Source organism: Paenibacillus taichungensis (genome assembly GCF_013359905.1).
GTDB lineage: Bacteria > Bacillota > Bacilli > Paenibacillales > Paenibacillaceae > Paenibacillus > Paenibacillus taichungensis.
Genome location: NZ_JABMCC010000118.1, coordinates 576,715 through 634,385, shown reverse-complemented (window position 1 = coordinate 634,385; position 57,671 = coordinate 576,715). Strand labels below are relative to the sequence as shown.

Annotated in this window: 51 protein-coding genes (1 of these 51 running past the window's edge); 34 read left to right on the top strand and 17 right to left on the bottom strand. The window is 47.0% G+C overall.

What is annotated here, in order from left to right; all coding sequences use genetic code 11:
- Positions 1–297, top strand: the 3' portion of a protein-coding gene (locus tag HP548_RS26095) for an SMI1/KNR4 family protein (protein ID WP_099857163.1). Its footprint begins 168 nt before the window's first position; only the last 297 of its 465 coding nucleotides appear in the window; the start codon falls outside the window, past its left edge; the stop codon is at positions 295–297.
- 123 nt (positions 298–420) lie between these two features.
- On the opposite strand, the gene HP548_RS26090 is transcribed toward HP548_RS26095, so the two are convergent.
- Positions 421–1,764: an MFS transporter gene (locus tag HP548_RS26090; RefSeq protein WP_175383239.1), complete on the bottom strand. Its 1,344-nt coding sequence runs from the start codon at positions 1,762–1,764 to the stop codon at positions 421–423.
- Between the two features lie 195 nt (positions 1,765–1,959).
- On the opposite strand from HP548_RS26090, the gene HP548_RS26085 reads away from it, so the two are divergent.
- Complete coding sequence (locus tag HP548_RS26085) at positions 1,960–2,436, top strand: VOC family protein (protein ID WP_175383238.1); 477 nt, start codon at positions 1,960–1,962, stop codon at positions 2,434–2,436.
- Here the strand turns inward: HP548_RS26085 and HP548_RS26080 are convergent.
- The gene (locus HP548_RS26080; RefSeq protein ID WP_175383237.1) at positions 2,433–5,084 is read right to left on the bottom strand and encodes a cation-translocating P-type ATPase; all 2,652 of its coding nucleotides are present in this window, start codon (positions 5,082–5,084) and stop codon (positions 2,433–2,435) included. The genes HP548_RS26085 and HP548_RS26080 overlap by 4 nt on opposite strands.
- 218 nt (positions 5,085–5,302) lie before the next feature.
- Positions 5,303–5,674: a hypothetical protein gene (locus HP548_RS26075; protein WP_076287975.1), complete on the bottom strand. Its 372-nt coding sequence runs from the start codon at positions 5,672–5,674 to the stop codon at positions 5,303–5,305.
- A 504-nt stretch (positions 5,675–6,178) separates the two neighbouring features.
- On the opposite strand from HP548_RS26075, the gene HP548_RS26070 reads away from it, so the two are divergent.
- From HP548_RS26070 to HP548_RS26055, 4 genes are all read left to right on the top strand, one after another.
- Entirely contained in the window at positions 6,179–7,555 is a 1,377-nt protein-coding gene (locus HP548_RS26070) for a PTS transporter subunit EIIC (protein WP_175383236.1), read from the top strand.
- Between the two features lie 84 nt (positions 7,556–7,639).
- Positions 7,640–9,250, top strand: a complete 1,611-nt coding sequence (locus HP548_RS26065) for an AraC family transcriptional regulator (protein WP_246318213.1) — start codon at positions 7,640–7,642, stop codon at positions 9,248–9,250.
- Between the two features lie 115 nt (positions 9,251–9,365).
- Positions 9,366–10,340 (top strand): ABC transporter substrate-binding protein, encoded by a 975-nt coding sequence (locus tag HP548_RS26060; RefSeq protein ID WP_175383235.1) that lies wholly within the window; start codon positions 9,366–9,368, stop codon positions 10,338–10,340.
- Positions 10,341–11,378, top strand: coding sequence for an NAD(P)/FAD-dependent oxidoreductase (locus tag HP548_RS26055; RefSeq protein ID WP_175383234.1), 1,038 nt, complete (start codon positions 10,341–10,343; stop codon positions 11,376–11,378).
- A gap of 114 nt (positions 11,379–11,492) precedes the next feature.
- Here the strand turns inward: HP548_RS26055 and HP548_RS26050 are convergent, their stop codons facing one another.
- A complete protein-coding gene (locus tag HP548_RS26050) occupies positions 11,493–12,203 on the bottom strand; it encodes a MerR family transcriptional regulator (RefSeq protein ID WP_175383233.1) in 711 nt (236 codons plus the stop codon).
- Positions 12,204–12,314: 111 nt separating this feature from the next.
- Here HP548_RS26050 and HP548_RS26045 point away from each other — a divergent pair, with 111 nt between their 5' ends.
- The gene (locus HP548_RS26045; RefSeq protein ID WP_246318212.1) at positions 12,315–13,247 is read left to right on the top strand and encodes an alpha/beta fold hydrolase; all 933 of its coding nucleotides are present in this window, start codon (positions 12,315–12,317) and stop codon (positions 13,245–13,247) included.
- 23 nt (positions 13,248–13,270) lie between these two features.
- Here HP548_RS26045 and HP548_RS26040 read toward each other — a convergent pair whose 3' ends face one another.
- Entirely contained in the window at positions 13,271–14,041 is a 771-nt protein-coding gene (locus HP548_RS26040; protein WP_175383232.1) for an isoprenyl transferase, read from the bottom strand.
- A gap of 160 nt (positions 14,042–14,201) precedes the next feature.
- Between HP548_RS26040 and HP548_RS26035 the strand changes: the two genes are divergently transcribed.
- The 3 genes from HP548_RS26035 to HP548_RS26025 all read left to right on the top strand — a co-directional run bounded on the left by HP548_RS26035 (position 14,202) and on the right by HP548_RS26025 (position 18,015).
- On the top strand, positions 14,202–14,744 hold the full coding sequence (locus HP548_RS26035; protein WP_175383231.1) for a CueP family metal-binding protein: 543 nt from the start codon (positions 14,202–14,204) through the stop codon (positions 14,742–14,744).
- A gap of 230 nt (positions 14,745–14,974) precedes the next feature.
- The gene (locus HP548_RS26030; protein ID WP_175383230.1) at positions 14,975–15,970 is read left to right on the top strand and encodes an ABC transporter substrate-binding protein; all 996 of its coding nucleotides are present in this window, start codon (positions 14,975–14,977) and stop codon (positions 15,968–15,970) included.
- A complete protein-coding gene (locus tag HP548_RS26025) occupies positions 15,967–18,015 on the top strand; it encodes an iron ABC transporter permease (RefSeq protein WP_175383229.1) in 2,049 nt (682 codons plus the stop codon). The genes HP548_RS26030 and HP548_RS26025 overlap by 4 nt, the downstream gene beginning before the upstream one ends.
- Before the next feature lie 123 nt (positions 18,016–18,138).
- Here HP548_RS26025 and HP548_RS26020 read toward each other — a convergent pair whose 3' ends face one another.
- A complete protein-coding gene (locus tag HP548_RS26020; RefSeq protein ID WP_175383228.1) occupies positions 18,139–19,323 on the bottom strand; it encodes an aminotransferase class I/II-fold pyridoxal phosphate-dependent enzyme in 1,185 nt (394 codons plus the stop codon).
- A 113-nt stretch (positions 19,324–19,436) separates the two neighbouring features.
- A complete protein-coding gene (locus HP548_RS26015; protein ID WP_076287985.1) occupies positions 19,437–19,664 on the bottom strand; it encodes a hypothetical protein in 228 nt (75 codons plus the stop codon).
- Between the two features lie 246 nt (positions 19,665–19,910).
- Between HP548_RS26015 and HP548_RS26010 the strand changes: the two genes are divergently transcribed.
- Positions 19,911–20,936, top strand: a complete 1,026-nt coding sequence (locus tag HP548_RS26010; protein ID WP_175383227.1) for a hypothetical protein — start codon at positions 19,911–19,913, stop codon at positions 20,934–20,936.
- A 79-nt stretch (positions 20,937–21,015) separates the two neighbouring features.
- Here HP548_RS26010 and HP548_RS26005 read toward each other — a convergent pair whose 3' ends face one another.
- Positions 21,016–23,301: a helix-turn-helix domain-containing protein gene (locus HP548_RS26005; RefSeq protein ID WP_175383226.1), complete on the bottom strand. Its 2,286-nt coding sequence runs from the start codon at positions 23,299–23,301 to the stop codon at positions 21,016–21,018.
- 263 nt (positions 23,302–23,564) lie between these two features.
- Here HP548_RS26005 and HP548_RS26000 point away from each other — a divergent pair, with 263 nt between their 5' ends.
- The 7 genes from HP548_RS26000 to nagZ are packed head-to-tail and all read left to right on the top strand — an operon-like array spanning position 23,565 to position 34,786.
- On the top strand, positions 23,565–24,533 hold the full coding sequence (locus tag HP548_RS26000; protein WP_175383225.1) for an ABC transporter permease: 969 nt from the start codon (positions 23,565–23,567) through the stop codon (positions 24,531–24,533).
- A 13-nt stretch (positions 24,534–24,546) separates the two neighbouring features.
- Positions 24,547–25,416 (top strand): carbohydrate ABC transporter permease, encoded by an 870-nt coding sequence (locus HP548_RS25995; RefSeq protein ID WP_343054934.1) that lies wholly within the window; start codon positions 24,547–24,549, stop codon positions 25,414–25,416.
- Between the two features lie 47 nt (positions 25,417–25,463).
- The gene (locus HP548_RS25990; protein ID WP_175383224.1) at positions 25,464–27,023 is read left to right on the top strand and encodes an extracellular solute-binding protein; all 1,560 of its coding nucleotides are present in this window, start codon (positions 25,464–25,466) and stop codon (positions 27,021–27,023) included.
- Between the two features lie 59 nt (positions 27,024–27,082).
- Positions 27,083–29,359 (top strand): Ig-like domain-containing protein, encoded by a 2,277-nt coding sequence (locus HP548_RS25985; protein ID WP_175383223.1) that lies wholly within the window; start codon positions 27,083–27,085, stop codon positions 29,357–29,359.
- Between the two features lie 39 nt (positions 29,360–29,398).
- A complete protein-coding gene (locus HP548_RS25980; RefSeq protein ID WP_175383222.1) occupies positions 29,399–30,181 on the top strand; it encodes a glucosamine-6-phosphate deaminase in 783 nt (260 codons plus the stop codon).
- Positions 30,178–31,335, top strand: coding sequence for an N-acetylglucosamine-6-phosphate deacetylase (locus HP548_RS25975; protein ID WP_343054933.1), 1,158 nt, complete (start codon positions 30,178–30,180; stop codon positions 31,333–31,335). The genes HP548_RS25980 and HP548_RS25975 overlap by 4 nt, the downstream gene beginning before the upstream one ends.
- A gap of 16 nt (positions 31,336–31,351) precedes the next feature.
- Positions 31,352–34,786, top strand: coding sequence for a beta-N-acetylhexosaminidase (nagZ, locus tag HP548_RS33490; protein WP_246318211.1), 3,435 nt, complete (start codon positions 31,352–31,354; stop codon positions 34,784–34,786).
- Positions 34,787–35,026: 240 nt separating this feature from the next.
- On the opposite strand, the gene HP548_RS25960 is transcribed toward nagZ, so the two are convergent.
- The 3 genes from HP548_RS25960 to HP548_RS25950 form a co-directional block, all read right to left on the bottom strand.
- Positions 35,027–35,884 carry a type II CAAX endopeptidase family protein gene (locus HP548_RS25960; RefSeq protein WP_099859408.1) on the bottom strand — a complete coding sequence of 286 codons (858 nt, stop codon included), beginning with the start codon at positions 35,882–35,884 and terminating at the stop codon, positions 35,027–35,029.
- A gap of 291 nt (positions 35,885–36,175) precedes the next feature.
- Positions 36,176–36,895, bottom strand: coding sequence for an SDR family NAD(P)-dependent oxidoreductase (locus HP548_RS25955; RefSeq protein WP_076287992.1), 720 nt, complete (start codon positions 36,893–36,895; stop codon positions 36,176–36,178).
- Positions 36,896–36,939: 44 nt separating this feature from the next.
- Positions 36,940–37,302 (bottom strand): winged helix-turn-helix transcriptional regulator, encoded by a 363-nt coding sequence (locus HP548_RS25950; RefSeq protein WP_175383221.1) that lies wholly within the window; start codon positions 37,300–37,302, stop codon positions 36,940–36,942.
- A 198-nt stretch (positions 37,303–37,500) separates the two neighbouring features.
- On the opposite strand from HP548_RS25950, the gene HP548_RS25945 reads away from it, so the two are divergent.
- The 7 genes from HP548_RS25945 to HP548_RS25925 all read left to right on the top strand — a co-directional run bounded on the left by HP548_RS25945 (position 37,501) and on the right by HP548_RS25925 (position 42,461).
- A complete protein-coding gene (locus HP548_RS25945) occupies positions 37,501–38,067 on the top strand; it encodes an NAD(P)H-dependent oxidoreductase (RefSeq protein WP_175383220.1) in 567 nt (188 codons plus the stop codon).
- Positions 38,068–38,453: 386 nt separating this feature from the next.
- The gene (locus HP548_RS25940; protein ID WP_175383219.1) at positions 38,454–38,813 is read left to right on the top strand and encodes a hypothetical protein; all 360 of its coding nucleotides are present in this window, start codon (positions 38,454–38,456) and stop codon (positions 38,811–38,813) included.
- Positions 38,814–38,850: 37 nt separating this feature from the next.
- Positions 38,851–40,428: an exosporium glycoprotein BclB-related protein gene (locus tag HP548_RS25935; protein ID WP_175383218.1), complete on the top strand. Its 1,578-nt coding sequence runs from the start codon at positions 38,851–38,853 to the stop codon at positions 40,426–40,428.
- Between the two features lie 69 nt (positions 40,429–40,497).
- Positions 40,498–40,620: a hypothetical protein gene (locus HP548_RS33775; RefSeq protein ID WP_256716745.1), complete on the top strand. Its 123-nt coding sequence runs from the start codon at positions 40,498–40,500 to the stop codon at positions 40,618–40,620.
- Positions 40,621–40,790: 170 nt separating this feature from the next.
- Positions 40,791–41,510 (top strand): NAD(P)/FAD-dependent oxidoreductase, encoded by a 720-nt coding sequence (locus tag HP548_RS25930; RefSeq protein ID WP_246318210.1) that lies wholly within the window; start codon positions 40,791–40,793, stop codon positions 41,508–41,510.
- A gap of 50 nt (positions 41,511–41,560) precedes the next feature.
- Complete coding sequence (locus HP548_RS33485; RefSeq protein WP_246318209.1) at positions 41,561–41,737, top strand: hypothetical protein; 177 nt, start codon at positions 41,561–41,563, stop codon at positions 41,735–41,737.
- A 136-nt stretch (positions 41,738–41,873) separates the two neighbouring features.
- Complete coding sequence (locus HP548_RS25925) at positions 41,874–42,461, top strand: imm11 family protein (RefSeq protein WP_175383217.1); 588 nt, start codon at positions 41,874–41,876, stop codon at positions 42,459–42,461.
- Positions 42,462–42,523: 62 nt separating this feature from the next.
- Here HP548_RS25925 and HP548_RS25920 read toward each other — a convergent pair whose 3' ends face one another.
- Positions 42,524–43,360 carry a sulfurtransferase gene (locus HP548_RS25920; RefSeq protein WP_175383216.1) on the bottom strand — a complete coding sequence of 279 codons (837 nt, stop codon included), beginning with the start codon at positions 43,358–43,360 and terminating at the stop codon, positions 42,524–42,526.
- 99 nt (positions 43,361–43,459) lie between these two features.
- Positions 43,460–44,404 (bottom strand): DMT family transporter, encoded by a 945-nt coding sequence (locus HP548_RS25915; protein ID WP_175383215.1) that lies wholly within the window; start codon positions 44,402–44,404, stop codon positions 43,460–43,462.
- 229 nt (positions 44,405–44,633) lie between these two features.
- Between HP548_RS25915 and HP548_RS25910 the strand changes: the two genes are divergently transcribed.
- The 3 genes from HP548_RS25910 (at position 44,634) to HP548_RS25900 (ending at position 47,261) form a co-directional block, all read left to right on the top strand.
- Positions 44,634–45,536, top strand: coding sequence for a polysaccharide deacetylase family protein (locus HP548_RS25910; protein ID WP_343054932.1), 903 nt, complete (start codon positions 44,634–44,636; stop codon positions 45,534–45,536).
- 41 nt (positions 45,537–45,577) lie between these two features.
- Positions 45,578–46,231 (top strand): YkyA family protein, encoded by a 654-nt coding sequence (locus tag HP548_RS25905; RefSeq protein WP_175383214.1) that lies wholly within the window; start codon positions 45,578–45,580, stop codon positions 46,229–46,231.
- A gap of 142 nt (positions 46,232–46,373) precedes the next feature.
- Positions 46,374–47,261 (top strand): hypothetical protein, encoded by an 888-nt coding sequence (locus tag HP548_RS25900; protein ID WP_175383213.1) that lies wholly within the window; start codon positions 46,374–46,376, stop codon positions 47,259–47,261.
- Between the two features lie 137 nt (positions 47,262–47,398).
- Here HP548_RS25900 and HP548_RS25895 read toward each other — a convergent pair whose 3' ends face one another.
- Both HP548_RS25895 and HP548_RS25890 read right to left on the bottom strand, forming a co-directional pair.
- Positions 47,399–48,571, bottom strand: a complete 1,173-nt coding sequence (locus HP548_RS25895) for a mannitol-1-phosphate 5-dehydrogenase (protein ID WP_175383212.1) — start codon at positions 48,569–48,571, stop codon at positions 47,399–47,401.
- A 47-nt stretch (positions 48,572–48,618) separates the two neighbouring features.
- Positions 48,619–49,287, bottom strand: a complete 669-nt coding sequence (locus HP548_RS25890; RefSeq protein WP_076288003.1) for an HAD family hydrolase — start codon at positions 49,285–49,287, stop codon at positions 48,619–48,621.
- A 525-nt stretch (positions 49,288–49,812) separates the two neighbouring features.
- On the opposite strand from HP548_RS25890, the gene HP548_RS25885 reads away from it, so the two are divergent.
- The 6 genes from HP548_RS25885 (at position 49,813) to HP548_RS25860 (ending at position 56,163) form a co-directional block, all read left to right on the top strand.
- Complete coding sequence (locus HP548_RS25885; protein ID WP_175383211.1) at positions 49,813–50,736, top strand: ADP-ribosylglycohydrolase family protein; 924 nt, start codon at positions 49,813–49,815, stop codon at positions 50,734–50,736.
- Between the two features lie 25 nt (positions 50,737–50,761).
- Complete coding sequence (locus HP548_RS25880; protein WP_076288005.1) at positions 50,762–52,012, top strand: MFS transporter; 1,251 nt, start codon at positions 50,762–50,764, stop codon at positions 52,010–52,012.
- Between the two features lie 153 nt (positions 52,013–52,165).
- The gene (locus HP548_RS25875) at positions 52,166–53,239 is read left to right on the top strand and encodes a DUF3298 and DUF4163 domain-containing protein (RefSeq protein WP_175383210.1); all 1,074 of its coding nucleotides are present in this window, start codon (positions 52,166–52,168) and stop codon (positions 53,237–53,239) included.
- A 408-nt stretch (positions 53,240–53,647) separates the two neighbouring features.
- Positions 53,648–53,827, top strand: coding sequence for a hypothetical protein (locus tag HP548_RS25870; protein WP_063565447.1), 180 nt, complete (start codon positions 53,648–53,650; stop codon positions 53,825–53,827).
- A gap of 129 nt (positions 53,828–53,956) precedes the next feature.
- Entirely contained in the window at positions 53,957–54,655 is a 699-nt protein-coding gene (gene sigK, locus HP548_RS25865) for an RNA polymerase sporulation sigma factor SigK (protein ID WP_076288009.1), read from the top strand.
- A 161-nt stretch (positions 54,656–54,816) separates the two neighbouring features.
- Positions 54,817–56,163 carry an amino acid permease gene (locus tag HP548_RS25860; protein ID WP_175383209.1) on the top strand — a complete coding sequence of 449 codons (1,347 nt, stop codon included), beginning with the start codon at positions 54,817–54,819 and terminating at the stop codon, positions 56,161–56,163.
- 114 nt (positions 56,164–56,277) lie between these two features.
- Here HP548_RS25860 and HP548_RS25855 read toward each other — a convergent pair whose 3' ends face one another.
- Entirely contained in the window at positions 56,278–57,111 is an 834-nt protein-coding gene (locus HP548_RS25855) for an alpha/beta hydrolase (protein WP_175383208.1), read from the bottom strand.
- Between the two features lie 52 nt (positions 57,112–57,163).
- A complete protein-coding gene (locus HP548_RS25850; protein WP_064640736.1) occupies positions 57,164–57,586 on the bottom strand; it encodes a MarR family winged helix-turn-helix transcriptional regulator in 423 nt (140 codons plus the stop codon).
- Positions 57,587–57,671: the final 85 nt, after the last annotated feature.

Sequence of the window (57,671 nt, the reverse complement as noted above, 5' to 3'; positions counted from 1 at the left end):
GCAAATAACATCAATCTGGTAGACGATGTGAATCCGGATCCGAGCCGGATTATTCCGTTTGCTTGGAGTGTCAGCAGCGGCAACAACTATTTATTGGATTACCGAAAGAATTCAGAATCTCCTGCCGTACTGGTTATGGATCATGAAGAGGCGATGGTGCGTGAAGATGCTGAGAGTGAATCAGAGACCCCGGAGGAAGCTCAGCAACTGCTGGAGGAAAATGTACGAGAGATCGCTGATAATTTCAATGCATTCATAGCTTGTTTAAAAACCAGACCGAGTGATCCAGTTGAGTGATTCACCGTTTGAATATCCTCGTGAACGACAAAAGGCTCGCGCTATGCGCGGGCCTTTTACTCAATCGAATACATGAATGTTTTGATTGAATGATATAGAAATACATACATCCTAGTTTGCAACCTACCCAGTCTCAGTCATCGTAACCGTAGAAGTTGATCGTGCAGCTTTGTTATGCCAGACCACGATGACTAGCGAGATCAGACAGACCAAGAGCAGACATCCATATACATAATGATAGGCTTCCTCTATCGGAACGCCCGGAATGCCGTGAAGCAGCAGCCCGCAGACAGCGACGGATACCGAACCGCCAAAAAATTGGATCAACTGTAATAAACCCATACCGGAACCGATCTGCGCTTTGGGAAGCATCCGAGATGCTTCATTATTCAGCGAAGCTATCGAGGCGGAGAGTGCCGGGGAGAAAAAGAGATAACCTCCGGTGATGATTAGGGCTGACTGATTCAGACCCAGCATAAACAGAGCAAGTACTGCGGCAAGCAAAATGTGCCCGATCATCAGAAAACGCATATTGCCATAACGGTCGATCCAGCGACCTACGAAGCGGGTACAGAATGCCGAGACGATGGCTCCAGGAGCAATCAGCAGACCAACAGCCAGCGACGAACGGCCAAACAGATCAGCGAGCACTAGCGGCATCAGGAACAAATTGCCCAGATTTACGACCAGAACACAGAAGCCGATGAGCAGTAGCCGGGTAAACCCGGGTGTTCGGAATACATGTGGATTCACAAAAGGGAGGCTCGCCCTGCGAATATACACGATGTGCACAATAAGTGAAATGACACCGATGGTCAGCCATAACCATGACTGCTGAGTAATGGCAACCAGAAGGGTAGTTGCATTAATCACGGTTAATGCTGCACCGAACATATCAAAGGGATTCTCCGGTTTGGCCGTTTCACGCGGGAGAAAATAGAGCAGTACGGGCAGCGCAAGCAGGACAAGCACCGTAATAGCGAAAAGTCCATTCCAGCCCCAGTACTCACTAATGAGTCCACCCACAATAGGGCCAAGCCCAAACGCCATGGCACTGCCTGATGAGATCAGTGCGATGGCTGCTCCGCGCCGCTCCACTGGGATATAGCGGCTCGCGATAACAAGACCAAGTCCGGCCATGACCCCTGCACCCGCAGATTGCAAAATGCGTGTCAGCAAAAGGATCGCAAAGCTGTGCGCAAATAATCCGAGTAATGAAGATAACCCCAGAATAAGCAATCCAACCGTCAACAATTTGCGTACCGGAATACGGTCAGACAATCGGCTGTAAATCACCGTCGACAAGGCATAACCAATCGAGTAGCTTGAAATGACCCAGGAACCCAGGTCCGATGTAATCTGAAGATCATGAATAATAACGGGTAAAGAGACGTTAAACATGGTGGTGTTCATCACAACGATAAACAGGCAGCAAGTCCAGAGAGGCATTACAATTTTATCTTTCACGTAACCATTCCTGTCTATGAATTCAATAAATCATTTTACGCTCAATCTTATTATATGGCAATAATGTCATACGGATTCGACGATCTTCATTATCGTATGCTAGACACTTGTTGAATAAGTCTTGTTACCCTTTCTTCCTGAATTTAGATAAAATAGTCATTGTGTATACATAAATTAGATGTTAGGAGAATTTGAATGAATCGTTTTTTACTGATGTCCCACAGCATATTTCCTACATTGGATATTAAGCAAACGGCTAAATTTTATGAAGAAAAGATAGGTTTCAGAGTAGTTGAGTATCTGGATACCGAGGAACCTCATGTTTGCCTGTATCGTGACGATACCGAAATTATTTTGACCCTTAGCAATGGTCAGAAGGTTATACCCAACAGGGAATTATACGGTTACGGGTACGATGCGTACTTTATCACCAAAAATCAGGAAGAGCTTCAACAGGAATTCATTAACGCTGATGTGAAAATAGTGCGCCCATTAAATCATACGGACTACAATAACAAGGAATTTGTCATTGAAGATGTAGACGGACGATGGATCGCTTTTGGCATCAAACGGGGTAACTGTCTTGTGCAGTATATCTCGCGGAAAATAAGGTGGCTATACAAAAACGACGTCCTGACCAGGACGCCGTTTTTTGCATGTGTTCATTTTTAGGACGCAGTAGCTTGTGTGCCACGATTGCGAATCCACTTGATGACATCCATCAGAATGACCGCAGCGAGAGCAAGTCCCCCTGCGATAAGGAACTCATTCCAGCCAAAGGCTGCCGGGATGGCGAAGATGCTGCGAACCCCTGGAATCAGCGTGATTCCATACAGGCAGAGACAAACCAGGATGGAGCCGAGGACATATTTGTTGGTGGTGAAGCCGACCTGGAAAATCGTCTGTGTGTTGGAGCGCGCTGCAAAAGTTTGCAGACTCCGTGCCAGAATTAGGGTCGTAAATGCCATCGCTACACTCATTTCCTCCGAGATCCCAAGTCCAATATATTGGGACACGATGACAGCCACTCCGATCAGAACACCACGTGTAATGACAGCCTGCAGCGTTCCACCAGCAAAGATGCCTTCGTTGATATCCCGCGGTTTTCGACGCATGACATCCGGTTCAGCTTTTTCCGTACCCAGTGCAATAGCTGGCAGGGAATCATTCACCAGATTGATGAAGAGCAGCTGGAGGGCTGTGAAGGGGTTCACCCAACCGACCACTAATGCAAACAAAATGGCGATAATCGCCCCCAGGTTTCCTGCAAACAGGTACGCAATGGCTTTTTTGATATTATCGAATACCATACGCCCTACACTGACTGCATTCACGATGGAGACAAAGTTATCATCCGTCAAAATCATGGCTGCCGCGTCTTTCGCGACATCCGTCCCGCTGCCCATCGCTACGCCGATGTCTGCCTGTTTCAGTGCAGGTGCGTCGTTGACGCCATCTCCGGTCATCGCTGCAATCTTGCCTTTGCGTTGCCACGCACGAACGATGCGGATTTTATTTTCAGGAGATACACGTGCATACACCGAGATGTGTTCGAGCTGCTGATCGAGTTCTTCATCCGACAGTTTGTCCAGCTCTGCTCCGGTAAGGGCCAGATCATCCGGGCCTGCAAGTCCGATATCAATACCGATCGCTTGGGCTGTTGTTTTGTGGTCGCCAGTGATCATGATCGTGCGAATGCCTGCCTTCTTGGATTCTTCGATGGAACCATATACCGCTTCACGCGGTGGATCAATCATGGCTGTCAGACCAACAAGTGTTAGATCATATTCGTCCTCTACCGTGACCTGATTTTTGTCATCAAACTTTTTGTAGGCGTAGGCTAGCACACGGAAGGCCCGTTTGGAGAAAGCTTCATTCTTTTCTTCAAACTGCGTGCGAATCTCAGATGTCAATGGCTGAACTTCACCGTTCATAAATACATGACTACAGCGACTGAACAGCACATCCGGTCCACCTTTGGTCAGCAAAGCCGTCTGCCCTTCAAATGTGTGCACAGTGCTCATCAATTTCCGATCCGAGTCAAAAGGAAGTTCGGCTTCACGCGGAAACTGGTCACGAATTTCATTGTAATCCTTGTTAACCCGGTTACTGAAGGCGATGAGCGCTACCTCGGTGGGATCACCAAGTTCCTTGCCTTCTTGGTTAATATTCGAATCATTGCAGAGTACTGCAATATGTAACAAACGCCGTTCCTCTGCAGACCACTGTTTGGGATCATCGGGGAATTGATCTTTTGTGCCATGGGGAATGTAATAGTCCACCACGGTCATTTTGTTTTGAGTGAGCGTTCCTGTTTTGTCAGTACAGATAATACTGGCAGAACCCAAGGCTTCCACGGCAGGAAGACGTCTGATGATGGCGTGCTGCTTGGCCATTTTATTCGTTCCCAGAGACAATACAATCGTCACGATGGAGGAAAGAGCTTCTGGAATGGCAGCGACAGCAACGGCAACTGCGAACATTAGGGCATTCACAATGGATGGTCCGATATTTTCCGTTCCTTCAGTTAGCCAGACACGTCCTGCTTCGATGGCGAAAATAAGAATCGACAAGCCTAGGATAAAGAAGCCAAGCTTCTTACTAAAGGATTCCAATTTCCGTTGCAATGGAGTTTCCTTCGCCTCTGCATTTTCAATCAATTCGGCAATCTTGCCGATTTCCGTTTTCAGCGCTGTACCCGTAATGACGAGCGTACCCCGACCATACACCACCAGTGATCCACTGAATGCCATATTGCGACGGTCACCGATCGGAGCTTCTTCCGGGATGGCATCTGTGTGTTTCTCTGCTGCTTCGGATTCTCCTGTCAGCATGCCTTCGTTGATGCGCAAGCTGCCTGATTCCAAAATACGGCCGTCTGCCGGGACATAATCCCCTGCATCCAGCAAGACAATATCGCCGGGAACAAGTTCCCGCGCGGGAATCGTTTTTTTCTGCCCGTCACGAATGACTTTGGCTTCGGGAGCAGACATTTGCCGGAGTGCATCCAGAGAACTTTCGGCCTTTTTGGTCTGCACAACGCTGATTACCGCATTTAACAGAATGACGAGAAAAATGATTATCGATTCGATCAGGTGTCCAAGGACGATCTGAACAGCGGCCGCGATCAGCAGCACAATAACCATGGGATCTTTAAAATTTTCAATAAATAGCTTCCAGATGGGGGTTGCGGCTTTTCCCTTTAACTCGTTATAGCCTTCCGTCTCCAGTCTCTTCGCAGCCTCAGAGGTTGTGAGCCCGTCCGTGGAACTCTGAACGTCCTGAAGCGTCTCCTCTGCGCTGTGTCTGTAATATTGCAAATGACCAGCTCCTTGGATCATAGATTTCAATATGCTTCACTTGTATTACCCTTACGGGCAAAATATAGAATCGTTCCATTCATTATTTTTTATGTACACAGTATTTTTCATAAGGAGTTCAGATATGCCTATTTTTAAATTTTTTATTTTCAGTGATGCACTTAGATGACATGCATCACTGAAATGTTGAATGAACTAACGTTGGCGAGTATGACAGATTAGATTAATCGGTAGCCGGGAGGAAGCTCACCGGTTCTTCTAATTTCACGAATCTGTGCCAGTGTTAACCGCTGATTGGAAGAAATGAGGGATTCCACATCACCTCTGCGCAAGAAGTCATCCAGTTCACGAATGATTCGATTGCCCCGCAGTACAACGAAATTGTCACGAAAACGTGAACGATCAAATAACACGAGTGTGGCGTTTGGATTGGTAGAGAAAAATTTCAAACTTTCGATCCCTGTCAGAACGGCGTCAATATCGGCAATTCCAAGATTACCACGATATACTCTCCGAAGGCCTCTGAAATTCTCTTCGCTGTATACGGTTAATCGAGGGTGAATTTGGGAGATAGAAACTTGTTTGACCATATAATGATTCCTCCTTTGATTTCACACAAACTGTCTATGACAGAATGCGCTATTCGACAGGATATGCTGAGGATCAAGTGATGGCTTGGATGATAGTCTTGGAGAGATAATTACAAGGTTAATATAGTTGGGAAATTCATAATCAGGTCATCTAAAAGGTACCTGGCTGGCCCTGAAGAAATTTGCTCATTTGAAAGGCAACATAGATATAAACGCTATGCTCAGGTTGTCCAAAGTTGTGGTGAGTGATGACGAGTACGGCTATCTGAAACATTAGATGTCAGTGGTGAGTACGGGGAAAATGATTCATAAAACAAGTTGAACGGAAGCCTACATAGTAAGTAGCTCTATGCTTGAATTAGGTCATTATACCTTGCACAAAAATCATGAAATATAAGGTGAATTAGTTTTTTTATCCTATTGAAGTTTTTTCATGGAAATGTGTATATAGATAGGGGCACATCATAAAACTCGGGATTACCGCAGCATAAGGAGAAGGTACATATGAATGACAGTAGCATCGAACAACTCTTGAATCTCGCAGGAGGACAGGAAAATATTCGTCTTGTACAGCATGAAGAGAATACCACTACGCTGACATTGCGTAACCGTACAGGCGTAAATATGTCAGTGCATGTTGTATCAAATCTTGACGCAGATATTCGTATAACAGGTGATCAATGCTACATAACACTTGAGGACGAATTTTCACAACTATACCTTACGCTACAGGCCATGGGAGTGGGGAAAGCAGAAGGGGGCATACTGCCAGAAACAAGGCGTACCCCTAAAAAATCATTGTTATATTTTGTTTCCGATGTGTTCAGGCCTCTGATGCCCGCCATTCTGGGAGCTGCAGTGCTCAAGATTGTGCTAGCCATCATTACGTTATTTAACGTTTACAGTTCTACAGATTCCTCCTCGTTGATGGACAGTCAGACGTTAATGATATTTAAATCCATTGGAGATAGTGTGTATTATCTGTTGCCAATCCTGGTAGCCTTCAGTACAGCCTTTCGGTTAAAAAGCAATGTTTATGTTGCCGCAGCGATTGGCGGACTAATGTTCTACCCGCAAATGACCGCTTTATTGTCAGGTGAAGAGGATGTTCACTTTATGGGAGTACCCATTGTGTCACAAGCGATCTTTTTTTCAGCTTCCATTTGGGTGATTTTGACGATATATGCGGCGTCCTATCTGGAAAAAGTCGTTGAGCAAATAAGCCCAAGAGCCTTCAAAGGAATTCTTGCTCCATTGTTGACGTTTCTGATTCTCGTTCCACTGGTTCTGATGATACTTGGTCCACTTGGTACTTGGATTGATCAGCAGTTACCGGATGTGGTGGATTCACTACTGAATGATGCCCCGATTTTAGCAATTATGCTGCTGGGAGCGGTTTATTCCCTAATGATGATCGCTGGATTACATTACTGGCTTTTACCTATCATAATCAATGAAATAATGGTGAATGGTTTCTCCCTCATTATCCCTGTCATGTTGGTTGCCTTTGTTGCACAAGCAGGAGCTTCACTCGCTACTGGGCTAAGAAGCAAACAGCGGGAATTCAGGAAGCTGGCTTTCTGGGCAACAGGAACTGCTTTATTAGGTACCCCAGAGCCTGCGATGTATGCGGTCAATATGAGAAAGAGGGCCTCTTTTTATTCGGCATTGCTTGGCGGTGCTGCAGGAGGACTGTATTTCGGACTGATGTCCGTCAAAGCAGTTGCATTGGGTGGATCCGGAAGTCTGCTGGAAATTCCGCTATTTATGGAAGAAGGGAGCCTGAATCTGTTACATGCCTGCGTTGGTTTGATTATTTCCTTCTGTGTGTCAGGTATGTTCACCTATTTGATGTTAGGAAAAGAAAGGAAACACGTATAAATTAAGAAAAGCCCGTACCTGATGGTGCGGGTTTTCGTGTATTGTAGATTTAATAACACAACAGCCACAGAAAGGATAACAAAAATGCCCAACAACATAGAGTGGATGGCTCAATGGAAGTCAACCCAGCCACTTACAGACCAATGGATGAGTGCGGGCAAAAGGCATCAATTTTCAAGTCATGCCTTACTACTTATCCTCGACGGGAAAGCGATCTGGAATATTAATGGTCATAGGGTTCAGGTATCTTATGGGGAGTTAGTTGCAGTGCAAGAAAACACCGTGATTGAAGTGATTGAGGGTGGCAATCTGGATCTGGCCGGATGGCATGTTCAGTTCGATACATACGCGATGTTCCCAGACCGAGGTGAAGTAGTGAAATATGAATGGCATGTACCGTCAGGGGACACGTATCAAAAAGTAAAATTAACCGGTGGCACACTGGCGAGTCTTAGCCAACATTGGAATGGAGATGGTTCTCCTAATCCCAATGTAATCCGTGTAGGAAATCAACTTTTGGTGTATGAACTGTTACAACATGTATACCGGGAGCTGCTAGAAGAGGAGCCTACCGTGGAACAAAGCATTCTCCGCACTGTGGATTACATGCAGCAGCATTATGAACAGGTCATCACACGAAAGCAATTAGCTGAGATAGCAGGCATAAGTCCCTGGCATTATTCCCGCAAATTCAGTGAGCGGTATGGAAAGCCGCCTCTGGATTATCTGGCTCATTACCGGATCTATCGTGCTCAAGAGGAACTGTTGTTATCAACGGCAACATCTCAGGACATTGCGAAGAGGACCGGATTCGAGGATGCTCATTATTTCAGTCGTCGTTTCAAACAGTTAACGGGTGTGTCCCCGAGAAATTATGCACAAACGTTGCCCCAGCGTAAAATCGTATGTCTTTCCCCGCTTTGTGCGGAAGTGTTGATTCACTTGGGGGTTATTCCACATGCGGTTGTAGTAACTCCCTTGCTTTTGCCTGAACATCTACGTGAACTATTTGACATGCATCAGGTGAAGATGATGGAAGTGTCGCAATATGAGCTGGATGTGGAACAGATTCGGCAAGTTCAGCCCGAAGGGATTGTGGGAAATTTTTGGACAGAAGAGATCAAGCAAAGGCTGCGCACAATTGCACCCATTATAACCGGTTTAAATAACGATGTGGAGGCTCTGCTCCATCAATTGGCAGGCTTGTTTCATCGAGAAGATACAGCCCATAAACTGCATATGCAGATGAAATTGGAAGTAAACAAAGCACAGCAGCAACTACAGCATCTTGTCCAATCTTCCTCTACCGTGATGGTGCTGAGGGTAGAACCGTTCGGTTATCGATATTTGGGTGGTCATTCTAATGGGGTATCCCATTTACTGTACGAACAGCTCCGTTTAACTCTGCCACAGCCGTTGCATTCAGGGGAGGCGTGGTTTAATCCTTGCTCACTCGACTTGTTGGCCAAAGCCAATCCCAATTACCTGTTTGTGGAGAAGCGAGTTATGCAGCACTTTAGTGCTGAAGAAAATATGAAGAAGTTAGTGGAGAGCTCTCAATGGAATGGCTTGGAGGCTGTAAAAAACAACAGGGTATTTTTCGTGGATACTTGCCTGTGGGTGGATGGCCGTGGAATTATTGGACACCAAATGATTTTGAATGAAATTGTAAATAGGCTGGTCACCAATCTATGATAGAGCACAATAATCCAACTGAATACGCACCATCTCCTATGGAAGGATCTCTTCCTATTTGCTAGTATTTGATAATAATTATCATTATCAATATTACATAAGGGGCGAGTAGATCATGTCACGAAGGTTTAAGGGTTTGGGAATGGTGCTGTTGGCGCTAAGTTTGGTGCTTTCCGCCTGTTCCGGTTCTTCTGATAAAAAAGTGGAAGCTTTAGCAAAAACGGCAGAGAAAAATAAGACGAAAGTTGTTCGGGATCAGTTTGGAGAGGTGACGATTCCTACGAATCCTCAAAATATGCTTGTACTGGATTCCATCTATGCCGAGTATTTGATTGAGATGGGCGTTACACCGCAGATGGTTATATTTGTTCCGGAGATTGAGCCGGAATATCGTGCGTCTTATTTTGAGGAACACGGGGTCCAAATGATTGAAGCGGAACAATATCAATATAATTATGAACAATTGCTGACGTTGTCACCAGATATGATTGTTAGCGCAGGCGTAGGTATGGAACAAGGCGTATATGATGAACTATCCAAGATTGCTCCAACGGTGGCTCTGGATTCCAACAGTGAAATGCAGATTGCCATGCCGAAGCTGGCTGCTGTCTTTGACAAGACAGAGGAATCTGCCAAAGTGCTGGCTATATTTGATGAGAAGGCGAAGCAGGCACAGGAGAAAATTGCTCAAGCGATCGGCGACAAAACCGTGCTGGTTCTTCGAGTAGAGCACAATCGTTACCGTTTCATGGGTCCCAAAGGTGGAAGCAGCAGTGTCTTTTTCTATGAAACCTTAGGTCTGAACAGCCCTGAAGTCATCAAAGACTCTACAGATTGGTTTAGCCAGTTTTCCCTGGAATTTTTGCCGGAAATGAACCCGGATTATATATTTCTAGAAGACAGGACGCTGAAAGGCTATGATACGAAGCAATCCATGGATAACCTGAAAGAAAGCAAAGTGTGGGCGAATTTGAACGCAGTGAAAGACAATCATGTCTTTCCGCTGAAAACGAGTGATTTTGTAACAGGTGTGGGTCCTATTGGATCGGCCAAGTTGTTGGATTATGTCGTTGAAAAGTTGGTGCCCTAGATGAATACTGGAGCAGAGCAGCAATTGGACATTTACGATATAACGATTGTTGGTGGCGGACCTGCAGGAATGTACGCTGCATTTTACAGCGGGATGAGAGCCATGCGTACCAAAATCATTGAAGCCAAAGAGGAATTGGGCGGATTTATGCGCACGTACCCGGAGAAGCTGGTCTGGGATGTAGGTGGAGTTGATCCGATTCGTTGTGAGAAATTGATCGATTCCCTGGAAAGACAGGCAAGAACCTTCGATCCAACTATTGTATTCGGCCAGGAAATTGCTCAGATGGAACGACGCGATGATCAAGTATTTGTACTCACCTCGAAGACAGGAAAGCGTCATTACACACGTACGATCTTGTTATGTGCAGGCAGAGGCATGACGCAGGTTCAGAAGCTGGATATTGAGGGCGCAAATCGGTATGAGCTGACGAACCTGCACTATACCATTACGGATCTTTCCAGATTCAAGGGTAAACGTGTACTGATCTCGGGAGGCGGGGATTCCGCAATAGATTGGGCGAATGAGATGGAGGGATTGGCACGAGAGGTCATCGTAGTGCACAGACGACAGGAGTTTACGGCACATGAGCTGCCAGTTGCCCAGATGAAAGCTTTTGCCCAAGTCTGGACTCCTTACAGCATCTCTCGCTTATATGGTACAGGAGACAAAATAGGCCGCGTTGAACTCGCCCATGTAGACAATGGAGAAATCATGCCAATTGAAGTGGATGAAGTGGTTGTAAGTCATGGATACGATCGTGATTTCGGTAACCTTGTCCATTGGGGATTGGAACGTGAAGATTACGGTATCTCGGTTGATCCGCGAATGTGCACAAGTCAGCCGGGGATATTCGGAGCAGGTGATTTCATCACCTATGGAAGCAAAGTCCGTCTGATTGCTGGTGCATTTAATGATGCCGTACTCGCAGTAAACAGCGCCAAGATCTATCTGGAGCCGACCGCTTCCGATATGGCAGGGGTATCGTCCCATAATGCAAGGTTCTTTGAGAAAAACAAAGCCATATCTAACCTGTAAATCAGCATGTGTAGAACGTGAAGTAACAGTAAGAAGCCCGACCCGTGTTGAGAATTTCTCGAACAAATGTCGGGCTTTTTTCATTAAAACATCCTATCTCAACTAACCAATACGTTATCCTTGTGCCTGATGTAATTCAATGTATGTCATAAGTTCCTTCACGCCTGCAAATTGCAGGGACAGTTGGCTGTTTAGCTTTTGCAGGGCTAGTTGGAAGGCTTTATTGATCTGTGTATAATCCTGCGTGCCGACAGTGTTCAGAAGCTCTTTCATATGTTCAATGTAGTAGACGGATTTTCTTAAGCTGCTAATGACCAATATCTTTCTTAATTCGTCCCGGGTATACATTCGATAACCGTTGTTAGGGTCTCTTTCTGAGAAAATCAAGCCTTCGGTTTCCCAATGCCTGATAGCAGAAGTGTTGACCCCGGCTGCTTCGGCAGCTTTTCCAATCGTCATCGCCTCCGTCGTTCCAACCTTTCGATCGTTAGCAAAATCCACCTGTTGCACCATCTTCCATATGTCTTCCATTCGTTGCTTCTCCAGTTGGCTGTTATATAGCTGCTGGTTTATAAGCCAGAGGGCATCCATCGTATCGCCCTGTTTTACTTTTCTCATAACCTCGTATACTACGGGAATCTCATACCCTTTCAATAATAAACGAATCGCAACAAACGCCTGAAGATGAACAGGGGTATAGTACCTGTGATTGCTGGCGGTCCGTGGAACGTCAGCAATCAGGTTCTCCTTTTCATACCGTCGCAGTGTAGTTGTACTTACATCCAGCCTTGTGGCAATCTGCCCAGGTGTATATGTTCGGTTCATGTTTCTTCTCCTCATGCTTCAAGTAAAACCTTCAAGTGCTACAGTAACATACAACGCGCCAAAGTCCATATTTTATCCACATTTTATAATGAAAACCGGAAGATTGCATCCATGTTATACACTGAGGATATCAACAGTAAAGGACTGGTTCAATTGAAGAAAATGATTACATTGTTGAATGGCTCGCAGCTTGAAGTAGGTCTGACGGGAGCGGAAGATCGTAACGCCATTATGCTGCCCATAGCCAAAAAGTCCGTAACCGGACAAGAAGCCGAAACCCTAAAGTTATGGGGGGTTGATCCTGAATTGGGTGCAAAGTTTATCGACGGACTTTCCGGTGAATTTCAGATCCTGCATTTTGATTATGAAGGCCACTATATGGCACATCCCCATCCGGAACATTTTACGCCCGAATATATCGCTCAGGATTTGTTACGAATTGCGGATCAGATGAATGTGAATCGATTTAGTTATTATGGATACTCCTGGCTGGCTCTCGTTGGACTGCAGTTAGCCCTGCGGACTGACCGTATGGAAAGTCTCATTATGGGAGGTTTCCCGCCATACGAGGGGCCATATGAGGAAATGCGAGTAGTGACCACCAAGACATATGAGGGAGCATTGAAGCAGCATGAAGAATCGGGAGAAATACACTCAGCAGAAGCTCTAATGAAAGTAGAAGAACTGAGTCCGGATCAATTGGATTGGGACAACGTGGAGTTAAAGATCGATCCGGCTCAAACGAAACAATTTGCGACCTTGTATCAAGGTTTAATTGATTTCGATGATCAACGTATTCAAACTCAGTTGAATATCCCCAGATTGGCTTTTGCAGGAGAGAGAGATACGATTGCGTATGGTGAGAAATTTGGCAGTGTGACGGTGGATATCGCCGGACGGTTGCAAAAGAATAAAAAAATTCTTGAAAACTTAGGCTGGACCGTCGAAATAATCAAGGGAACGGATATGGATCACACCAAAGCCATGCAGCCCAGTACCGTTCTCCCTATTATCCATCCCTGGTTAAAAGCTCATTTAAGCTGAGGATCGGCAGAAACAATGTTGGATTACTGTGTTACATCGTCTAATGCTCTTTGTTTGCGCTGCTGATAATCCAAGATGGATTCATATAACAATTGCTCGTTGAAATCCGGCCACATCACATCCGTAAACCAGAGCTCGGAATAAGCGGCTTGCCATAATAGGAAATTGCTTAACCTTTTCTCCCCACTGGTTCGGATTAGCAGATCGGGGGCAGGATTGAGTCCGGTATACAAAAACTTTTCGAATTCCGCCTCGGAGATTTCCGAGGTTTCTTTGTTTTCTTCATTGTTTTCTACGATGTACGTTTTGATCGCTTGTACAATATCGTTTTTACCCCCATAATTCATCGCAAAATACACAGCCATCCCGCTATTCGTTTGGGTTAGTTCCACCACTTTACGCATCGCTTCCTGTGTTTCGTCTGGGAATTTCGAGATATCACCAATAAAATTAACTTTGATATTATTCTGATTCAGTTCCTGAACGGTTGTATCCTGTACAAATTCAACCACCAAACTAATGATGTAATCGACCTCTTCCTTGGGCCTTTTCCAGTTTTCCGTAGAGAAGGCGTAAAGAGTGAGCGAAGCAATCCCGTTTTTGTGGCACATGCTTATCGTTTCCCGCATTGTCTGCATTCCTGCATAGTGCCCAGCACTTCGAGGTAATCCTTTTCGCGTAGCCCATCTTCCATTTCCATCCATCATGATTGCAATATGTTTGGGGATGAATCCGTTCCAGTCGATGGAATGGGTTGTATTCGATTTTTCTTTATGTACACGGTACCACTTCAATGAAAACTCCTCCTGCTCAAGCTAGAATGGGTTGATGGGATTACTTGTACAAATAAGACATACAAATATGTGAATAAATGGTGAATTACATACGCTTTCAGTCCATGATGATTCGTTCTCCATTATAATAAACTAAAACGGACGAGGAGATGAACTCCAGATGAAAAAACAAATGTGGATCATTGCCAGCTTAGTGGTTGTAATTGTGTTGGGGGCCTTCCTTATTGCAAACAATGTGGGGACAGAAGAAGCAGATAACGCGGAAGCGCCCAATATCAAGAAATTAGTAGAAGATATCAGTACAGGCAAGGAGACACCTGAATCGGCCTCCATTAATGCCACCCAGTTAATCGTCACGGATAAAGGTAACCAAACGACAACCTACGACTTGCCTGAAAAGGAGTTTTTCCTTTCCATTGCACCCTATGTGGAGCAGACTCATCCCTGTGCAATTCATAGTTTGACCGGATGTCAGGGCGAAATGAAAAATAAGAAGTTCAGTGTGACGATCCATGACTCCGAAGGGAATACGCTCATGAAGGATGCTGAGATGAAGGCCGGATCCAACGGTTTTATGGATTTTTGGTTAGCCAGAGATAAGTCATACCTCATTCGTGTGGTGTATGATGGAAAGGTTGCAGAGACACAGCTATCTACCTATGAAGAAGATAATACGTGTATCACAACGATGCAGTTGAGTTAAATTATCGTACGGTGCATTCTATCACCATTTCAAAACAGTCGATGTGATCCAGGCCCGCCTTGAATGCGGGTTCTTTCATTTTTTTTCTGTTTATGCTGTGACAGGGAAGATATTGCAAAGAAAATAATAACTCTTTTGAATTGACAAAAAAGCAATTCTACAGGATAATCCATTAGTGATAATGATAATTGTTATCATATAAATACATATAAATAGGGGAGAAGTAGGATATGAAAAAAAGCTTGAACGGATTTTTATTGCTGACGGTTTTGGCGCTTGCTCTGACAGGTTGCGGTAAAGCCAGCAGCACAACAGATACAAATGAAAATGCCTCTTCCGGCAGCACGCCGACTGAAGAGACAGCAGGTCCTGTTACAGTTAAACATAGTGGTGGAGAACTCAAACTGGACAAACCCGCTAAGAGAGTTGTTACGCTGGAATGGACATATACGGAAGATGTAGTAGCACTGGGTGTTCAGCCAGTAGGTAGTGCAGACAACGCCAACTATAAAGTCTATGTGACTCCCGAAGCAGCTCTGGATGACACGGTGACGGATGTTGGAACACGTGACGAGCCAAATCTGGAGGCGATTGCAGCTTTGAAGCCGGATCTGATTATCGCCAATTCCAATTCGAATATCTATGATCAGCTCAATGCCATTGCACCAACGCTTGAATATGACCTGTATACGGGTGATGGCTATACTTATGACAAAATGACGGAAACGTTTAACAATATCGCGGTTGCTCTTGGAAAAGAAGACCAAGCGAAGAAGGTACTCGATGAACTCGATCAGCACTATACAGAAGCCAAAGATAAACTTGCTGCTGCCGACAAATCGGAATTCCATTATGTACTGACACAAGCATTTACGTATCAAAATGCAGCAAGTCTTCGCATGTTTACCGATAACGCTGTCGTAATTGGCACGTTGGCGAAGGTTGGACTGGTTAACGACTGGCAGCCGGACAAGATTGAAGGATATGGATTCTCAACGGTGGGTATTGAATCCTTGCCTGCTGTTCAGGACAGCAATTTCATCTACATCACACAACCGGATGATGACGTTTTTGGCACAGCAATGAAAGACAATTCAGTATGGAAAGGTCTGAATTTTGTCAAAGATAAACGCACTTATCAACTGGATAGCACAACATGGACGTTCGGTGGACCTATCTCGTCCAAAGCTCTGGTTGACGGGGTTGTTGGAGCGATTACCCAATGAGTTCGGTCCAACATTCCCGACCAGTGTTTAACTGGCGTACATTAAGCATTTATGGGGGCGGTCTAACCGCTCTCATCGTGCTTTTTTTTGTAAGCCTGTGTTATGGAGAAGCTTCAATTCCACTCCATACGGTTGTAGATTCACTTATGGGCAGGCAGGACACACTGGAACATAATATGATCTGGGATCTGCGCATGCCCCGAACAGTAATCGGTATCCTGGCTGGAGGGGCGCTTGCTGTTGCTGGTTCATTGCTACAGACCATTACGCGTAATCCGCTCGCGGCGTCGGATACACTCGGCATCAATGCGGGGGCCTATTTTGTCGTGGTGTTGGGAACGATTTTTTTCCCAGGCTTGATGCAGCAATCGCCTTTCCTTTTCGCCGTACTCGGTGGATTACTGGCAGCTGCCGCAGCGTACTTTATGGGCGGGGGGAGAACGTCAAGTCCAGTGCGACTTGCGCTCTCTGGCATGATTGTATCGATGGTACTTGGTTCTTTTACAAGCGCGCTGCATATTTTCTTCTCTCAGGAGACTCAGGCATTATTTCTATGGGGATCAGGAACGCTTGTTCAGAATGACTGGAGCGGTGTAATTTACGCATGGCCTTGGGTCATTGGAATTACGATCGTTGCCCTGGTTTTATCCCGGCAGTGGGATATGTTGGAACTGGATGAATCAACTGCTTCCTCACTCGGGCAAAAAGTAGGCATGGCCCGTGCCACGGGGTTGATTATTGCTGTGTTGCTGGCTGCGGTCATTGTCAGTGTAATTGGGCCAATTGGCTTTGTGGGTTTGGTGGCACCTCATCTGGTTCGATTGAGTGGAATTCGCTCCAATCGGTTGTTATTGCCTGGTGTTTTCTTGTGGGGCGCAGCACTGCTGGTTGGTGCAGACGTACTTGCCAAGATGGTTCATAACTCCAGTCTGGAGTTGCCGACAGGGGCCGTAATGGCAATCATTGGTGCACCATGGCTGATCTGGCTTGTACTTACACGCATGAAGGCAGCAAATGGATCAGGCATGTCTACCTCAATGAGCACAGGAGCACGTTCGCGTCGCTGGGCATTCGGCCCTATTGCTATTATCTTTACGGTACTAACGTTAGCATTGGTTCTCCTTAGTACGATGTTTGGCGGGATGCGTATTCCAATGGCCGATCTTCTGCCAAGCCTGTTTCAATCGGATGGGCTATACTCGGCTATTGTTCAGCTTCGCATTCCGCGTACTCTTGTCGCCGCAGGTGCAGGTGCTGCACTGGCGATCAGCGGTGTGCTTATTCAGATGGCCGTTCGCAACCCGCTGGCTGACGCGTCCATCGTGGGCGTATCGTCAGGCGCAGGCTTGGGTGCGATGATGGTCATCATCCTATGGCCTGGTCTTCCGGTGTTCTTGCTGCCTATAGCGGCGATTGTTGGGGCAGGGATCGCTGCAGCAATCGTATTCTCTTTGTCCTGGAAGAAGGGTCTCAATCCTTCCGCAGTTGTATTGCTGGGTATCGCCATGTCTGCAATTGCAGGCGCAGGCATTCAGGTTCTGATTGTTCGCGGCGCTGTATATGGCAGTAGCGGTTTTATCTGGCTAACAGGCAGTACCTATGCACGTACATGGGATCAAGTGAAGATCATTGGGGTGTTCCTGTTGATTTTGATCCCGCTTGCGTGGTGGCTGGCGCGAAGATTCGAACTGTTGGTATTCGACGATAATAGTGCTTCCGGTCTTGGCTTGAGTGTTCGTCGGACGCGTCTGCTGGCTATGACCGTTGGTGTTTTGCTTGCCGCAGGTGCAGTCGCCTGTGTGGGAACGGTTGGATTTATTGGGCTAATCGCTCCACATATGGTCCGTCTATTGACGGGAAACAAATTAAGACGGTCGATGTTTCTGTCGGCTTTGGTCGGTGCAGTGATGCTGGTACTGGCGGATACGATCGGAAGGACTGTTATGGCACCAACCGAGATTCCATCCGGGTTGTTAATTGCGATTATTGGAACGCCATATTTCCTTTATTTAATGTACCGTTCCAACTGGCGCAAATCAGCTTAAATATTCGATCTTTAAATAAAAAATCCCCTCTGGTTTTCAGTGGTGAGTTCATGTAGACATGTTCTCTTTTCTCACTGCTTACCTAGAGGGGATATTTTCTTATGAGAAATTTTTTCATTCGTGTTATAAATTCGTTGTTTTTTCTCTTAGCATTCCACTGTTATCTACCGATAGGATCGCTTGCTGCAACGTCTCTTTATCCTGAACCAAAGCGAATCTCACATATCCTTCACCCGAAGGTCCGAAGGCACTCCCAGGTGTTACGATTACACCCGCTTGTGTAACCAGATCCATGGCAAACTGTTCTGAGGTATCGTAGTGGTCTGGAATCCGACTCCAGATGAACATGCTGGCTTCGGGTTTGACGATATACCAACCGAGGTTGCTGAATCCTTCGCAAAGAATATCTCTGCGCTCCTCGTAGATATCTCTGACCCGCTCAACTTCACTCTGATCCCCTGTGATTGCAGCAATGGCTGCCTTCTGAATCGGAAGAAACATGCCGTAATCCATGTTGGATTTCAGCTTTTTAAGCACAGATACCACATCCGGGTTCCCCACACAAAAGCCGATTCGTGCCCCAGCCAATCCATAGGTTTTGGATAACGAGTTGAATTCAATGCCGACATCCATCGCCCCGGGATAAGCAAGGAAACTACCGCACGTTTTCCCATCGAACACCAGCTCGCTGTATGCATTGTCATGAAGAACGATAATGTCATATTTCTTGGCAAAATCAATTAGATCCAGATAGAACTGATCGGATGCCATTGCTGTCGTGGGATTGTTGGGATAGGATACAAGCATGAATTTTGCTTTGCGCGCAACAGCTTCAGGAATGTCCTGAAGTTGAATAACATATCCATGTTCTTCTTTTTGTGGCATATAATACAGTTCGGCTCCTGCAAGTAGAGGTCCATCAGCAAAGACTGGATAACAAGGATCGGGTACAAGGACCAGATCTCCTTCATCAACGATCGCCAAAGAGATATGGGCGAGACCTTCCTGTGATCCAAGCAAGGAGCAAATTTGGGTTTTCGGGTTCAGTTCGACATGGTAACGGCGCTTGTACCATTCACTGACTGCTTGCAGCAATTCGCTCTGATCATTTACAGCATATGTATAGTTTGAAGCATCTGCTGCTGCCTCGCATAAAGCCGTCATGATATGTTGGGCAGGGGGAATATTGGGTGTGCCTACACTTAGATCGATGACAGGTTCTCCATTCTCCAGTCGTTGCCTCTTGATTTCCAGCAAACGTGTGAATATCCCCTCACTGAAATGTTCCATACGTTTAGCAAACTTCATGATGATTATCCTCCATCCTGATCTCCCCTTGGGGAATAACACTTGGAGGTATTATAGCAGAGTTTTCAGGTGATAAGTAACCACGAAATGAGCTTTCAAGCTTCTAACAGGTATTAGATAATTCCGATCGCAGCTAGACCAATCAGAATCAAACCGAACCCTGCGACGCGATTCGCCCGTATTGATGTTCTGCGAGCTTTATCTTCGTAGCCTGGTTTAAAGCCGTGTTTGTAGATGAAGCTGTTTTCTATCCGCTTTTCGTTTTTGGAAGTAGCAATCATCATTACACCCGCAGCAATGGCAATAAGTCCTGTTCCAGGACCTATTAATGAACTATTCATCAGATTTCACCCCTCGTTCAAATAGATATCTCTTTATATCGGATAAATGTTCTTTAGATGTAATATTATGGATTTAAAAAGATGATCTCTTTCTCATTTTCATGAATACACCAGTTGTTACCGAGTACAGAGTGCAGAATACAGTATTGCAATCGAATATCCGACTTCTCAATGTACTCTTCTTGATTTACAATTAAAGGAAAGCTAGACATGGATAAGTATCAGAGAATTGGAGGGTGACCAACAATGAACGAACCGTGGGCCGCTTCAATGAGTGGTGTTCCCTGGAACGAGGATAAAATGGACAAGGCTATCGTACAACTGCGGAACAGGGCTACGATTAGCTTTGTTGTCGGGTTGGACGAGATGCATGATCTGCGAAAACTGGATGAACATGTGTTTGTTAAACGACCCGATTTGATTTTAAATGTGTCCAATACAGATGTGAAGGGGCGGTATTCAGAAGAGTTTCTGGAGGCACTTGCTGGTTTAAAACATGTCACCGCTTTGCAGCTGGATCTCAAGCAAACACACGATTTGAGTATATTGAGTGCGCTGCAAAAGATGGAGTTTCTGAACATTCGCTCACCCAAAAAGCAAAACCTGGACTTCATCCGGAATTACAAATACTTGACTTATCTCGCACTTAGCGGGAAATTTCCCGATCTCTCGCCGATTGAGGACTGCATTCGGTTGAGTACCCTCGTCCTGAACTGCGACATTGATCAGCTTGATTTTGTTGTAGACTTACCATTTATCGAGTATTTGGCTCTCGATCACTGTACATTGGCTGGTTCACTCGAAGTTCTGGCTGAATCGAATATCCGTATGCTGAGATTATCGTCCGTAAAGAATCTAACCGAGATCGATGCAGTGGGGGCATTACATCATCTGGTCTATCTGCATCTGTCATTGCCCAAAATCGAGCGGTTGTGCGACTTCTCGCACATGAAGAATCTGCGGCAGCTTGAACTTGATTTCATGAAGTCTCTGCAAGACATTGGGAACCTGTGGACTGCGGACGGGTTGGAGGTGCTTGAACTGAAAGAGATACATAAGGGGATCAAGGCTGAGGCATTCGAACGTTTGACTGAAATGCAAAGTTTACGACAGGTGGATTTTCGTTTTATTGATCATAGTAAAGGTCGGATTGCTAGTATGAGCAAACAAATGATTGAAGCGGGAAAAGGGCATCTGCTCTATGAACAAATTCCTGAAGAACAACGAATTCCTTCGATGGCTCTTGTGCACCTGTCCAAAATTCTAATGTAAACTGACAGTACACCAGCGCCTGCTTCCGAGCGGACGCTGGTGTATTTACAATCTAAGGTTCTTGCCCGCTCACGCCTGGTTAGCCATGGCTGGAGGAGATAAATGGCTCATCACCCGCATAACGCTTGCGGTATTCTCCGGGGGTCATCCCGTATCGACGCTTGAACATACGGATGAACGAATTCACATTTTGATAGCCGACCTGTGTCGCAATGTCCTGAATTCGCAGATCTACATTCACAAGCAGTTCCTTGGCCCGCTCAACCCGCAGATTGTTCAGATATTCGCTGAAGTTGATGTTAGTCTTTTCCTTGAAAATACTGGAGAGGTACCCCGATGTTAAATTCAACTTGTCGGCGACGATATTCAAATTAATGTCTTCCCCATAATGATGATCCAGGTAGTCCAGCACAAAGGTGATAACTGGATCACGCGTTTCCAGCTGGCTTCGTACTGCCGCAAGTACCGGTTGAGCCAACGCCTGAAGCCATTCCCTGTATTGCTGCATGGAATGGAAACCAGCAAATGCCTCTCCCGGAGGAGAAGAGTGAAACTCGGATTCGATATTCGTCAAATTCAGCTTCATCACCGTCTTGCTGATCTGTTCGACTGCGCCGATTGCAAATGTGCGGAAGTCTTCTGCGGCTGCATCCTTGTGTTGCAGTTGCTCCAGCTGGCGATCCAGCCAAGCGAATACGGCCTCTTCATTGCCGGATTGCAGCAGGTTGTGCAGTTCCTCCCCATAAGTGACCTTCACATGGAAGGCATTTGACGAAGAAGCACGCGGCTCCACAATAACTTGTGTCTCCCCATTCAGTCTGCGCTCTTTTAACAGCATGGACAGATTGCTGTACGCATCGGTAAACGGAATTTCTCCGGAATACACCGGACTTACCGCGATGGTCAGATAAAGGGTTTCCTCGACAGCCAGCAACTCCTTCAGTGTATCGAGCGCTTGAAGAATACCAATCTGTGGACCTGGATCGAACAGCAGCAAGAGCAGTTGGTCCTGCTCGGGCTGAATGGCAACGCTATTGGTTTTGCTGCTGGTGAACAGGCTTTGAATCAGCTTCCATAATAACAGGGTATGCTGCCCGAATTCATCCGGCTGGGATTTGAAGCCCACCTTGAACAGAATGGAGACATAAGGCTGCTCGGCATGCTGGGCATCCTCAAGCTCTGCCAAATAGGAGCTGAGCGGTATATTCTTTACTTTATGGATATAAGCGTACTGGCGTACAAGAGAGTTCTTCTGCGCAAGGTCGCTTTGAATGTAGCGGTTATTCTCCAGAATAGAGCTCAGGCGGTCGCCGATCATGGCGAATTCTTTTACACTGCTCCATTTGTCTGGTACGCTGTCCGAATTTCGGTCCAGAGCGGCAATAAGGCGCTGGAGCGGCTGGTTTAATCTTATGCTGAAAAACAGGGAGGAGATCATGCTAATCAGCACAGCAGCGCCAAGCAGGAAAGCCAGCAGCAGCTGCATGCCCCGCATTTCCGCGGCGATTACTGCGGCCTGGGTGACCCGGACATAGGTAAATCCGGTTTGCTTACCTTTTTCATAGAAGTAATACTGATCCCCAATACGTTCATGTTTGCTTCCGTCTGCAGGTAGCTGCGGATTTTGCAGTTCCCCCTCCATCGTGGTAAAAAGCAGGCGTCCCTCGTTGTCCAGAATGTAGAACGGATTATTAGCGGCATCGCCATATGTGTCCTGCATACGTTGTGGATCCAGCATAATAATGCCGTACACATCTTCGTAGGGAATAGCTTTCATCATGACCGGCATCAGTTGACCGAGAGAGCGGGATGAGTGAACGGTATTTTCCGTAAAAGCTGCGGCAGGCATTACTTTCAGGAACTGGTTGTTCATCGTTTGAGTTTTCCAGTAATCCGGGGGATATTCTTTACTATAATAATATTTACCGAACATATCGCTGGCACTGCTAAGACCTTCCTTCTCCAGTACATAGTCTTCTTGCTTGAAATAGAGAATGAAATTGTCGATATGCAGAAAAGGATTAGCGTACAGCGTGGAGAGGTCCGACTTCACCTCTGCGGGAATATCGTAACGGCGGTTCTCCTTAATGTGGCTCAAAATGCCCAGATTGGCTGTCCAGGTATCCGATTGGGTGAGGGCCAGAATCATGTTCTGGGTCAGTCGGAAATGATTCTCATACCCTTCAACGGTCTGCGCAAGGCCGAGTTCATTTTGTCTGACCATCTCCTGATAGACCTTGTTGCTTAAGTACAGATGGGAGAACAGATTAAATGAAGCCAAAATCAGGATGACACTGAGGAAGCTCAGCATTAGCTTGACAAACAGTCCATTCAGCGCAAATTTGCTTGTAAGCAGTCCCTTCATTATGACATTCCCCCTTGAGTACAGCCCCGGATCGAGTAGTTAATCCTATCATAGCGGCATAAATCTGACACAAACAATATACACTTTTACTGAATTATACGCGGATATCTGGAAAAAAGGAGTAAAGGCGAAAAGTTATATAACATGTAGATAGCGCTTTCTAAAGGTTTATAGCTATAATTCGAATACGAACCCCGGAATTCCAGGGTAAGTTAGCTGACATAAAAGTCGAATTAACTCATCAAGCAAGAGGGGGCATGCCGATGGCTGATGCTAGCGTAATGCAAAGCAAACCGCAAAAAGAAGCGCACCGGCCGCCTCGGCGGAAGTCGCGTTTGATCAGAACCTGGAACAGGAACAAGGCGCTATGGCTGCTATTCCTGCCATGCCTCCTGTATTATTTGATCTTCCGCTATGCGCCGATGTTTGGTCTGGTCATCACGTTCAAGGATTACAATCTGTTTAAAGGAATTTGGGCGAGTGATTGGGTGGGATTCAAATATTACCGGATGTTTCTGGAGAATCCCGATTTTTGGCCGCTGATGAAGAATACGTTTCTGCTGGGACTGTATAAGCTGGTGTTCGGTTTTCCAGCCCCAATCCTGCTGGCCATTCTGCTGAATGAGGTGCGAAGGGCAGCATTCAAGCGTTTTGTACAGACGGTCAGCTATCTGCCGCATTTCATCTCGAATGTAATCGTGGCGAGTATGGTGATTATGTTTCTGTCCCCAACGGGAGGGCTAATTAACGATTTGCTGGCAGGCATCGGTATTGGACCGATTAATTTCATGAATGAGCCGGGGCTGTTCCGGGGCATCTACGTCCTGTCAGAAATCTGGCAGCATATCGGCTGGGAGACCATTATTTATCTGGCCGCGCTGACGGCCATCGATCCGCAGCTGTATGAAGCCGCGGATATGGACGGAGCAAGTCGATTGCGCAAAATCTGGCATGTCACACTACCCGGTATATCTCCCGCGATCGTCATTACACTGATTCTAAATATCGGCAAAGTGCTGGAAATCGGCTTCGAGAAAGTCTTCCTGATGCAGAATCCGGCGATCTACGATACAGCGGATATTATCAGCACGTATGTTTACAGGGTGGGCATGGTACAGGGGAATTTCAGCTATGGTGCGTCCATTGATTTGTTTATGGGTGTCATCAGTCTGATTTTCATCTATACGGCCAACTGGCTCAGCCGCCGATTAAGTGAGACCAGTCTATGGTAGAAAGAGGTGTGGCGTGAACTCACTCCGATTTTCCTGGTTTAACGTTGTGGCATCGCTGATCCTGCTGTTGGTTGTGGTGGTTACACTCTATCCGTTCCTTCATATGCTGGCGGTTTCCCTCAGCAGCAACGTAAACGTCATCCAAAACAATATTTCCTTTTGGCCCAAGGGCTTTAATCTGAGCATGTACAAATTGGTGCTGGGCGATCCGCAAATCTGGACGGCTTACCGAAATACGATCATTTACACCGTGCTTGGCACACTGATTTCACTGGTGGTCACCTCCACCGGAGCCTACGCTTTGTCCAGAAAAGACATGGCACTGCGTAATAGTTTCACGGTCTTGATTGTAATTACGATGTTCTTCAGCGGCGGGATGATCCCGACCTTCCTGGTGGTCCGTTCTCTGAATCTGGTGGATACCGTATGGGGCATGGTTCTCCCGGGTGCAGTTAGCACCTGGAACCTCATTCTGATGCGCACGTTCTTCTCAGGCATCCCCAAAGAGCTGGAGGAATCGGGACGGATGGACGGTTTGAACGATATTGGAATCTTCATACGTATTATTGTACCGCTGTCCAAGGCATCCTTTGCCACGATTGCCCTGTTCTATGCCGTGGGTATGTGGAACAACTTTATCTTTCCGCTGCTCTATCTACGGTCTCCCGATTTGTTTCCGCTCCAGGTGCTGCTGCGTAATCTCGTGTTGGCCGGCAGCGCAAGCTCAGGCGACGTAACATCCATTGGGGGAGATAATCTGGTGGTGGAGGAATCGCTCAAGTATGCGACCATTATGGTCTCAACCCTGCCGATTCTGGTCATCTATCCGTTCGTACAGAAGTATTTCGTCAAAGGAGCCATGGTTGGTGCTGTCAAAGGTTAAGTGAGGCAAGAAGTGCACCGCGAATTCAGATTAAGGGAGAGAAGCTTATGGGCAAATGGAAATCGGTAATACTTCCCCTGCTGATTGCAGTAACGATGGTGGCAGGGTGCAGTGGCGGCAAGGGTGCCGACCCGCAAACAGATACCAAAGGAAACGGTACCGGAATAACCGATAACTCCACCGGGGCGGGAAAGACCTTCACGGCCCTGCTGGACAACAATGCCACTTTTCCTTATTCCAAGAGCTGGCCCATTTGGAGCTGGTTAAAGGAAAAGACGGGCGTCACGCTGGAAGTGCAGACACCTTCCGGCAAGCTGGATGAGAGCCTGAACCTTGCGATTGCCTCCAAAGCGCTGCCTGATCTGATGTATATGCCTAATCGCAAAGATTCGAACAAGTTTGGTCAGCAGGGCGCGCTGGTAGATCTGATGGAATATATGGACAGTATGCCGAATCTGAAGGCATGGATGAAGCAATATCCCGAGGAAGCGAAGGCTGCCCTGTCCGCCGACGGTAAAATGTATATGTTCCCCAATCAAGGCTTCGGCGAGACGAATCGTATGATCTGGATGTACCGCAAGGATGTTTTTGACAAGGAAGGCATTCAGGTTCCAACAACTTATGAAGAGTTGCATGCAGCGCTGAAGAAGCTGAAGGAGAAATACCCGGACAGTTACCCGCTCTCGATCCGCTACGGTCAGATCCCGGATGAGATGAATGCCAATATGACGGTGAACTACGGAACGGGTGAGGGTGCCTACTATGATTTTGACCAGAAGGAATGGCTTTATGGACCGACTGAAGACAACTACAAGGCCATGGTAGGGATGTGGAAAAGTTTTTACGATGAAGGGTTGGTCCCGCCCGATTTCTTATCATTGCAAACTAAGCAGTGGCAGGATATGGTCTCGACTGGAAAATCATTTGTAACCATTGATTATATCAGCCGGATTGACTTTTTCAATAATGCCATGCAGCAGGAGAATCCGGAGTTCAACATGCAGTTTCTGGCCCCTCCGGCAGGCATTTCAGGCGGCAAACAGCTGAATCCGTATTTTCATTATATGGAAGGCGGATTGACGGTGGCCTCGACCTCCAAGAACATTGATGATGTGATGAAGTACATGGACTTTTTCTATTCTGAGGAAGGACGTACGCTGAGCAGCTGGGGTGTAGAGGGAGAGACCTTTATAAAGGAAGGCGATACGATCAAGTTCAAGCCGGAGTATAACGATGTCATTGAAATGCGCAAGCAGACAGGGCTTCAGACCAGCGGGACCTATACCTGGATTGATTTCAACGCGCACTTGTCGCTGTTCTCGGACGATCTGAAGCATGCCTATGAAGAAGCGGTCAAATATGATCCTCCCGCAATGCAGCCAAGACCTGCTTTTAAAGAAGTGGAAAATGAGGTCATATCCATTACCGGTCAGGCGATTAAGAAGCACCGTGACGAGAGTTTTGCCAAATTTGTTACGGGTTCCCGGAGTCTGGCGGATTGGGAGAAGTATGTAGAGGAAATCAACAATCTTGGGGTAGATAAGCTGCTGAACACCTATAAGGAAGCGTATGACCGTGTTCAGAATGTTCAGCTGAGCGCGAAATGAGCGAATGTACGGCACAGGAATCCTAGACCATTACAGAATGGCAAAAGGAGGCTTCGCTTATGAAAAAGCAGCATCTGCGTGTGTACTCCGGATTCAAACTGGGATTGTTTCTGTTGATCTGTATGGTGACGATTGGAATAGCTGTCCCTGGCAAGGCAGAAGCGGCGGGTTCAATTTCACTGGACGCGCCTGCGGGCGGGTATGTGTCGGATGGAGGGCTGGTGGAAATTGGGGGCAGTTATACCGACTTGTATGACATTCGACTATTTGTGGACGGAACGGCTCAATTCGAAGTGGTATTAAATGATCCGGATGGGGATGACAGCGGCACATGGTCTTATATGCTGGATACCTCAGCTTATAACGGGACCGTGGAACTGGTGGTTCGTGGACTGGATACGTCCACCCGTTACGGGGTATGGGGAGCGGCTGCCGTCCTTACCGTTAATAACCCGGCAGGTGCTGTTCCTGTAGTAACCATCACTGGACCATCTGAGGGCGTTTCTCTTAGCGGCCAGGTGGAGATCTCTGTCGAGACCAGCTCTCCACTTCCGATCATGCTGGTAGAGGTTCGGGTGAACCGCGGGCCATGGGAGGAAGCTGTTCAGCAAGGTCCTGCATATGTATACACCTGGGACACGGCGGGACTTGGCGATCGCACGGTCAGTCTTGAGGCCAGAGCGGCCAGCGCACCGGAGCGTTATGGTTATAGCCCGACGGTGTATGCTCAGGTTGGAACCGGGACGCATGAGACTGCCGTACCTCTTCCTGTACAGGAGCGCGCTATGTGGATCTGGGAACCGGAAAGCTATAAGCTGCTGCTCAACCCTGGATCGCGCCAGGTGCTGGAGTCATTCATCACCGATACGCAGACATTCGGCCAAACACCGGTCCAGACGCTTTATCTTGCAGTAGGCGGTTATGCCGGATACGATGCACTGGAAGCGCAGGAAGTCGAGTTGCGTTCTTTCGTGAGTTGGGCGCACAGCAAAAATTTGCAGGTGCATGCGTTAATTGCAGGCGGCACTACGCCGGCCTATATGGGCGCTTACGAGAAGTATCACCATCATGCTGTGCAGGAAATGGAGCAGGTGATCAATTACAATCTTGCAGCGGGGGATACGGAGAAGTTTGACGGAATCAATGTGGATATTGAGCCTTATATCTCTCCCGACTTTAAAGACCCAAGTCATTTCCTGCAGAAGGAATACCTGGATGGCCTGCAAAAGATGATTGATCGCCGGGATACCGCAGGTATTTGGCTTCCGTTCGGTCCTGCTGTTCCCAAGTGGTATGACACATCGGATCAAGCAGCGAATATTTCATGGAATGGCTCCAACAAATGGCTGTCTGAGCATGTTCAGGATATCTCTGATTATATCTCCATTATGGATTATCGGGATACGGCGGATGGCTCCGCTGGCATTATTGCCGGGGCTGCTGGAGAGCTGGCTTATGCGGATCAGATCGGTAAGCCGAATTCCGTGGTGATTGGTGTGGAAACGCTGGATATCGCCAATAGCGGAGACCCGGAGACCATTACCTTCTGGGAGGAGGGGCGTACCCACATGGAAGCCGAGCTGGATAAGGTATATGCAGCTTACGGGCAGAGCAGCGCCTTTGGCGGTATTGCCGTCCATCACTATGATTCCTACCGGGCACTTCCTTCTTATTGGGGGCCGGGCGGTGTAGTTTGGACAGCGCCGGATGATCAGGAAGCTCCTTCCGCCCTTTCAGGGGTTCCTTCCATTGAGGCGACTGATTATCAGACTGTACATCTGAATTATGGAATGGCTTCGGATAACATGGAAGTGGAACGCTATGTGATATACCGAAGTACCGTGCAGGGGTTCACGCCTGTCGCTGCGGATATCGTTGGACTCGCCCGCGCCCTGAATTACCAGGACAAGGGACTGCTGCCGGATACGACATACTACTATCGTATTGCGGCGCGTGATCTGCGTGGCAATATCGGGCCTCTCACCGATGAAGTGTCGGCGACCACTGGCAGCACCGCATTGAAGGCATTGATTGTAACGGACATGAATCTGGTCTATGGCGGATCAGGGGTATCCGTCACCATGAAGGTCAGAGATTATGATACAGGCGCAATAATTTCGGGGGCGAAAGTCGAGGGGAGATTTACTTATTCGGCGGGGCGTTACACCAGCGGGACAACAGGAATGGATGGGAGTGTGGCGCTTGTCTCGGAAGCGGTGGGACCGGGCAGACAGGTTGGTTTTGAACCGCGGAGAATCCGTTACAATGGCTATTACTACGCAGCAGGTCATGATTCGCCGCATACAACGCTGCTGATGTTGAATGCCGGCAATTAAACAAGCAGACGAGAAGTGGCTTGAAGGAGGAGGAAGCACATGAATGTGAATGACTTGGTGGAACCGCTCAAGACTCATAACGTTGAGCATATGTCTGTGCAGGTTTATACTGATCGGAATCAGATGGGAGCAGCGGCTGCGGCTGCGGTTGGGGCCAGATTAAGACAGCTGCTTCAGGATTCGGAGCGTCAGGTACGCATGGTGTTCGCTGCTGCTCCTTCGCAAAACGAATTGTATGAAGGTCTGGTACGGGAGCAAGGTATCGATTGGTCAAGGGTCTGTGCCTTTCATATGGATGAATATATGTATCTGCCGCCAAAGGCTCCCCAGCGATTTGGTCAATATTTAACGGATCGGCTGTTCAGTCGGGTGCAGCCTGGGCGGGTGGAGCTGTTGGATGGGCTACAAGATGTGGAGCAGGAGTGTCAGAGATATGGAGACCTGCTACGTGCGGCTCCTATTGATATCGTCTGCCTCGGTATCGGAGAGAATGGGCATATCGCCTTCAATGATCCGCCTGTTGCCGATTTTGAAGATTCGAGAATCGTCAAAGCGGTAAAACTGGACGAAGCTTGTCGCCGTCAGCAGGTGAACGATGGGTGCTTTGCCCATCTGGAAGATGTGCCTGCGGAGGCGTTGACCCTGACTGTGCCAACGTTGATGGCTGGAAGGGAGCTGTTCGCAATTGTACCGGGAGCATCCAAGCGGCGTGCACTTGCGGCAGCTTTACATGATCCGATCAGCACGGCATGTCCTGCCACTATCCTGCGTACACATCCCGGAATCACGATGTTCACAGACCGGGAAGCCTACGGCCTGTGAGCGTGTCAATGATCGGGAAGCACTACAGAACAGGGCTGCCCATTGAGGTCGGGATCAGAGAGGGACGTATCACTGCTGTTACTGAACTTGAAATGTCGCCTCCCGGAGATTGCCTGCCCTGGCTTGCGCCTGGACTGGTGGATTTACAGGTGAACGGCGGATGGGGGCTGGATCTGAACACAGCCCCGCTATGTCCAGATACGGTAGTGCAGCTGACCCGGAAGCTGAAAAGCCAAGGTGTTACAAGCTTTTGCCCGACGTTGATTACGAACAGTTCCGTAAGGTTGGCTGAGGCGGCCTCCGTCATTGCAAAAGCCGTTCGGCTGAACCGGGATGCGGCCGAGGGAATTGTGGGCATTCATCTGGAAGGTCCATTCCTCTCGCCGGAGGATGGCCCACGCGGCGCCCACCCAAAGCAGCATATTGTTCCCCCTGATTGGGAGGCGCTCAGCCGTTGGCAGGATGCCGCCGATGGATTAATTCGCATCATTACCCTTTCCCCGGAGTGGCCTGGTTCAGCTTCATTTATTGCCCGGTGCTGTGAATCCGGCATTCTTGTCTCGATTGGACATACGGCAGCAACGCCAGAGCAGATCAGGGAAGCGGTCTCCGCAGGAGCATTGATGTCTACACATCTTGGTAATGGTGCACACCTGATGCTTCCTCGTCATCCGAACTATCTGTGGGAGCAGCTGGCAGCCGATGAGCTGTATGGGTGCATGATAGCGGATGGTCATCATCTTCCGCTGTCTGTGCTGGCTGTAATTCTTCGGATGAAACGGAACCGCGCCATTCTTGTCAGCGATGCCGTCTCGTTGAGCGGTATGCCACCAGGTTCCTACCACCTGCATATCGGTGGAGATGTGGTATTGACGGCGGAAGGTCGGCTGCACCTTGCCGGCCAGCCGGAGCTGTTGGCTGGCTCGGCGATGATGCTTCCGGATCAGGTGGGGTATCTTGTGGAAGCGGGGTTGTCCGGGCTTCCCGATGCCTGGGACTGTGCATCGGTGCATCCGGCCCGGCTGCTTGGGCTTGAACAGGCTGCTGGCCTTGAGGTCGGAGCACCCGCCGATATCGTTAGCTTCAACATGGATGGTGGAAAGTTAAGTGTCTTGCAGTGCTGGAAGAATGGCCGGATCAGTCCACAGAGCTGAGAATAGGAGGAGAGCGATGCAGAGCTTGATACCACAACCGAAGCAGATTGCAGCGAGCGAAGGAGAAGCCTTGCGACTGAATGGCGAGGAAAGATGGAGTCTTTTCATGGAACAGGATGATCCCAGATTGGAAATTCATTGTCGCCGGGCATTTCCGGGGATGGAATATACATGCTCCAGAATAGAAAAGGGATATTTGTTAATAATCGAAAGTCTCTCAGGGCAGGAAACGCAGCAGGTAGTCGATGAGGAACATGGAGCCCCTGCCATTCATGAAGTCCTGGGAACACAACAGAAGAGCCCGACCATCCCTAGTTTCAGTTCGTTTATTCAACAAGACAGAACGGATCTGACTGGGTTGGACGGACGTCCACAAGGGTATAAGCTGGAGGTGTCGGCCGGAAGGGCTGAAGTCTACGCACTGGATGCGGCGGGTCTATTTTATGGATTGCAGACATTGGTACAACTGAATGGACCCGATGGGGTTATCCCGGCGGTGTCCATAACCGACTGGCCGGATACACCTATGCGGGCAATGAACTTTGACCTGCGTCAGACGTTCTCCAAGCCGGAACTGTTGACGAAGTATTTGGCTGAATTCGCCCGTTATAAGACGAACGCGATTTTGATTGAATATGAGGATAAGTTCCCATTTCAGTCGCATCCCGAGTTCGCACATCCAAAACATGCGTTAAGTCGTTCACAGCTGGAAGAATTGAAGCGGAGCGCCCACGATCACTTTATAGAGATTATTCCGCTCCAGCAGAGCTTTGGACATCTGGAATATGTATTACGCCACGAAGGTTGGCGGCATCTTCGCGAGACAGAGCAGTCCACCGGGGAGATCTGCCCATCGCATCCGGAAACCTTTGGGTTGATAACCACTTTACTCGAAGAGATGATCGACGCCCACCCGGATTCGCGTTATATTCACCTCGGGTGTGACGAGGTCTACAGCCTATGCGAGTGCGAACGCTGCAAAATCGAGTTTGGAGGCGTGCGGGAACGAGCTTTTATCGCCTTTTTGAACCGTCTGATTGCATTTACGGCAGAACGGGGAAAGCAGCCGATTTTCTGGCATGACATGCTGGATAAATGCCCGCCAGAGGAACTGGCTAAGCTGGATCGGCGAAGTGTCGCCATGATCTGGATCTACAACGGGCGCAATATCGAAGCGGAAGTTACTTCGCATGCCAATAAATTCAGGGCGCTCGGCATTGAAGTTATGGGGGCGCCAGCAGTCCGCAGCTTTGATTGGGCAGAACATCAGAATTATCCGGTACTGCTGAACCGGACAGACAACTTGCTTCAGTGGGCAGAGACGGCCGACAAACTGAATCTTGGCTGTGTAGTTGCTACCAACTGGACGGGGCCTTTCAGCCTCGGTGTTCCATATGGTATTTTCGAAACAACCTGGTACCCCATGCTGCTGCACGCGGATTTGGCCTGGAACCGAAAGGCGAATACCACCACCTTCATCGACCGATTTCTGGAACGGTTTCATGGCATTGATTCTGTTACCGGACACAACCTTCTCGGCAATTATAGGGTAGAGGATTATTATGATGTGATCTGGAAGCTGATGGACGAAGTGCGGGAGCACAGGGAAGAAGCGGAACTGATTGCAATCATGCATGATTTTGAGGTGGCGACAGATCGTTCACGGGCGATCCATAAGTATGCTTACCGCTGGGAGCTGTATCCCGGAGACGATGCGGAGTGGCGCTCACTCCATAACAATTATACGAGAAACCGCCGCGGGCGTGAGGGGGTCCTACCTCGGATGAAGGCTGCGCTGGAGCGTTACCAGCCCTCTGATATGGCGGAGCACTTTGTGAAATCGAGGTTCTATCTGCATGATTATCTGGAGCGCACGCTCTATCAAGAACTGGGTCTGAACGCGATCCATACACAAACTGATCTGACGGCAATGAGTCTGGAAGACAAAATAGCCCTGATGTGCGTAGTAGGCACACCATCGACTCGGGCCGAGCCGGAGTTTCGCGGCAGAATGGCACAGCACCGATTTGGGGGCATCGGCATCTTTCCCCATAATATTGAGAGCGAGCAGCAGACACATGCGCTACTTGCAGAAGTAAAGAACATAGCCGAAGATATCGGGAGCCTTTTGCCTTATTATGTTTCGGTAGATGAAGAGGGCGGCACCTTGTCCAAGTTTAAGTCCTTTTTTCCCTATGTCCCTGGCAACCGGGCAGTCGGGTTAAGTGAAGATCCGGAAGCCGCTCTTTTGCTCGGTAAAATCATCGGCAGTGAGCTGCACTCGCTTGGTATTCCCATGAACTGGGCACCAGTGCTGGATGTGAACACGCATATAGATAATCCGGTTGTGGGTGTTCGCTCCTTTGGAGAGGACCCGCAGCTGGTGGCCCAATTCGGCCGCGCCTATATTCAGGGGATGCATGAAGCGGGAGTGGCCGTGACGGCAAAGCATTTTCCCGGCCATGGGCAAGTGAGCGGAGACTCGCATATTGTTCTGCCCGAATGTGAACTGACGATTGAACAGTTGATGGAGGGGCCATTGCTTCCATTTGTTGAGGCAATTCAAGCCGGGGCGGATTCAATCATGATGGGGCATCTGGTGTTTCCTAACATTCCGGAATCCGGCGGACTTCCAGCCTCACTCAGTCGTTTTTTTGCCACGGAACTGCTGCGGAAACAGTTGGGCTTTACGGGGGTGATCTGTACCGATGACATAGAAATGGGGGCAATTCGCAAAAATTTCAGCCCGGAAGACGTGGGTGTGCTGGCTGTTCAGGCGGGGAACGATATGATCCTGATGTGCCATACGCCGGAGTTTCAGAGCCGGGTCATCGCGGGTATTCTGGCCGCTGTAAGGGATGGGCGCATTCACGAGTCGCGAATCGACGAGTCGGTTCTTCGTATTCGGCAGCTGCATGACCAATTCCGGATGTACCAGGCGTCTGCACAGCCGATTCCCATAGAGCAGTGGGGAGAGGCGGCACTGAAGCTGGCTCGTATGACTGTGAAAGTTAGCCGAGACCCGCAGGGTTTGCTGCCACTCAAGGATTCGCTGAAATATTTGCTGATACTGCCGCAGCAGGAGCAGCTGACTCAGGCCGATAATAGCGGTTCTGCGGAAATCAGGTTAGCCTCCCAATTGAAGGATGAAGGCTTGGCTGTGCAGACGTGCTACTGCGCGATGAAGCCCGATGCCGAACAGATAAAGTCCCTGATACAGCAAGCTGCTGATGCGGATGTCGTTATCCAGGGCACCCTTAATGCCCATCTATTCACAGGTCAGCTGGAACTGGCGGAGGCCTTGGCTGCGGTTAAGCCATTGCTGAATCTGGTGCTGCGCAATCCCTATGATGACGCCGCACTGCCACAGACAGCCGGATGCATTCTGTTATGTTCAACCTCCGATTATTCACTGCGGGCACTGGTGGAATGCATGACAGCATCAAAGTGACTTGTCAGTGATGAGCTGTTCAATAGGGAAATGAAACATATCTAAAAGCACAAAAGCTCGCATGTACTTTGCCAGTATTCATACTTACAAGCGATCTAGTCTGAAAGTCAAAGATAAACGATAAAGGATGAAAAACCGAAAAGCCCGCTACGTTGCGGGCTTTTGTCATTCTTAAGTTGGATGTTTTTCCTTAAAACATATTTTCATCATTGCTCCGAATTTGGATTCAGAGATTTTTTCTTATAGCTGTCTTATGACAAGAGGCTTTCTCGACATCATCCATGCTGCAATCAGCAAGGCGAGAGCCACTAATATTCCGGATTCTCCAGTCCATAGCAGAACGTTTTTGCCACTGGAAGATATATCAAAGGCATCCTGGATCACGGCATTCCAACATGCATGGAGGAGAATTGCAGGCCATATGCTGCCCGTTGTTAAGCGCAAGCGGCTGATCAGATAACTGAACGAGGTCACTGAAATCATAAACAGGATAACCGATAAGGCAGGATACGGACCGGAATAATAATCCGCAAAAAGCATTACGGGAAGGTGCCAGACACCCCAAATAATTCCGCTCGTCAGCACGGGTCTGGGTATACGGGCGTCGATTAGTCGAGTGAGCATATAGCCCCTCCAGCCGAGCTCCTCTCCTGAACTGCTGATTATACCGATTGCAGTACCCACAAACATTTGAAAAAGTATTGTTCCTGCAAGGATAACACCAGATGGGCCTTCAATGAATGAGTCCGGTGTAACATACTGAACTAGCCCCGTAATCCATGCGATTCCATAAGCAAATAAACCAATAACAACTGGAAAAAGCAAGATGAAAGGCAATGACTTCACTGTCTGCTTCCCACCAAACCGCAAGGAAATATCCGAGATGCCTTCGCGAAGTACTACACGGGCGAAGATAGAGGACAAGCCGGGTGTCCACATGAGAAGCAGACCGAAAATCGGTGCTTTCATGATCAGTACATAACTAAGGATGGAGAGAGGGATGAGCACGGCAAAGAAAACGAGCAGTCCTCGCCTGGCTTTTTGGACTTTTTCCTCCTCTGATCTCGTGCTGGGCATGGTGCTGAAATTTGTTCTCATTGTGATAGCTCCTTTTATCAAAATATGTATATCGCTTTGCAGTATAGCAGTGGATTTACCATAATCAGAACAAACTCAAGCCCAGTCTTTGTCCAAGACCCTAGCCCAGTAAGGACAGGACTAAAGTATAGTGACGTTTTTTTTAAATGAAGTGAATTTAAGCATCTTTTAGTCCATTTTATAAAATGTTAACTACCTTATTGCAGCACAAAGAGCACGTTTCAAACGCGCTCTTAATGTTTGTTTGTCTCTGGTTGTCACGGAGTTTTATTAATCCGTTTTGAATCTTAATTAAGCGTTCAAATCCGTAATTGCCGGAATATTAATTTCTTTTACACAGGCTGCATTGGACAGGCTGACGATGCATTTTACGATAGAAACCATGTCCTGAAGAGGGATGCGTGTACCATTATATTCGGAAAGAGCGCGGTCAATGCCATCTTTATATGGAACTTCGGCTGCGAGTTCTCCCGGGTTGATACACGTAACCGCGATTCGGTCTTTTCTTGTATGTTCTCTCAAGGCTTCTGTAACCCCACGAATGGCAAATTTGGAGGCCACAAAAGATACCTGAGTACTGTTCGCATTGCTCAGACCCGCAGTCGAGCCAATAAGAATGATTTTGCCTGCTGTTGATTTCCTAAGGTGGGGCAATAATGCCTGAATGCTTACAATAGCAGATGTTACATTCACATGAATCAGATTACTGATGTCGGCGGGGGTGTCATTATCGAACGTATAATGGTCCTCGAAACCCTCTTTTTCCCAAATGCCCACATTGTAAATGAGAACATCCAAAGTCTCGTTCTGAAGCGCATCGCAGATCTGTTCGGATGCATGGAGCTTAGACAGATCTGCCTGTATCCATATGCGTTCTACTCCATCGTCTAGTTTCAAGTTATCAGGTTTCGTGCGAGACACGACCCAGACTTTATCACCTTGCTCAGGTACACCCCTGACAAATGCATCTCCTAATCCTTTGCTAGCACCGAATACAAGATAGTTTTTCAATTTAAGTGCTCCTTCTTCTCAAAGTGTCGGCTAAAGATTCCAGCTCAAAAAGCAGGCTCTTTATTTTCCAATAGTATAATGTCTTCTCCTTGTTGTTGCCTTAATGCTATATTTTCCCGCCCCCATGTGCACATCACATCCACGATCTTGTTGGCGGTTACTCCATACTCTGTAAGACTGTATTCGACTTTGGGCGGCATCTGTTGGTAAACATGCCTTCTGACAAGGCCGTCTCTTTCAAGCTCGCGTAATTGCTGGATCAGGACCTTTTGCGAGATACCGTCTATACTGCGCTGTAACTCGCCTGTCCTTTTCACACCAGACATTAATAAACATATGATTAGCGCTTTCCATTTGCCGCCAATAATTTCGAGTGTCGCTTCGATTCCCAGGTTATATTGCTTCATGACATATCACCTCGTTCATGTTACATCTTATTGATGTGGTCTAACTATTCATTTTCTCACAATATGGCTGATGAAGTCCATACACACTTTGAAGTAACCATCTTACTTTCGGGTGTGTATTTTCTTTTTTTCAGGCTTATATGATAATGGCCATATTCAAAAAAAGCCTATAGCTGAACCGCGAAAGGAATGTTAATCATGAAAACACTCGTCATTCTGGCGCATCCCAATATAGAGGTTTCAAGAGTAAATCAACGCTTAAAAAAGAAGTTGTTGCAACACTCTGATATTACAATTCATGAGATTTATAAAGCCTATCCTGATTGGAACATCGATGTGTCCAGAGAACAGAAGTTACTCGAAGCATATGATCATATTATTTTGCAGTTTCCGTTATATTGGTATAGCTATCCACCTTTGTTGAAAAAGTGGTTAGATGATGTTTTTACTTACGGATGGGCGTACGGATCAACAGGTAACAAACTGCATGGGAAAAAGATGGGCTTGGCTATATCCATTGGTGATAAGAAGGAAAATTACACGAGGGATGGTTCAGTGTCCTTTACCGTAGATGAGGTAGTGACCCCCTTCAAAGCCAGCATAAATCATGTTGGCGCCGTAGCGTTACCGTATTTTGCAGTCTTTGGTGCCTCATTCCAAGCTACTGATGCAGAAATTAACCAAAGCGCACAAAATTATATCCGTTATATCTATGAGTATCAGAGCCTGAAAAGCGATACAGTCGATGAAATAACTTCTCTGTGAATCGTTACATTTCGCAACGTTGCACATGGGAGCGAATAACGTGTGCCAGCTTCATTAGACCAAAATAACCATGAAAGGGGCTGTCCCAAAAGTCATAAGCATGACTTTTGGGACAGCCTTTTTCCTATTCGTTATAGCCCCTTGAAATACATATGAATTCCAGCATTTTCAACCACTTTCATAGAAGCTGTATTATCAAGTTTAAAGGATTTCTAAAACGCAAGACTAAGAAATTCATATTGTTTCTTGTCGAAACCTTATATGCCTTATGAATAATGGTGAATTGACGCCTGTCTTTTGTCCACACCGTTGCTTTAATGTTTGAATATTATTATTCATGTGAGCTTAAGAGAGTAAGAGGTTCATAAAAAGGTGGGATGGGGAAGATGGCTATTTTATCAACTGGGCCGATCGAAAACAATCCGGTTTCTGGTGTTAGACCGACACAACAGGTAACAATTAGATTGGTAAGTCGAACTGCTCTTGATTCTGTAACAGTATCCGTTCAGGGGTATGTGCTAAGCACAACAAGAACGCTGTATGTGAGTGAAATGATCAGTATTGCACCTAACGAAGCACTGACCAGAAATTATTTTGCAGACTTAGATGCTTTTGAGTTTGTTTTTGAAACCAGTACAGAAGGTGCGGAAGAAGTAGGGATCTCAGTATGGGGTAAACAAGCGTCGGGACAATTGGTAGATGCACACCGGGTGGTGGAGCACGAAAAAACAGTTAAAAACATCTAGCAGATAAAATCTACTCAAAAGAAAGGGGAGAGTAACGATGAGCTTTTTATCAACAGGGCCGTTAGAAAATAATTCTGTTAGTGGTGTTAGACCGACTCAGTCAGTTACTGTCAGAATGGATAACCGCAGCGATGTGACAGCCTCAACTATACAGATACAAGGGTATTACATGAGTGGTGGATTGAGGATTTTGTATGTCAGTGAATCTTTTGACATCGCACCAAATCAAGTGATAACCAACAGCTACTATGCCAATTTTGATGCCTTCGAGTTTACTTTCACAACAACAGCTATGGTTGATGATCCTGTTCAAGTATCAGTGTGGGGTAAGAGCAGCACAGGCTCTTTGGTAACAGCCCATCGTTTAGTTTCTTCGGAATTACTGGGTGAAATCCCAAGCAGCACTGGAGCTACAGGCACAACCGGAGCTACGGGAGCAACAGGCACACCAGGTGCAACCGGTATAACGGGAGCAACAGGCATACCAGGTGTAACTGGAGCTACGGGAGCAACAGGCACACCAGGTGCAACCGGAGTAACGGGGGCAACAGGTACACCAGGCGAAACGGGAGTAACGGGAGCAACAGGCACACCAGGTACAACCGGAGTAACGGGAGCGACAGGCACACCGGGTACAACTGGGGTAACGGGAGCGACAGGTACACCAGGTACAACGGGAGTAACGGGAGCAACAGGCACACCAGGTACAACGGGAGTAACGGGAGCAACAGGCACACCAGGTACAACGGGAGTAACGGGAGTGACAGGCACACCGGGTACAACCGGAGTAACGGGAGCAACAGGCACACCAGGTACAACGGGAGTAACGGGAGCGACAGGCACACCGGGTACAACCGGAGTAACGGGAGCGACAGGCACACCGGGTACAACTGGGGTAACGGGAGCGACAGGCACACCGGGTACAACTGGGGTAACGGGAGCGACAGGCACACCGGGTACAACTGGGGTAACGGGAGCGACAGGTACACCAGGTACAACTGGAGTAACGGGAGCAACAGGCACACCAGGTACAACGGGAGCTACGGGAGCGACAGGTACAGCAGGGGCAACCGGAGCTACAGGGGCAGCAGGTTCTGGAGCGATCATACCTTACGCATCAGGACTGCCTGTTGCGTTGACTACGGTATTAGGCGGACTTTTGAATACCTCCAGTTTAGTTGGATTTGGCAACAATGCTACAGGAATAAGTGTTAACGGAGGGATTATTGATCTCACAGGCGCTGCAGGCACCTTGCTTAACTTTGCTTTCTCGGCATCGCGTGCAGGAACGATTACTTCACTGGCCGCTTATTTCAGTACAACAGCTGGGCTTAGCTTGGTTGGATCTACGGTAACCATTACTGCACAATTATACCATTCGACTACACCTAATAACTCCTTTACGGCTGTACCGGGTGCAGTGGTAACCTTGGCTCCACCACTGACCGGCATTTTGTCACTGGGTACAATATCTAGCGGATTGACCACAGGACTGAGTATTCCAGTAGCCGCCGGTGACCGCCTGCTTATGGTCTTCTCAGCATCAGTAACAGCCGGAATTGATGTGGCTTCAACCATAGCCGGATATGCAAGCGGAAGTCTTACCATCACTTAATTTCGCTTTATATCAAGTCCAGAAACAGGGACCCCTTGCCGATCATGGCGGAGAGGTCCCTGTCTAAATGTGAGCGCATCAGTAGAGTATAGTACATTAGTTCAGATTGCAGGCTCCGTCTGGTATACGGTGTGCATCCTGTCCATCCTAATTCGTATTGCAGTCAATTGGAAGGATACGACAGTGGATTGAAATTGCAACATTATTGGCTAGCGTACTTGCTTTACCTCCAGTTAGTCCTCTTCAACAATACCCGGATTTTCTGTACAACTATTTGAGTCGCTCCAGCTCCGCTCATATGTTATAACACCTAAGTATCATAACGCCTATGTTACAATAGGGTGAAAACGGAGGAGTCATTATTGATTAAACAAAAAATTGTGATTGTTGGCGCAGGGATTGTCGGGGCATCCATGGCCTATCATCTGGCCAAACGAAATCAAGATGTAACCGTTATTGAACGGTATCCTGCAGCGGCGCGTGACGTCACGGAAAAATCGTTTGCCTGGATACATACAACTCATAGGGTAGCTCCCGAATACTGGCATTTATACGATGCAGCTTTGGAAGAATATCATGCACTTCAGCAAGAGTTATCCGAACTAGAAATTCATTGGCATGGAGCGCTAACTTGGGACACTCCGCCCCTAAGGGAGCAACCCCACTTTCAAAAATTAAACCGAGAGCAGCTTGAGGCATTGGAGCCGAATCTGAAGGAATATCTGGATGAAGCGATATTTGTTAGCGAAGAAGGTGCGGTGGACCCTATAGCGGTAACGGAGCTGTTGTTGAGCAAAGCGCAATCGTACGGAGCAAAAATTCAGTTTGGCACCAACGTTACACAGCTTCAGCAAGAAGGTTCCCGCTTGGTCGGCGTGCATACGTCCAACGGTTTTCTAGAGTCGGATGTCGTCGTATTGGCCGCAGGTGCAGGCGTCCCCGAACTTTGCAACCCGTTAGGTTGTCCTGTGCCGGTTACGTCGTTGCTTTCCATTCTGATTCAGATGAAATCGACGAGTCGGAGGAAAACGGACCAGAGGCGGTTGGTAAGCGAGCGTTCGACACGTTGCGTCGCAGTCTGACAGATGGTAATCACCTGGAACTGGAAAGCATAAAGGTCGGGTTGAGACCTATGCCTGAAGACGGCTATCCGATTGTGGGTTTCCAAGATCACTTAAAAGGACTTTTTCTAACCGTGATGCATTCTGCAATTACGCTGGCGCCGCTGATTGCACGTCTGGCTGCAAGTGAAATCATCAATCGGGAATCAAGAATTGAATTAGAACCTTGTCGACTCTCCCGATTTTAGGACCATACGAAAACGACAAAAGAGTACATCGCCACATGACAGATGTACTCCATATTACATAGTGCATAGCTGCTTAATTCTTTTGACCCGTATAATTGATTGAAAAGCACTTAATTCGGAAAGGAGACTTCATTCTATGAACTATTTTTTTCTGGAATCTCAATATCCACGTAGAGGGTTTATTAGTGGCGGAACGACCTTCACTCCCGAATTAGGTATGAATTATGTTGCGATAGAGAATCCGCTGCCAGAGGGGACAACGGCAGAGGTTGAGTTACTGTCTACGGTGCGCAACCTGAAAGTAGATTATTTTGAGACGATTACAGGAACGAGACACGTATCAGATCGTTTTAAAGCGCTGTTGGAGGGAACTAAAACAAACATACAGTTTATTCCGACAACTGTGTGTTACCACGACGGTCGTTCGGTTGAAAAAACCTATTGGACTGCACATCAACTTGATCGTTTGGATGTTTTCGATTATGAAAATTCGGAATATGGGCGCAAAGCGGTCATTGCTGCATCTGTACAACAGCCTCCACGTAAAGTCGTCAAAGTTGTATCTCAAATTTGCCTTCATGAAGAGCGAATTGGCGAGCATGAATTTTTTATGTTGGATTATATAAATATCTTCAAACCCATTATTTCAAAAGATTTTTACGAGGTATGCCGAAAACATAAGCTGAATCTGAGCGTTACAGAAGTCGGAAATTTAAGCATCTAAAATTCTACATGGATATAATGAAAGCACAAAAAAAGCCCGCGTTTGACGCGGGCTCTTAGTTCTTATTCTTCCCCGGTAGCCACCGGATTCTCCTCATAACTAATCCAATCCGACCAACTTCCGGAATACAACTTCACATTCATGTATCCCGCTTCTTCGAGCGCAATCACGTTCGGGCAGGCGGACACACCGGAGCCACAATACACGATAATCGCGCCATCCTTGTCCAGCTTGCTGAAACGCTCTTCTAACACCCCAGTATCTGTCCAACGTCCATCCCAGTCCAACACATCTTTCCAAAAATAATTCACCGCACCCGGAATATGTCCGGCCTTGGCATCAATGGGTTCCTCTAGACCCGCATAGCGGCGAGCATCACGGGAGTCGATTAGTACAGCTGAGCCGTCAGCAGATGCTTGCTGCACATCCTCAACACTCGCCAAAAGTCCTGACTGCACATTCACCTCAAACGAAGCTGGAATCTGAACCGGCACATCCGTAGTCACTGGAAACTTGGCATTCTGCCAGGCGGAGAGCCCTTCGTCCATGACATACACCTGTTCATGTCCCAGGTAACGAAGTAACCACCACAACCGCGATGCGTTCATACCACCTTGGTCATCGTAGGCAATAATACGTGCATTCGAGCCGATGCCTGCTTTGGAGAGACGAGTTGCCAGTTCAGCCGGATCTGGTAGCGGGTGACGTCCTCCGTGGGTAGATACAGGAGCGGATAGATCCTTTTCCAGATCGAGATAAACTGCACCAGGAATATGTCCAGCTTCATAGGCTTGTCTTCCGGCATCCGGTTGACCGAGCAGGAATCGGCAATCGGCAATGACGACATCTGGTTCATACATTCTGGCGAGCAGCCAGCGCATGGATACAATATTTTTCATGAAAACACACCGCCTTATATGTAGTTGGATGGATTCAACCGGAATCTGCGTGATGCAGGTCCCAGTTGTTTTTTACAAAAATCCTAATACAAACGCAAGTTACACCGCTGTAGGTTCGACTGGTCCTTTTCCAGCTACAGGAGCATCTGAGGGAATGGGCTGTGGTTTGGTTTTGCCATACCGAATGAAGATCCATACCCCGAAAATAATGACAACCCCGGCAGACATCTGAAGCCCGTTGAGGGATTCACCGAGTAGCACCCAGGCGAGCAGTGAGGAAAATACAGGTTCGCCCAGTACCCCCATCGATACTGTCGTAGCATTCATATATTGAAGCAGCCAGTTGAAGAGATAATGCCCAAAGATGGTTGGCACGATTGCGAGCAACAGGAAAATTCCCCACTCAGAAGCCGCATAACCGCCAAACGGGTGACCATTAACCAGATTATATACCGCAAGCGTACAGGCAGCTACGAAAAATACCCAGAAGTTATACGAAAAGGCACTTAGTCCGGCACGCAAAAACTGTCCAAGCAGCATGTGTACCGCCACAGCGATCGTTCCGAGCAAAGAAAGAATATCCCCCCGTAGCGCTGTGCCTGCCAACTGGAAATCTCCAGCTCCAATAGCGATCGATCCAAGCAGGGCAACGCCCATACCGATGATCATCATGCGATTGATTTTGGCTTTGAACAGCCAGACGGAACCGGCGAGAATTAATATAGGCTCCAAAGCGAGAATGACCGTTGAACTGGCTACACTCGTAAGCCGAAGCGATCCCATCCAGAGCAGAAAGTGCAGTGCAAGCATCACGCCGGATGCGAGCAGTAAAGCCCACTGTCTGAAGTTTAAACGCATCATCTCGTGCCGATATTTCCACACAAAAGGCAGCATCAGCAGATTGGTGAGGAACAGTCGGTACATCGCGATGACGGCGACGTCGGCTGTGGACCAGCGTACAAAGATGGAAGAAAACGAAATGGCAATAATGCCGACAAAGAATAGCAGAAAGATCGATCTGCCGGCACGGTTCAAGCTAGTCATGGATGTAGCTCCTTCTTGAAGTCAAATGGCGTAAATCAATTTATTATACAGGAGATTGTATCCGCAGGAAAAGCATAAGAAAAGAAATAGATAAGTAGATTGTAACCGGGCTTGTAACTATTCTGTCATTCTCCAGGACCATTTTTCTATTAATCTTCTATATAGAGACATGAAACGATATAATGTACCAATAATCGGGAAAAAATGAAAGTAAGGAAGTGGCCTGGAAGTGAGAGTTCAACAACAGAGAGCGGGAGAGAGTGGCGGCATTCCGCATAGAACAAGCCGAACCAAGACGCATGGAAGAAGAAAAATCCGGTATGGGAGACTGAGTGCTGCGCTGGCGCTTCTGGCACTGCTCATTATCGGTTTAACATATGCATTCATTGGCATGACGCACTGGATCAAGGATTATGTAGCACCTCCGCCAGTAGCTGCGATTGAACAGCCAACAAAGCTTGGCATGATTGAAATGACACCGGAGTCCAAAGAGGAGCCTGCGCGGTTCAAGGGTCAGGTGCGCAAGCTGGCATACATAACGTTTGATGATGGACCAAGTGTATATACCGATCAACTGCTGGATATTTTGAAACAGCATGAGGCAAAAGCAACTTTTTTCATGATTGGACGCCAGTTGAATCAACACAAGGAAGCAGTGGAGCGGCTTGTCAAAGAGGGCAGTTATCCGGGCCTTCACAGCATGACACATAACTATAACAAATTGTATAAGAGCGGAAGCTCCTCTAACTTTGTGAAGGAGTTCAAAAAGGAGCAGAAGATGGTCCAGGATCTGATCGGTTTTACGCCGCATCTGATTCGTGCTCCGTATGGCAGTAGTCCCCAGATCGGAGAATCCTTCAGGGGCGATATTGCTGCGGCTGGATTCAAAATGTGGGATTGGACCACCGACTCCCTCGACTGGAATCTTCCTGGTCAGCCGGACAAAATCGTGGAACGGGTTAGCAGCAGTGTACATCGGGATAAGGAAGTGATTCTGATGCATGAGCGCGAGCAAACGGTACAGGCACTGCCACGCATTTTGAAACTGCTCGAAGATCGGGGTTATGAGTTTGAGGTCTACGATCCGAATGCACATTGGGTATCCAATTTTAGCGCAGACACCCGCCTGTAAGAATAACAACATAGCAGTTGCAAGAGAGGAGGCACCCCGAGGTGCTTAAAAGAAAAAAGATAGCTCTGGCCGGGGTCAGCATATTGCTGGCTCTGCTTGTTAGTGCTTGCGGTCGGCCACAGGAACCTGCGGCAAATCAAGTCAATCAATTAATTCTTACCGATCAGGAGATGAACCAGAGCCTGAAGGAACTTGTTCATCATGAACGGGAAGACATGGAATTATACGGATCGATACTGAGTAAAGGAAAGAACAAAAACAGTAATCTGGAGGCCTTGCTCGATCAGGCAGACGGACATATTGCCGAGCGAAGAACACTGCTGGAACAAGCTGAAGCAGTGATGAGCCGGACTAAAGAACAGATGGAAGAGCTGCGAACTTCGTTGGATCAGTTATCCTTTGAAAAGGAAGAGAACCTGGCTCAAGCGCACACGGTATTGGATCAGTATGAGCAAAGAGCTGCGTCATTTGAAGCTTTTGTTGCCTCCTATAGGCAGAGCCTTGATGCGGACGAGCAGTTATATGCATTGATGAGAGGCAATGTGGAGCCCAATTTGGTTAAAATCAAACGTGCGATTCGGGAACGGAACAGCCAATATGCCAAAGTTGCCGAGTTAAGACAGCAGTTTAACAAGCAGACAAAAGCTTTTAACGGAGCCAATGCGAAACTTGTGCAAATGGAGCAAGCCGGCTGAGTATTCATGGTGTCAAAGAAGCATTGAACACTTTCTATGATTGAGCGACGGGTCAGCCGTGTAAGTAATACTAAGCTGTCAAGTTAACAAGTCAGGCAACATGGACAAACATCATTGCGTATAAGCTAACGGAGGTGTTCATATGCGAAATACTATGAATATTAGTGCATCATTACTTGTTTTGGTTATGGGATTCTCGCTTGTGGCCTGCGGCAATAGTAGCCCTACTGCTCAACCACCCGCGAATAATACAGAAGAACAGACACCGGCACCAGGGAAGCAGCCTGAGGAAAGTGCTGTGATTGAAGCGGAAGGCATTTTGACCGGATGGGCAGATCCGCACACGGTTGAAATTCGTGTGAAAGAGGAACCGATGTCTTTCCAGGTGGGTGAAGATCTGCAGAAATCTTTGGATGACATTGACGATGAAGATTCCGTTCAATTCAAATATGTAGAGAAAGCCATTCAAGGCGATACAACGATTAAACAGCTGGTGCTTACGGAAATCGCCAAGGTCGAGTCCAATGATGGTAACGGTACGAATGCAGGTGGTAATGTTACATCTGATCGTGCCAAAACATCTGAGCTGGAAGTGACCGTGGAAGGCATGACCGAAAAGCGCCCGGTTACACTGGCTCAAGGCAAAGGGTATTCATTATATGTGTTTGAACCAATGGTTTACGATGCGGATGATCATGAATTGACCATGAAGATTGATCCGGATTACGAGGTCGAGATTGAAAAACTGCCTTCGGATTATAACCTGAATGAACTGAAAGTGGATGCTAAGAAAGATCTGTCAGAAACCGGAGCGGTCAAGCAATTAAGTGAGGAAAAGCTTAGCAATGGTCCGATGAAAGAGGCAAAATTGTTCATGATGTCTCAAAACAATAAGAAAACGGAGTATTTCATCGTGAAAGAGTTGGATGGCAATGGCTTCGCTTTCCATATCCATGCACCGGTTGGCGAACCTTCAGAGGGCTTCCTGCCTATGGTTTATGCCTCCATCAATTCCATCATGAACGAGTAAGCGTGCTTCGATAATAAATATGTATGCCGTGAGTTTGAAAAGCCGGAAGGAACGATGCGATAAGCATAGGTTCCTCCCGGCTTTTTGTTCGTATGTCTATTCAGTTTGCGGGATCAAACTCTTTGACCTATTGTTAATCAGGTTAAGATGGTTGATTCCTGTCGCCCTTTGAGCTCTTCATAACGGGCAACGGCATGCTGATGGACGGGATGTTCGTCGGGAATTCCCATGCGCTCACGAATGAAGGCAGAGACGCCATCTTCGCGAATCAGGTGTTGGAGCTTTATAGCTTCCTCGTCATGTTCATGATTGAACAGCATCGCGGCTGCCATAGCGGAAGTTAAATGAGGAATTTCAATTCCGAATTCGCAGGCCTGCATCGCTGGGCGAACAAGCCGGTCGTAAGGCGATAACTTGCGAAGGGGCGAACGTCCGACCCGTGTTACCTGATCCGTCAGGTTCGGATTGGCAAAACGTTCGAGAATCGTATCGATATATTTGCTGTGTTTCTGTGGATTAAAACCGTGCTTGGCGATGAGCATGGCTCCGGTTTCTTCCATCACTTTGCGTACCTTGGCACGAAGAGGTGCATGACTCATAGCTTGCCGGATCGTCTTAAATCCTTCAAGATATCCGAAGTATGCGGCAACGCAGTGACCGGTATTTACCGTAAACATTTTGCGCTCAATATAAGGTTCAAGAGAGTCCACATAGTGCACACCTTCAATTTCCTTAAATCCTTCCAGCAGTGCAGGGCGATGAACCACCCATTCATAGAAAGGCTCAACGGTAACTTGTAGCGGGTCTTTATGATTCTGAGCGGGGACGATGCGGTCAACCGCTGCATTGGGGAATGAGACATAACGTTCTGCTTTTTCACGGGTTTCTACATCCAGAAACGGATATACCCGTTTTTTCAACCGAGTGCTGCCTCCGATGGCATTTTCGCAAGCGATAATGTGAAGTGGTGCAGAATTATTATTTTTCATACGCAGATAGATGCCTTTGGCGATCGGTTCAGCGATATCTTCCAGCGCCGATACACCGACGGCTGTTGTGATCAGATCTGCTGAAGCAATCACTTCAGCAACGCGATCCTGTTCGCCGACACTAATGGCGGTTACGTTATTCACAATCGTTGTATCCTGATCCGCATTTGCGAGGGTAATGGGATATTCCTGCCTCTTTTGAAGCATGGCGATTTTCTTCGGGTTACGTGCGACAAAGCAGACTTCATAATCGGAAGCGGACAACATATGACCGATAAATCCGCGGCCAATATTGCCCGCACCAAAATGTACAGCTTTCATGTGTGAACTCCCCCTTTAAAGTTTGAAATGCGAAATTCGTTCAGTCTTTAGACCGTAGTGACGAGTGGTTTCGAAATCAAATCGTTAAATTCGAGGTCGGTCAGGCATGACAGCCGTTGGTGAGGCATATCGAAATCAAGTGTCCCGGTAATGGTATTCGAGATGACAACGCAGTGAATACCAGCCGCAGCAGCTGCACGCGCGCCGTTAGGTGAATCCTCAATCGCTACGGCTTCGTCTGCAGTTACTCCAAGGGCTTCAAGTGCTTGATTGTACAATGCAGGATCAGGCTTCACATGGGCAACATCATCTGCGGTGCGAATGACTTCAAAGTAATCCTTCAGCTTGAGCTGCTCCAGATGCTGTTCAACCCACTCTCGTTTGGAGCTTGAAGCGACAGCAAGTTTCAATCCAGCTTTGCGTGCAGCTTCCAGGTAGTTCTGGATACCGGGTCTTACCTGTTCTTTGTTCATTAATGTTGCATGATGCAACTGAACGGATTCCCTGAACGCTTCCCGATCGATCGGAAGATTCAAATCTGTGATGAGGTACTCATAAGGATTAAATGTTTTCAGACTGGTACCGATGCATTGCGAGTACATCTCCAGGGTTAAGTCTACGCCGTGTTCCTTGTAGGCATCACGAAAAGCAACATACCATGCTGTCTCCGTATCAATAATCGTTCCATCGAAATCAAAAACCAGTGCCTTAATCATAAATTTGTTCCTCCTGTTTCAGAATTAGTTTTGGGATAAAGCTAAATGAATTTCTCTGCAAATACACTCCGTAATCTTTTGACTTGCGGTACATTAGTTGACGCGAAAGCTGAGTTATAAATATTAATTTGGGAAAAAACAGGTGTATAAGCTAATAAAACCGTAACATAGGACAAACGGAAGGGTCAAGCGCGTTATGATTGTTTACATGTAAAACTTGCACATGGATGATGTGTTTTCAGAAAATTGTAAAAGTGGAAAAACGTTATACCCTTTGCGTGTAAGCGGTGTACTGGAAAACCTGTATTTTCAGTTTAAACGTATCAAACTTTTTTTAAGAAATTTTGGATAATTCAACCGTTCAACAGCTTTCGACACTTTTATAATAGAAGAAAGGCAACTCAGCATAGGGTTAAAATAAATTTGCAATCGAACTAACCTATTAAAATTCTTTACGCCATATCAAGCCATGTGGGAGAATGGAAGAAGTCATTTGAGAGTTAAATCGCGGAGGAGGGATCGAAGATGCTGTATAAGGATCGTTTCCAAGGTTGTTTGATTGGGCTTGCCGCGGGAGATGCACTGGGAACTACAGTGGAATTCAGCAGTCCCGGCACATTTAAGCCTGTTACCGATATTGTGGGCGGCGGGGTATTCGATTTGGCACCTGGACAGTGGACGGATGATACGTCGATGGCCCTGTGTCTGGCAGAAAGCTTGGTGAGAAAAGAGATCTTTGATCCCGGGGATCAGATGCGCAGATATACGAATTGGTATCAGGTGGGTTATATGAGCAGTACAGGAACCTGCTTTGATATTGGCGGGGCTACTCGCAGTGCCCTTGAACGGTTTGCAGCAACCGGTGAAGCGTATAGTGGTTCAACCAACCCGATGACTGCTGGGAATGGATCAATTATGCGGCTCGCACCTGTAGCTATGGCATATGCCAACCAGCCGGATCAAGCAGTGCGGTATGCTGGGTTGAGTTCCAGAACGACACATGCTGCTGTTGAAAGTGTGGAAGCATGTGAAGTGCTGGCAGCAATATTGGTTGCAGGACTGCGCGGAGCGGACAAGGATGTCATATTACGGCCTGCTACCTGCCGTCAGTGGAGGGAAGAGAAATCTTTTTCACCAGCGATTGAAGAAATAGTCCAGGGATCATACCGGGATAAAGCACCGCCTGATATTCAGGGGAGCGGCTATGTTGTTCGTTCACTTGAAGCAGCGTTATGGGCATTCCATCAATCATCGATCTTCGAAGAGGGGGCGCTGCTGGCAGTGAATCTGGGTGATGATGCGGACACCACGGGAGCGGTATATGGGCAAATTGCCGGGGCGTACTATGGATTAAGCGGCATTCCGGCACACTGGCGAGAGAAGCTGGCCATGCAGGATACGCTGAGCGAATTGTCAGAGGCATTGTGGTCAAAGGCGGAAGCTAGATAGAAGAGACAGGAGAAGAGAACATCATATGCGTAAGACAGAGTCATCTCAAACGGAATCGCAAGTTACGAAATCTGCTAAACGAGGGGCGTTTCCTTTATCCCTTTTATGCCTGACGGTAGGAGCTTTTGCCATTGGCATGACAGAGTTTATTATTATGGGCCTGCTGCCCAATGTAGCGACGGATCTGAATGTGAGTATCCCCCAAGCAGGGCAGTTAATTACGGGTTACGCGCTTGGTGTGGCGGTGGGTGCGCCTATACTAACCGTGTTCACGCACAAGATACCGCAGAAAAAACTGCTGGTACTGCTGATGTGTATTTTTATCATCGGTAATGCATTGTCTGTTATTGCACCAACTTACGGGTTGCTCATCTCGGCACGTATTCTAACGGCATTTGCCCACGGTACGTTTCTGGGTGTAGGCTCGCTGATGGCAACACGATTGGTTGCACCGGAGAGAAGGGCAGGGGCAGTATCCGTAGTCCTGGCTGGATTAACGATTGCCAACATTATCGGTGTGCCGTTTGGTACCTTCATTGGGCAGCAGCTAGGATGGCGGTCATCGTTTGGAGCCATTACTATTCTGGGCATCATCTCATTGATTGGTATCATTCGTTTCATTCCGGTGATGCAGCAGGGACCGCCAGCAAACCTTGGTCAGCAATTCCGGAATCTGGTTCGCCCCCAAGTGTTATTAATATTGCTGATTGGTGCGCTGGGCTGTGGAAGTCTGTTCGCTGTGTTCACCTATATAACACCAATGCTTGTCGATATTAGTGGTTTTGCTGAGCAGAGCGTGACCTGGATTCTGGTGCTGTTCGGTGTCGGCGTTACATTGGGTAATATGCTTGGTGGTCGTCTGGCAGACTGGAAGCTGATGCCTTCCCTGATGGTTAACTTTGGTATACTGGCAGTTCTGTTGGCGGCCTTAACGTTGACGCTGGACAATCCGTATCTCGCGGTAATGACCATCTTCTGCTGGGGCGTTGCGGCTTTTGGGATTATGCCAGGATTGCAAATTCGAATTATGAATATGACTCGCGAAGCACCGCTGCTGGCGACAACGTCGAGTCACTCGGCCTTTAATCTGGGCAACGCAGGTGGTGCCTATTTGGGCGGGTTTGCAATTACGCATACGGGGCTTATCTCGGTACCGTTGTATGCAGCAGTTATTGCAGCACTTGGACTTGTGGGATTATTCGTTAGCGTGACAATGGAACGCAAATCGAGGGTATCGGAAATCGCCGATGCTGTAGAGCCGGCACCAGTGAATTAAATATAGACAGGTAGATGTAGCCTTCACTCCGCATTAACGTGTGGGATGGAGGCTGTTCTATGGAAGGATTACAGTTTCAACTAGAAAAAGACAAACCAGTCAAGTTACAGTATTATTGGTATATCATAATAATTAGAAAGGATGGATTTCAATTTGAATAAAACATTTGCTATGTTAATAAGCTTCTTATTAGTATTTCTATTTATAATCCCTATAAGTGATGCGAATGCAGCCGGGTCGAGCACAGTAACGACAAAAATTTACTCGTATAAAGGGCAAAAGTATGTTCAAATAATTGGCGGCGAACAAAAGGTCAGGGATAAAATAAATAAAACACTCAAAATCCATGCCGTAAATGCCGCTATACAGAATACATATCTAAAAAAACAGCAAGATTACTTTTACTGGAATACAACTGCACAGACTAAATATAATCAAAACAACCTAATATCTATTGTATATACAGATTATAATTTCAGAGGCGGCGCGCACGGGTATGAAGAAGTAACGACTTATAATTATGATCTAACAACAGGAAAACGCCTCTACTTGAACCAGGTGATTCAAACCAATAAACAAGCTGTTAATCTAGCAGAGGGTATTGAATCAGACCTAAAGAGTAATGAGAATGTTTTCCCGGACAGTTTTTATAACTTTCCCTTGTCGAATACATCTAGCTTTTACTACCAAAACACAGGAATTGTCTTGGTATTTAATCCATACGAAGTTGGGCCTTATGCGGCGGGATTTATAGAGGTGAAAGTTCCTTTCTCCAAAATTCAGTCTGAACTGAGCAGGCCATTTTTTGATTTAAATAAAAACTCCATTCAAGAGTTGAAGAGTGGGAGAATACCGGGGTTTGAAAATATAAGCTTTGGACAAACGAAAGCAGAAGTATCAAAAGCGCTGAAAAGTTCAAATAGTGAACCCTATTATGAACCGGAAATGGGAGGACTTTTCTGGATATTTGAAGGGGTAGAGTATGCTTCCTTTAATTTTGGGGAGGGAGACACAGACCGTCTTGACCATATTTATTTGAGTTGGAAAACCCTCCCTATGAAAACCTTCAGTGACATTGAGAAGATGTTGGGAAAAGGTCAAAAGGGTGAGAACCCTGATATTCAAGGAGAATATTTACTCTCCTATCGTTTTGGGGACACTCGGGTCCATTTCGCCTCCAATTCAACCGAGGGACTTATCCATGGCATTACAATCTCACATTACTAAGAAAAGATGCTGATTTTGTACTCTCCAAGTGTCGGGGCGGCAACATTGTACCATAGGAAGTCGCTAAATCTAGCGGCTTTTTTCCTTTCGTTGTAGGAGTTGCTATATATTATTTCTTGTTTCCACTCGGACTTGAAAGGATCGTTATTGTGAGAAAAATAATTAATTATATTCTAATCTTGCTGATCATTTGGGTAGCGCTACTGTATCCTATTCGTTCTGCGTGGTTTGAAGGGGTAAATCAGATTCCTGAAGATCTTCATGGTATTTATTTACTGTTCTTGTTCTTTGGATATCTTATTTGTTCATCTGGGATGGGGCTTATGCTTTACAAGATGTGTTTTAAACGAAAAGAATAGTAATTACAGCAGTTGATATCATTCATTTTCCCAAGGAGAAGGTGACAACTTGTACTACTACAAAGGTGCGTTCAGAGAAACGGACAATTTTATTTATTTCAAAAGCGATGTTCAATTAGCTGAGAATGATGTCGTGATATTTGGTGAGAAGAAGTATTTTATCGATAGTGTCGAGAAAGAATTCCTCATCCTTCAAAAGGTGGGCTCGATTGTTTCAGTGAGTGTATAAATCTCCGCGAATAACTTCCCTTTTTCAAGTGTACGTGCACTTCTGGGCACACGCCTACATACAATAAATCGACCCTGTTCCCACATGTGCTCAGGCCAGATCGTTGTAAAACTGCAGGAGGTGTCATCTGTGCCCGGATTGTTTACCGCAATTGCCCTTTTCATCAAAGAGTTAACGTTACTCGTCTCGTATGTCAAAAATAATGCATTTCCCCAGCCACTGGCTGAGGATGATGAAGCCAAACATTTACGCCTTATGGCTGAAGGCAACGCACATTCACGTAATTTGCTTATCGAACACAATCTGCGCCTCGTCGCGCATATCGTCAAGAAATTTGACAATACTGGCGAAGACCAGGAAGACTTGATTTCGATCGGAACGATTGGTTTGATTAAGGCGATCGAAAGTTTTCAACAAGGCAAAGGGACCAAACTCGCTACGTTTGCTGCCCGTTGTATTGAAAACGAAATACTTATGCATTTGCGTTCCCTGAAGAAAACACGCAAAGACGTTTCCCTTCATGATCCAATCGGAACGGACAAAGAGGGCAATGAAATTACATTAATTGATATTCTCGGAACAGAAGCCGACGACGTTGTAGATAAGGTACAACTCAAGATTGAAAAAAGTAAGATTTATCGCAATCTCGACATCTTGGATGATCGGGAGAAGGAAGTTGTTATTGGCCGATTCGGCTTGGAGGCAGGCGGCGAAGAGCGCACCCAACGCGAGATAGCCAAGGAACTTGGCATCTCACGCTCCTATGTATCACGGATTGAGAAGAGGGCGCTTATGAAGCTGTATCACGAGTTTTATAAACACAAATAATCGTTGACCAGATCAGAGGGCGCCTTTTCAAAAGGTGGCCTCTTTGCTGCGCAAAAAAATCTAAAAGAATTATAGGTATTCACGACAGATTATTATATGATGAGTTGTATACAAGTTTGACATCGTAGAGAGCATGTGCAGAAAGAGAGTGGTGGTTTACCATGCAAGAAGAAACATTAACACGAGGATTAAAGAACAGGCACGTGCAACTGATGGCGATTGGAGGTGCAATCGGTACAGGTCTGTTTCTCGGAGCAGGCAAAACGATTCAACTGACAGGGCCATCCATCTTGCTGGCCTATATTATTACGGGTATTGTGTTATTTCTCATCATGCGTGCATTGGGGGAACTGCTGCTAAGCAACTTGCAGTATCACTCCTTTGTTGATTTTGTGCGTGATTACCTGGGGAACATGGCGGCATTTATTACAGGTTGGACCTACTGGTTCTGCTGGATTTCCATTGCGATGGCTGATATTACGGCAGTTGGATTGTATACGCAGTTCTGGTTTCCGCAAGTACCCCAATGGATGCCCGGATTCATTGCACTGATCGTTTTACTGATCATGAATCTGGCAACGGTTAAGCTGTTTGGTGAAATGGAATTCTGGTTTGCCCTGATAAAAGTATTGGCCATACTGGCACTGATTGTTGTTGGTCTTTATATGATCTTCAAAGGTTTTACCACGGATCAAGGGCCTGCGAGTTTCACCAATCTGTGGAGTCATGGGGGATGGTTTCCGAATGGAATGCATGGATTCATCATATCATTCCAGATGGTGGTGTTCGCCTTTGTAGGCATGGAACTGGTGGGATTGACAGCGGGAGAAACCGAGAACCCGGAGAAGGTTATTCCGAGAGCGATTAACCAGATTCCCATCCGTGTCTTGCTTTTCTATGTTGGCGCACTGCTGATTATTATGAGTATCTACCCATGGAACGCAATTGTGCCCAGCGAGAGTCCGTTTGTTCAGGTATTCGCAGTCGTGGGCATTGCAGCAGCTGCCGGCATTGTGAATTTTGTGGTACTAACATCTGCTGCTTCGGCCTGTAACAGCGCCATTTTCAGCACAAGCCGTATGGTGTTCTCCATGGCGAAGGATCGCAACGCGCCCACTTCGTTCGCACGATTGAATAACAGAAAGGTTCCTTCCAATGCGCTTTTTTTCTCCACGATCGTTATTCTGATTGCGATTGTTCTGAACTATGTGATGCCGGAGGGGGTATTTACGCTGATCACCAGTGTCTCAACGGTCTGTTTCATCTTCGTCTGGGGCATTATGGTGATTTGTCATCTCAGATACCGCCGTACCCGCCCGGAACTGGCGAGCCGGAGTCGCTTTAGACTGCCACTCTATCCATTCTCCAACTACTTGATTCTGACGTTTTTGGTATTTGTGTTGGTGATTCTGGCATTGGCTGAGGATACGCGTGTAGCACTATTTGTTACCCCTGTATGGTTCCTCCTTATGGCAGTGATATATATTTGTAAAAAGAAAAACGTGTAACAAAGAAAAATACAAGTCGCCCATGACTCGGACTGCAATTCAATTCGTAGATACAACGTACCATTGGAGCTGCACTTTAGAGGAAGGGCGACTTTGTTGTGCTCGGGTTTGATTTTAATTCCCCCGATTTAACCATTTCAGGATGATCTCCACAACTTCCAAATATCGCTGGCCGACGAGCAATCCGGTATGGGTTGTATCCCACAGCCCTGCATATTCAGCGCCAAGCTGTTCTGCAGTCAATTGACCTCTTCGTTCCTCATCATCGGATTCTACGGCTTTGATGACCAGACTTGGACATGTAATTAAATTGCCGTTGATGGATACACCGCCGCTTGACCCAAATGCTGCCGAGAACGTGAGAAATGCCTTCGATGACTCCATCTGCAGATATTTACGCTGAAAGGCAATATCCTCCGCAGATTCGTCAATACTGCTGTGCTCTTCGCGGGCCGGGGGAGGGATGACAATGTCAGGTGTAATTCGATTACTCTCAGGATAGGGAATCAATTGATGAACTTCCTGGCTTAGACTAGAATCAATCACGACCAATCCAGCTAAAGTAATCGTCTCGGCAATCTTCTGACTGAGTATTCCGCCCATGCTGAAGCCGATGAGAACAGGGGGCGCTGTACACTCTGCCAGAACTTCACGGATATCCTCCAAATAATCCTCAAACGTAATTTTCGTCATGTCCATTACCCGGCTTTTGTAATGACTTCTGAGGTTCAAAACGTAGCAGGTCCAGCCTTGTTCAACGAAGTGGGGGATATATTTGCTCCACATCCAGCTGCCTGTATATGCGCCATGAACAAACAAGAGAGGTGGCTTTATTACTGGATTTACCGAGTGGGGAGCCGCATCAGCTTCATATATTTCTAGGTGCAAATCATGTTTTCCTATCGTTTTGACTTCATGTTCAGGTAGCAATTGAGTAAAATCGATCATTAGGACAAACCTCCAAAATTAGTTTTATATCAAACTATTACTCCAAAAAAAATTAGAAGTTGCCGTGAATTTTCATCAAAATTCGAAGCAGTTCTTTTTTCTCCGCTTCAGTAACATCCGCATAAAACGCGTCCAGCATACGACGTGAAATATGTTCAAATACCGGTTTAAGCTCTTCTCCTTTTGCAGTCAATGTCACATGGACAATCCGTGAATCTGTTGCATCACGTTCTTTGGCGACATAACCGTTGCGCACCAATTTGTCTACAAGCGCTGTGACCGTGGATTTATCCTTACCAATTTTTTTGGCGATTTCAGCCATGGTCATTCGGGAGTTATTGTACAGGGCGTAGATTATATCCCCATGGGACGTGGCCAGATCCTGAATTCCTTGCCCAGCCATCTCGGATAAAATGAAGCGGTTGACCTTCTCTTTAATTTTGGATATGAGTGATATAGCGTCTGTCGTTTTCATACATGTAATATAGTTTGTTATCAAACTAATGTCAAGCTCGGATTTTAAATGCTGACACATAAACGGAGAACAAAAAGAGCAGCGA

Excerpts from the sequence above, each read along its gene's own strand:
- HP548_RS26085 (WP_175383238.1), top strand. The coding sequence starts at position 1,960 with ATGAATCGTTTTTTACTGATGTCCCACAGCATATTTCCTACATTGGAT.
- HP548_RS26075 (WP_076287975.1), bottom strand. The coding sequence starts at position 5,674 with ATGGTCAAACAAGTTTCTATCTCCCAAATTCACCCTCGATTAACCGTA.
- HP548_RS26070 (WP_175383236.1), top strand. The coding sequence starts at position 6,179 with ATGAATGACAGTAGCATCGAACAACTCTTGAATCTCGCAGGAGGACAG.
- HP548_RS26065 (WP_246318213.1), top strand. The coding sequence starts at position 7,640 with ATGCCCAACAACATAGAGTGGATGGCTCAATGGAAGTCAACCCAGCCA.
- HP548_RS26060 (WP_175383235.1), top strand. The coding sequence starts at position 9,366 with ATGTCACGAAGGTTTAAGGGTTTGGGAATGGTGCTGTTGGCGCTAAGT.
- HP548_RS26055 (WP_175383234.1), top strand. The coding sequence starts at position 10,341 with ATGAATACTGGAGCAGAGCAGCAATTGGACATTTACGATATAACGATT.
- HP548_RS26050 (WP_175383233.1), bottom strand. The coding sequence starts at position 12,203 with ATGAACCGAACATATACACCTGGGCAGATTGCCACAAGGCTGGATGTA.
- HP548_RS26045 (WP_246318212.1), top strand. The coding sequence starts at position 12,315 with ATGTTATACACTGAGGATATCAACAGTAAAGGACTGGTTCAATTGAAG.
- HP548_RS26035 (WP_175383231.1), top strand. The coding sequence starts at position 14,202 with ATGAAAAAACAAATGTGGATCATTGCCAGCTTAGTGGTTGTAATTGTG.
- HP548_RS26030 (WP_175383230.1), top strand. The coding sequence starts at position 14,975 with ATGAAAAAAAGCTTGAACGGATTTTTATTGCTGACGGTTTTGGCGCTT.
- HP548_RS26025 (WP_175383229.1), top strand. The coding sequence starts at position 15,967 with ATGAGTTCGGTCCAACATTCCCGACCAGTGTTTAACTGGCGTACATTA.
- HP548_RS26020 (WP_175383228.1), bottom strand. The coding sequence starts at position 19,323 with ATGAAGTTTGCTAAACGTATGGAACATTTCAGTGAGGGGATATTCACA.
- HP548_RS26015 (WP_076287985.1), bottom strand. The coding sequence starts at position 19,664 with ATGAATAGTTCATTAATAGGTCCTGGAACAGGACTTATTGCCATTGCT.
- HP548_RS26010 (WP_175383227.1), top strand. The coding sequence starts at position 19,911 with ATGAACGAACCGTGGGCCGCTTCAATGAGTGGTGTTCCCTGGAACGAG.
- HP548_RS26005 (WP_175383226.1), bottom strand. The coding sequence starts at position 23,301 with ATGAAGGGACTGCTTACAAGCAAATTTGCGCTGAATGGACTGTTTGTC.
- HP548_RS26000 (WP_175383225.1), top strand. The coding sequence starts at position 23,565 with ATGGCTGATGCTAGCGTAATGCAAAGCAAACCGCAAAAAGAAGCGCAC.
- HP548_RS25990 (WP_175383224.1), top strand. The coding sequence starts at position 25,464 with ATGGGCAAATGGAAATCGGTAATACTTCCCCTGCTGATTGCAGTAACG.
- HP548_RS25985 (WP_175383223.1), top strand. The coding sequence starts at position 27,083 with ATGAAAAAGCAGCATCTGCGTGTGTACTCCGGATTCAAACTGGGATTG.
- HP548_RS25980 (WP_175383222.1), top strand. The coding sequence starts at position 29,399 with ATGAATGTGAATGACTTGGTGGAACCGCTCAAGACTCATAACGTTGAG.
- nagZ (WP_246318211.1), top strand. The coding sequence starts at position 31,352 with ATGCAGAGCTTGATACCACAACCGAAGCAGATTGCAGCGAGCGAAGGA.
- HP548_RS25960 (WP_099859408.1), bottom strand. The coding sequence starts at position 35,884 with ATGAGAACAAATTTCAGCACCATGCCCAGCACGAGATCAGAGGAGGAA.
- HP548_RS25950 (WP_175383221.1), bottom strand. The coding sequence starts at position 37,302 with ATGAAGCAATATAACCTGGGAATCGAAGCGACACTCGAAATTATTGGC.
- HP548_RS25945 (WP_175383220.1), top strand. The coding sequence starts at position 37,501 with ATGAAAACACTCGTCATTCTGGCGCATCCCAATATAGAGGTTTCAAGA.
- HP548_RS25940 (WP_175383219.1), top strand. The coding sequence starts at position 38,454 with ATGGCTATTTTATCAACTGGGCCGATCGAAAACAATCCGGTTTCTGGT.
- HP548_RS25935 (WP_175383218.1), top strand. The coding sequence starts at position 38,851 with ATGAGCTTTTTATCAACAGGGCCGTTAGAAAATAATTCTGTTAGTGGT.
- HP548_RS33485 (WP_246318209.1), top strand. The coding sequence starts at position 41,561 with ATGCCTGAAGACGGCTATCCGATTGTGGGTTTCCAAGATCACTTAAAA.
- HP548_RS25925 (WP_175383217.1), top strand. The coding sequence starts at position 41,874 with ATGAACTATTTTTTTCTGGAATCTCAATATCCACGTAGAGGGTTTATT.
- HP548_RS25920 (WP_175383216.1), bottom strand. The coding sequence starts at position 43,360 with ATGAAAAATATTGTATCCATGCGCTGGCTGCTCGCCAGAATGTATGAA.
- HP548_RS25915 (WP_175383215.1), bottom strand. The coding sequence starts at position 44,404 with ATGACTAGCTTGAACCGTGCCGGCAGATCGATCTTTCTGCTATTCTTT.
- HP548_RS25900 (WP_175383213.1), top strand. The coding sequence starts at position 46,374 with ATGCGAAATACTATGAATATTAGTGCATCATTACTTGTTTTGGTTATG.
- HP548_RS25895 (WP_175383212.1), bottom strand. The coding sequence starts at position 48,571 with ATGAAAGCTGTACATTTTGGTGCGGGCAATATTGGCCGCGGATTTATC.
- HP548_RS25890 (WP_076288003.1), bottom strand. The coding sequence starts at position 49,287 with ATGATTAAGGCACTGGTTTTTGATTTCGATGGAACGATTATTGATACG.
- HP548_RS25885 (WP_175383211.1), top strand. The coding sequence starts at position 49,813 with ATGCTGTATAAGGATCGTTTCCAAGGTTGTTTGATTGGGCTTGCCGCG.
- HP548_RS25880 (WP_076288005.1), top strand. The coding sequence starts at position 50,762 with ATGCGTAAGACAGAGTCATCTCAAACGGAATCGCAAGTTACGAAATCT.
- HP548_RS25860 (WP_175383209.1), top strand. The coding sequence starts at position 54,817 with ATGCAAGAAGAAACATTAACACGAGGATTAAAGAACAGGCACGTGCAA.
- HP548_RS25855 (WP_175383208.1), bottom strand. The coding sequence starts at position 57,111 with ATGATCGATTTTACTCAATTGCTACCTGAACATGAAGTCAAAACGATA.
- HP548_RS25850 (WP_064640736.1), bottom strand. The coding sequence starts at position 57,586 with ATGAAAACGACAGACGCTATATCACTCATATCCAAAATTAAAGAGAAG.